40 protein-coding genes, 2 other RNA genes and 3 pseudogenes (1 of these 45 running past the window's edge) are annotated in these 57,671 nt (G+C 66.9%); 32 read left to right on the plus strand and 13 right to left on the minus strand.

All coding sequences use genetic code 11. The features are described 5' to 3' along the window. Both XdyCFBP7245_RS15270 and XdyCFBP7245_RS15275 read right to left on the minus strand, forming a co-directional pair. Positions 1-450, minus strand: a pseudogene (locus XdyCFBP7245_RS15270) (IS4 family transposase); the annotation flags it as partial. Between the two features lie 285 nt (positions 451-735). Then, complete coding sequence (locus tag XdyCFBP7245_RS15275) at positions 736-1,299, minus strand: TetR/AcrR family transcriptional regulator (RefSeq protein ID WP_104616415.1); 564 nt, start codon at positions 1,297-1,299, stop codon at positions 736-738. Between the two features lie 66 nt (positions 1,300-1,365). Between XdyCFBP7245_RS15275 and XdyCFBP7245_RS15280 the strand changes: the two genes are divergently transcribed. From XdyCFBP7245_RS15280 to XdyCFBP7245_RS15290, 3 genes are all read left to right on the plus strand, one after another. Further along, positions 1,366-2,400, plus strand: coding sequence for an NADP-dependent oxidoreductase (locus XdyCFBP7245_RS15280; RefSeq protein ID WP_104616416.1), 1,035 nt, complete (start codon positions 1,366-1,368; stop codon positions 2,398-2,400). Next, entirely contained in the window at positions 2,400-2,783 is a 384-nt protein-coding gene (locus XdyCFBP7245_RS24290) for a hypothetical protein (protein WP_104616417.1), read from the plus strand. Before XdyCFBP7245_RS15280 ends, XdyCFBP7245_RS24290 begins: the two co-directional genes overlap by 1 nt. 84 nt (positions 2,784-2,867) lie before the next feature. Then, positions 2,868-2,929, plus strand: a non-coding RNA gene (locus tag XdyCFBP7245_RS15290) — sX9 sRNA. Positions 2,930-3,008: 79 nt separating this feature from the next. Here the strand turns inward: XdyCFBP7245_RS15290 and XdyCFBP7245_RS15295 are convergent. Together XdyCFBP7245_RS15295 and XdyCFBP7245_RS23805 are read right to left on the minus strand one after the other, a co-directional pair. Next, positions 3,009-3,365, minus strand: coding sequence for an amidase family protein (locus tag XdyCFBP7245_RS15295; protein ID WP_211287714.1), 357 nt, complete (start codon positions 3,363-3,365; stop codon positions 3,009-3,011). A gap of 267 nt (positions 3,366-3,632) precedes the next feature. Continuing rightward, positions 3,633-3,887 (minus strand): hypothetical protein, encoded by a 255-nt coding sequence (locus XdyCFBP7245_RS23805; RefSeq protein WP_146091680.1) that lies wholly within the window; start codon positions 3,885-3,887, stop codon positions 3,633-3,635. Here XdyCFBP7245_RS23805 and XdyCFBP7245_RS15300 point away from each other — a divergent pair. From XdyCFBP7245_RS15300 to tagH, 10 genes are all read left to right on the plus strand, one after another. Then, positions 3,886-4,413 (plus strand): hypothetical protein, encoded by a 528-nt coding sequence (locus XdyCFBP7245_RS15300; RefSeq protein WP_115529242.1) that lies wholly within the window; start codon positions 3,886-3,888, stop codon positions 4,411-4,413. The genes XdyCFBP7245_RS23805 and XdyCFBP7245_RS15300 overlap by 2 nt on opposite strands. Before the next feature lie 340 nt (positions 4,414-4,753). Beyond that, positions 4,754-5,128 carry a DUF2147 domain-containing protein gene (locus tag XdyCFBP7245_RS15305; RefSeq protein ID WP_244907827.1) on the plus strand — a complete coding sequence of 125 codons (375 nt, stop codon included), beginning with the start codon at positions 4,754-4,756 and terminating at the stop codon, positions 5,126-5,128. 139 nt (positions 5,129-5,267) lie between these two features. Further along, positions 5,268-5,343: non-coding RNA, sX9 sRNA (locus XdyCFBP7245_RS15310), on the plus strand. Between the two features lie 81 nt (positions 5,344-5,424). Continuing rightward, positions 5,425-5,964, plus strand: coding sequence for an ECF-type sigma factor EcfK (gene ecfK, locus XdyCFBP7245_RS15315; protein ID WP_104616420.1), 540 nt, complete (start codon positions 5,425-5,427; stop codon positions 5,962-5,964). Then, positions 5,943-8,456, plus strand: a complete 2,514-nt coding sequence (locus tag XdyCFBP7245_RS15320; RefSeq protein WP_104616421.1) for a serine/threonine-protein kinase — start codon at positions 5,943-5,945, stop codon at positions 8,454-8,456. The genes ecfK and XdyCFBP7245_RS15320 overlap by 22 nt, the downstream gene beginning before the upstream one ends. Before the next feature lie 111 nt (positions 8,457-8,567). After that, entirely contained in the window at positions 8,568-8,813 is a 246-nt protein-coding gene (locus XdyCFBP7245_RS15325) for a PAAR domain-containing protein (protein ID WP_244907831.1), read from the plus strand. A gap of 318 nt (positions 8,814-9,131) precedes the next feature. Further along, positions 9,132-10,484 carry a tetratricopeptide repeat protein gene (locus XdyCFBP7245_RS15330; RefSeq protein WP_104616423.1) on the plus strand — a complete coding sequence of 451 codons (1,353 nt, stop codon included), beginning with the start codon at positions 9,132-9,134 and terminating at the stop codon, positions 10,482-10,484. 150 nt (positions 10,485-10,634) lie between these two features. Then, positions 10,635-12,599: a type VI secretion system tip protein TssI/VgrG gene (gene tssI / locus XdyCFBP7245_RS15335; RefSeq protein WP_104616424.1), complete on the plus strand. Its 1,965-nt coding sequence runs from the start codon at positions 10,635-10,637 to the stop codon at positions 12,597-12,599. Beyond that, positions 12,596-13,144, plus strand: coding sequence for a DUF6931 family protein (locus XdyCFBP7245_RS15340; protein WP_104616425.1), 549 nt, complete (start codon positions 12,596-12,598; stop codon positions 13,142-13,144). Before tssI ends, XdyCFBP7245_RS15340 begins: the two co-directional genes overlap by 4 nt. Positions 13,145-13,733: 589 nt before the next feature. Then, positions 13,734-15,059: a type VI secretion system-associated FHA domain protein TagH gene (tagH, locus tag XdyCFBP7245_RS15345; RefSeq protein WP_104616426.1), complete on the plus strand. Its 1,326-nt coding sequence runs from the start codon at positions 13,734-13,736 to the stop codon at positions 15,057-15,059. Positions 15,060-15,189: 130 nt separating this feature from the next. Here the strand turns inward: tagH and XdyCFBP7245_RS15350 are convergent, their stop codons facing one another. Beyond that, positions 15,190-16,071: a LysR family transcriptional regulator gene (locus tag XdyCFBP7245_RS15350; protein WP_104616465.1), complete on the minus strand. Its 882-nt coding sequence runs from the start codon at positions 16,069-16,071 to the stop codon at positions 15,190-15,192. A 227-nt stretch (positions 16,072-16,298) separates the two neighbouring features. Between XdyCFBP7245_RS15350 and XdyCFBP7245_RS15355 the strand changes: the two genes are divergently transcribed. Further along, entirely contained in the window at positions 16,299-17,189 is an 891-nt protein-coding gene (locus tag XdyCFBP7245_RS15355) for an aldo/keto reductase family oxidoreductase (protein ID WP_104616427.1), read from the plus strand. Between the two features lie 276 nt (positions 17,190-17,465). On the opposite strand, the gene XdyCFBP7245_RS15360 is transcribed toward XdyCFBP7245_RS15355, so the two are convergent. Further along, positions 17,466-18,491 (minus strand): hypothetical protein, encoded by a 1,026-nt coding sequence (locus XdyCFBP7245_RS15360; protein WP_158255515.1) that lies wholly within the window; start codon positions 18,489-18,491, stop codon positions 17,466-17,468. 117 nt (positions 18,492-18,608) lie between these two features. On the opposite strand from XdyCFBP7245_RS15360, the gene tssK reads away from it, so the two are divergent. The 10 genes and pseudogenes from tssK (at position 18,609) to tssA (ending at position 40,476) form a co-directional block, all read left to right on the plus strand. Further along, complete coding sequence (gene tssK / locus XdyCFBP7245_RS15365) at positions 18,609-19,943, plus strand: type VI secretion system baseplate subunit TssK (protein WP_104616466.1); 1,335 nt, start codon at positions 18,609-18,611, stop codon at positions 19,941-19,943. Continuing rightward, positions 19,925-21,199: pseudogene (icmH, locus tag XdyCFBP7245_RS15370) on the plus strand (type IVB secretion system protein IcmH/DotU). Before tssK ends, icmH begins: the two are co-directional and overlap by 19 nt. Continuing rightward, the gene (tssM, locus tag XdyCFBP7245_RS15375; RefSeq protein ID WP_104616429.1) at positions 21,196-24,726 is read left to right on the plus strand and encodes a type VI secretion system membrane subunit TssM; all 3,531 of its coding nucleotides are present in this window, start codon (positions 21,196-21,198) and stop codon (positions 24,724-24,726) included. Before icmH ends, tssM begins: the two are co-directional and overlap by 4 nt. Beyond that, positions 24,723-25,298: a type VI secretion system-associated protein TagF gene (tagF, locus tag XdyCFBP7245_RS15380; protein WP_104616430.1), complete on the plus strand. Its 576-nt coding sequence runs from the start codon at positions 24,723-24,725 to the stop codon at positions 25,296-25,298. Before tssM ends, tagF begins: the two co-directional genes overlap by 4 nt. Beyond that, positions 25,295-26,011, plus strand: a complete 717-nt coding sequence (locus XdyCFBP7245_RS15385) for a PP2C family protein-serine/threonine phosphatase (RefSeq protein ID WP_104616431.1) — start codon at positions 25,295-25,297, stop codon at positions 26,009-26,011. Before tagF ends, XdyCFBP7245_RS15385 begins: the two co-directional genes overlap by 4 nt. Positions 26,012-26,015: 4 nt before the next feature. After that, complete coding sequence (locus XdyCFBP7245_RS15390; RefSeq protein ID WP_104616432.1) at positions 26,016-29,714, plus strand: bifunctional serine/threonine-protein kinase/formylglycine-generating enzyme family protein; 3,699 nt, start codon at positions 26,016-26,018, stop codon at positions 29,712-29,714. Next, a complete protein-coding gene (locus XdyCFBP7245_RS15395) occupies positions 29,711-30,112 on the plus strand; it encodes a hypothetical protein (protein WP_104616433.1) in 402 nt (133 codons plus the stop codon). The genes XdyCFBP7245_RS15390 and XdyCFBP7245_RS15395 overlap by 4 nt, the downstream gene beginning before the upstream one ends. A gap of 32 nt (positions 30,113-30,144) precedes the next feature. Continuing rightward, positions 30,145-31,799 (plus strand): annotated as a pseudogene (locus tag XdyCFBP7245_RS15400) (ShlB/FhaC/HecB family hemolysin secretion/activation protein). 11 nt (positions 31,800-31,810) lie between these two features. Then, positions 31,811-39,385 carry a two-partner secretion domain-containing protein gene (locus tag XdyCFBP7245_RS15405; RefSeq protein ID WP_104616434.1) on the plus strand — a complete coding sequence of 2,525 codons (7,575 nt, stop codon included), beginning with the start codon at positions 31,811-31,813 and terminating at the stop codon, positions 39,383-39,385. A gap of 47 nt (positions 39,386-39,432) precedes the next feature. Further along, a complete protein-coding gene (gene tssA / locus XdyCFBP7245_RS15410; RefSeq protein WP_104616435.1) occupies positions 39,433-40,476 on the plus strand; it encodes a type VI secretion system protein TssA in 1,044 nt (347 codons plus the stop codon). Between the two features lie 110 nt (positions 40,477-40,586). Here the strand turns inward: tssA and XdyCFBP7245_RS24050 are convergent, their stop codons facing one another. Then, positions 40,587-40,730 carry a hypothetical protein gene (locus XdyCFBP7245_RS24050; RefSeq protein WP_158255516.1) on the minus strand — a complete coding sequence of 48 codons (144 nt, stop codon included), beginning with the start codon at positions 40,728-40,730 and terminating at the stop codon, positions 40,587-40,589. 37 nt (positions 40,731-40,767) lie between these two features. After that, entirely contained in the window at positions 40,768-41,058 is a 291-nt protein-coding gene (locus tag XdyCFBP7245_RS15415; RefSeq protein WP_104616436.1) for a DUF2782 domain-containing protein, read from the minus strand. Between the two features lie 77 nt (positions 41,059-41,135). Here XdyCFBP7245_RS15415 and polA point away from each other — a divergent pair, with 77 nt between their 5' ends. Further along, a complete protein-coding gene (gene polA / locus XdyCFBP7245_RS15420; protein WP_104616437.1) occupies positions 41,136-43,916 on the plus strand; it encodes a DNA polymerase I in 2,781 nt (926 codons plus the stop codon). Positions 43,917-44,542: 626 nt separating this feature from the next. Here the strand turns inward: polA and hemF are convergent. The 4 genes from hemF to XdyCFBP7245_RS15445 all read right to left on the minus strand — a co-directional run bounded on the left by hemF (position 44,543) and on the right by XdyCFBP7245_RS15445 (position 50,147). Further along, positions 44,543-45,442 (minus strand): oxygen-dependent coproporphyrinogen oxidase, encoded by a 900-nt coding sequence (hemF, locus tag XdyCFBP7245_RS15425; RefSeq protein WP_104616438.1) that lies wholly within the window; start codon positions 45,440-45,442, stop codon positions 44,543-44,545. 665 nt (positions 45,443-46,107) lie between these two features. Then, complete coding sequence (locus XdyCFBP7245_RS15435) at positions 46,108-46,668, minus strand: hypothetical protein (RefSeq protein ID WP_104616440.1); 561 nt, start codon at positions 46,666-46,668, stop codon at positions 46,108-46,110. Further along, complete coding sequence (locus tag XdyCFBP7245_RS15440) at positions 46,665-47,381, minus strand: SH3 domain-containing protein (protein ID WP_104616441.1); 717 nt, start codon at positions 47,379-47,381, stop codon at positions 46,665-46,667. Before XdyCFBP7245_RS15440 ends, XdyCFBP7245_RS15435 begins: the two co-directional genes overlap by 4 nt. A gap of 399 nt (positions 47,382-47,780) precedes the next feature. Continuing rightward, on the minus strand, positions 47,781-50,147 hold the full coding sequence (locus tag XdyCFBP7245_RS15445) for a S9 family peptidase (protein WP_104616442.1): 2,367 nt from the start codon (positions 50,145-50,147) through the stop codon (positions 47,781-47,783). A gap of 549 nt (positions 50,148-50,696) precedes the next feature. On the opposite strand from XdyCFBP7245_RS15445, the gene XdyCFBP7245_RS15450 reads away from it, so the two are divergent. Next, complete coding sequence (locus XdyCFBP7245_RS15450) at positions 50,697-52,040, plus strand: AMP-binding protein (protein WP_170068670.1); 1,344 nt, start codon at positions 50,697-50,699, stop codon at positions 52,038-52,040. Positions 52,041-52,659: 619 nt separating this feature from the next. Here the strand turns inward: XdyCFBP7245_RS15450 and XdyCFBP7245_RS15460 are convergent. Then, complete coding sequence (locus XdyCFBP7245_RS15460; RefSeq protein WP_170068671.1) at positions 52,660-53,667, minus strand: chorismate transformation FkbO/Hyg5 family protein; 1,008 nt, start codon at positions 53,665-53,667, stop codon at positions 52,660-52,662. Between the two features lie 585 nt (positions 53,668-54,252). Between XdyCFBP7245_RS15460 and xanC the strand changes: the two genes are divergently transcribed. The 6 genes in view from xanC to XdyCFBP7245_RS15495 are tightly spaced (at most 53 nt apart) and all read left to right on the plus strand, a layout consistent with a single transcriptional unit that may run on beyond the window. Beyond that, the gene (gene xanC / locus XdyCFBP7245_RS15470; protein ID WP_011260626.1) at positions 54,253-54,522 is read left to right on the plus strand and encodes a xanthomonadin biosynthesis acyl carrier protein XanC; all 270 of its coding nucleotides are present in this window, start codon (positions 54,253-54,255) and stop codon (positions 54,520-54,522) included. A 37-nt stretch (positions 54,523-54,559) separates the two neighbouring features. Next, complete coding sequence (locus tag XdyCFBP7245_RS15475; RefSeq protein WP_170068672.1) at positions 54,560-55,243, plus strand: COG4648 family protein; 684 nt, start codon at positions 54,560-54,562, stop codon at positions 55,241-55,243. Between the two features lie 53 nt (positions 55,244-55,296). Beyond that, entirely contained in the window at positions 55,297-56,046 is a 750-nt protein-coding gene (locus tag XdyCFBP7245_RS15480; protein WP_104616447.1) for a lysophospholipid acyltransferase family protein, read from the plus strand. A gap of 11 nt (positions 56,047-56,057) precedes the next feature. Then, complete coding sequence (locus XdyCFBP7245_RS15485) at positions 56,058-56,345, plus strand: ApeI family dehydratase (protein ID WP_104616448.1); 288 nt, start codon at positions 56,058-56,060, stop codon at positions 56,343-56,345. Next, positions 56,342-57,316, plus strand: a complete 975-nt coding sequence (locus XdyCFBP7245_RS15490) for a lysophospholipid acyltransferase family protein (protein ID WP_104616449.1) — start codon at positions 56,342-56,344, stop codon at positions 57,314-57,316. Before XdyCFBP7245_RS15485 ends, XdyCFBP7245_RS15490 begins: the two co-directional genes overlap by 4 nt. Next, positions 57,240-57,671: the 5' portion of a LolA-related protein gene (locus XdyCFBP7245_RS15495; RefSeq protein ID WP_104616450.1), read on the plus strand. It continues 216 nt past the right edge of the window; 432 of the gene's 648 nt are visible here — the first part of the coding sequence; its start codon is at positions 57,240-57,242; its stop codon lies off the right edge, out of view. Before XdyCFBP7245_RS15490 ends, XdyCFBP7245_RS15495 begins: the two co-directional genes overlap by 77 nt.

Below are 57,671 nucleotides of genomic sequence, written 5' to 3' on the forward strand. Positions count from 1 at the left end.
TGGAATCAGTTCCTTGAGGTGTTGCAGAAAACGCTTCTCCGCACCAGGCGAGCCTTGCTGTTTTCCAGCAACCACCATGTCCAGCAACGTGAACGTGCGCCCACCGATCGGCACGGCTGCGCGCAGCAGACACCATGACTTGTCCGGCTTCAGATCGCTCCAGTCGATGACGATCACCAGCTGCGCGCCGCGCAGCAGCCAATGCGCCATGTCCCGCTCGATCACGGATCGTTCGCCCTGCAACGTGCGATTGCGCAGCAGGCGGTCGCATGCCTTGAGGGGCGCACGTACCCGCCTCGTGCCTGGCCATGCGCGCGCAATGTCGATCAAGGTCAGCCGGCCTCCGTGCAACAGTGCCTCAACTGCGCCAAGCAAGACGCGTCGACGTAATGCGTGCATGCCAGAGAGTGAGTGAGACAGGCACTTCTGCAATACTTCGCTGGCGCGCATGGTCGGCACTCTTCTCTGGCTTAGTCACCTNAGTAAGAAATGTGGGGAAACCTCAGGGTCGGAATGGTTTGGCAGACCTTATTCGGATGAACTACTCGGTCGCCCGCGCGGCCGAGTGGTCACTCTGCGCCGCAGTATCGCTTCGATCTGCGCCTGGAATCGTGGAGCAGCAGCGCGAGCAATCGGCCGCTCCCCAGCACCGGATGGTGTGAGGTGATAGTGGGATAACAGCGTCAGGTTCTGAGGTGTTCCCACCTTAAAATAACGGGCTCAGATTCTTTTCACCTACTGCATTGCCGTGGGGGCACCAACGAGAATCGCCCCGGCAACGATCTCGAACAGGCGGCCGGACCGATCGGCATGCGAAGGCTGTTCGCGAAGCCAGGCCAAGGCGGCGATGAGGTCGAACAGTTCGTCTCCGTCGATGTCGGCACGCGCTTTGCCATCTGCCTGGGCGCGCGCCAGCAGTGCCGCACCAGCGGAGCGCAGCCTGACGCAGGAGTCGTGCAGTGCGGAGGATTCGTCTTCGATGGCCGACATCATCGGCGCAAGGACACCGCGCTGGCGATGCGTGAAATCGATGACGTCCTGCAGCCACAGCACCAATGCCCGGTCCGATGCGTCCGCGTGCTGCAAGCCATCGGCCTTGGTCGCCAGGTCTTCGAAGCTGCTGCGCAATAGCGCTTCCAGCAAGGCCTCGCGCGTGGGGAAGTGCCGGTACAAGGTGCCCAGCCCGACCCCGGCACGGCGGGCGATGTCACGCAGCGATGCCTCCGCGCCCGCTTCTGCGAGGGCTTGCCGTGCCACGTCCAACAAGCGCGCGTAGTTCTTCTGTGCGTCGGCTCTCATGCCCCATCCTTTACATTCGGAGCAGTGCTCCGTATATTCGGATCACTGTTCCGCTCAGGATATCGCATGCAAGCCGTTACAGAAACGATGAAGACGATGAAGGCCGTCCGTCAGACCGCATTCGGTGGGCCCGACGTACTCCGCTACGAAGACGCGCCGATGCCTGCACTACAACCGGGGGAAGTGCTGATCCGGGTGCGCGCCGTCGGCTTGAATCCACCGGACTGGTACCTGCGTGAGGGCTACAAGGCGCTGCCCGCGCAGTGGCGCCCGGCGGTGGATTTTCCGTTGATATTGGGCACGGACGTGTCAGGCGTGATCGAAGCGGTTGCCGACGACGTCGAAGGGCTGTCGGTGGGCGAAGAGGTCTATGCGATGGTGCGCTTTCCGAGCGGATTGGCCGGAGGCAGCCGTGCGTACGCGCAGTATGTGACCGCGCCAGCAGACGAGGTCGCCGTCAAACCCACCGGGATCGACCATGCACACGCTGCGGGTGCGCCCATGTCGCTGTTGACGGCCTGGCAGTTCATGGTCGAACAAGGGCACAACGCACCCAATCCGCTGCAACCGATGCCGCATGTGCCGGTGGAGCTGCATGGCAGGACCGTGGTGGTCAACGGTGCCGCCGGCGGCGTCGGTCACTTTGCAGTGCAGTTGGCGAAATGGAAGGGTGCGCATGTGGTGGCGATCGCCTCAGGCAGACACGAAGCATTCGTGCGTGAGTTGGGCGCGGATGTGTTCATCGATTACACCCGGGTCGCCGCAGAAGAAGCCGTGAGCGACGCAGATCTGGTCGTGGATGCCGTGGGCGGCCCGGCGACGGGGCGATTCGTGCGCACGCTCAAACGTGGTGGAGCGCGGTTTCCGATCTTTCCGCTCGGATTCGACGGCGGGCAAGCCGCCAACGCCTTGGGTGTGAGCGTCTCCACCACCCAGGTCAGATCCAGCGGCGCACAGCTCGCTGCATTGGCGACGCTCTTGCAAGACGGCATCGTGCGCGTGGGCATCGACAGCAGCTTCGATCTGTCGCAGGTGCGGCAAGCACACGAACGCGCAGCGCAAGGCCACATCCAGGGCAAGATCGTGATGACCGTCGAGTGATGGACGATCACCAGACCATCCTGCGTGCGAACGTTCTCAAGGCCGCGGTGGAGGACTTGCTCAACAATCGCCAGCTGAGCGTGGAAGGGGCCATGGACCGGCACTTCAGCCCCGACTTTCGGCAATGCAGCAACGGTCTCCGGGAAGACCGCACTGCCGTGAGCGAACGCATCGTGCAGCTACGCGAGGATTTGCAGCACGCCACGTTCGTTGTGCGCGACGAGTTTTGCTGCGGCAATCGCTATGCGCAGCGGCACACGATTGCCCTTGCGATGCGCCATGGCCCAGCGCTCGCACTGGATGTCTACGTGTTCGCCGAACGCGATGCCGATGGACGGTTTCTCTGGATCGATGAGGCGGTTCATCCGGTCGCAGTGGCATAAGCCAATCTGTCATGACCCCCGACGAGCCACCAACAAAACTGCCGCGCTCACCGCCATGCATGTGTAGCCGGTGCGCAGTGCGGCATGTACCACGCGTACACTCCGGTTCCTCCGCGCCGTCCACACCTACCGGTCGGATGACTGTCCTTTGCGTGTTGTAAGCCGCTCGCATAGATCAGAAGTGAAAGCGCTCGGGATTCGCAAGCCCCGCCAGCGCTGTCGTTGTCACAGCGCCGGATGCAGGTTGCGCACGGCGCTGACGCTTTCCAGTAGCGCTGCGACGTGCAGGATGGTGGATTCTGCCTGCCACTTGCCGACGATCTGCACGTTGATCGGCAAGCCGTCCTTGCTTGTGCCAAACCGCATCGCAACACCAGGCAGGCCGGCGACATTGAGCGGCACTGTTGCGCCTTGAAGGTGGGTGGCGTCCACGGTCTGACCGTCGATAGTGAATTCCTCGACGCCGTGCTTATGCGCGGGAATCGGCAACACGTGGGTGATCAGTGCATCGTAGCGGCTGAAGTAGTTGGCATAGCCATCACGGATGCGCTCGCCGGCCTGCTCTGCCTCGATGTAATCCAAACAAGTCAGATGAAACGCAGCCTGTTAGAAGCGCGGTCCATTCTCAACGTTAGCCAGCACGTCCGGTCGAATTTTCATCCAACAAAGCGTCGCATGTCACATGTCTGCATCCCGGCAGATGATTGAGACGTTGTGTCGGGTGTGTGTTCTGCCGCTCGCTAAGGTTGGCTTGAGCCCTACCGGTGCTTGAGGACGACATGAGCCCTGTCGCTGCATCAAGTTCCTGTCGATGCTCTCCGGTCACGTTTTATGGTGACTCTGGAAGCATCAATCAATGTCCCTGACGCTGTAGGCATGGATAAGACGGTGGCGTTGAGTTTCCGGCATCAGCGCTTGGGCATGGCGCTGGCCAACTGCTTCGGAAGGATATTGGAAATCAGATACATCAGGAAATGTTGCGCTGAATAACCAGGTGTCACGCACGCTGCGTCCAACGTTGTGCCAGGGTGCCGGTTGATCGGTCATCCATGGCGAGAGGCGACTCGAGGCGGCCTTTCCAGCCCCCAAGAGGGTAATTATCATGGCTATCACGATCCTTTCCGCTGTGTACGGCACCAGCAACGCAGGAATCGATGTCACCCAGGTGTGCCAGAACATCGTCGACACAGGCAACGACGATATCACCGCAAGCAATGCCTTCTTCGGAACGGACCCCGACCCGGGTACGGTCAAGAGCTTTGCGCTTCTGTACAAGAATCCCGCGTTGAACAACGGCAATCCCATCGCGCTCGGTTGCGCGGAAAATGGCCAGATCGATCTGGTTCCCAATCCGCCTACCGCCACGACGCCCGTTCCAGTGCCGGGTAAACCCAGTTTTACAGTCGTGCGTGCACTGTACGGCACCGGCAACAACGGGTACGACGTCACCGCAACATGCCAATGGCTGATCAACAATGGTGGTACAGCGATCACGGTGAGCAACGCAACGTTCGGTGGAGATCCCGATCCCAATGTCAAAAAGAACTTTGCCATCGTTTATACGGCTGTGGGCGGCGGCGCGCAGCAGTTTCGTGCCTGTGCAGAAGGCTCGACATTGAACCTGAGTTAGCCGGTTGCTGAGCAGAGTGCGTTGCGCTGATGTGACTCAAGATTGGCCCTGATCGGTAGTTCTCCAGTCCTTCTCCCGTCAGTGGGGAGGGACTGGAGATTATGTAGCGCAGAAGACGATGAGGATGAAGATGGTGCCTTGTCGACCAAGTCGTGGCTAACCATGTCCCAAGATTGCGCCAATAAGATCGGATTAGCCGGCTCTGATTCTTTCATGAATCAATCGCCGGTCATCGGCCACTGCGGCAAGCCGCTGTGGTTTTCCTGTCTTTTTGAAGGTTGAACGAATCATGCACCCGCCGATCTCTGCCGCACGCTGTCTCGTCCTCGCATTGGTTGCATTGAGCGCAACCGCATTCGCCGCCCAACCGATCACCGGGAAGTGGTTCACCGATAACCAACAGGCACTGGTGGACATCCAGCCGTGCGGCGCAGCGCTGTGCGGCACCATCGTCAAGGTGCTGCGTGTGAAGCCGGGTAGCGCAAAGACCGATGTGTTCAATCCGGATCCGTCAAAGCGCCACAACCCGATGGAAGGAACAGTGATCCTCAGCGAGCTGGTGGATGCGGGGGATCTGTGGAAAGGCAAGATCTACAACCCGGAATCCGGCAAGCGCTACAACGCCAAGGTCAAACGCGATGCCGATGGCTCGTTGAAGGTGGAGGGATGTGTGGCCTTCATCTGCCAGGGCCCAACCTGGCAGCCTGCCAACTGATCGCCGCGCAGACGCACGGTCGGGGAAGCTAGCCAGCTCGATACAGCCAGCTCGTTACAACCTGGGCCGAGCCTCCAAGCGCGACTAACGAAACGACTGGGGAGCCGCCCGGCAGGCATAGCCGATGTTCGACCTCGGCCGGTCCAACTCGGACACTACGGTTCCTGCGCGCTGTCCACGCTCGCCTGATACCTGTCCGCATGGCGTTGTTAGCCGTTTAAATCGTTACGTATTCAGCCGCCCACCCAGCCGCCAATGCGGGATACTGCGCCTCCACGCAGGCGAGATGGGCCCCGATGTCCGAGCTGCCGATCACCGAGTTGTTGCAGGCCTGGCAGCACGACGCGCCCGGGGCGGGCGACGCCTTGGCGCGGCAGGTCTACGAGGTGTTGCGCAGCACCGCGATGCGCGAGTTGCGCCGCGATGCACGCGCCGGGCTGCAGGCAACCGAGCTGGTGCACGAGGCGTGGATGCGGCTGGAGCAGGGCCAGCAAGGGTTCCGTTCGCGCACGCATTTCTATGCGGTGGCGGCGCTGCAGATGCGCCATCTGTTGGTGGATCTGGCGCGGCAGCAGGCCAGCGCCAAGCGGCTTGGGCAGGCGGTGACGCTGACGATCAGCTTGTCCGACGGCGCAGCGCGGCCGGAAGCGCTGATGGTGGTGGCCGATGCCTTCGACAAGCTGGCGCGGGTGGATGAGCGCAAGGCCAAGGCGTTTGCGTTGACCGAGCTGGTGGGCTTGAGCGTGGCCGAAGCGGCCGAGCAGCTGGAGGTGTCGGTGCCCACGCTGGAGCGCGATCTGCGGTTTGCGCGGGTGTGGTTGGCGGCGCAGCTGTGAGCGTGGCGGCCACTGCTTGGCAGCGGCTGGAGGCGCTGTTCCATCAGGCCTGTCAGTTGCCGGTGCGCGAGCGCGAGGCCTTTGCGCATGCGCAGGCCGGCGACGATGCGGTGTTGCGCGATGAATTGCTGGCGATGCTGGCGGTGGAATCGCAGGCCACGCTGCGCGTGCGTGGGCCACTGAAACAGGCCGCCGCCGCATTGCGCGCGCCGTTGCCGGAGCTGCCGGCCGGCACGCGCTTTGGTGCGTGGGCGATCGACCGCCTGATCGGTGCCGGCGGCATGGGCCAGGTGTATCTGGGCCATCGTGCCGACGGTGCCTACGAGCGCGAGGTGGCGATCAAGCTGGTGGCCGCCGACGCGCTGGATGTGCAGGGCCGTGCATTGTTCGAGTTCGAATGCCGGCTGCTCGCGCAGATGGTGCATCCGGCGATCGCGCAGATTCACGATGTGGGCACCGATGCGCACGACCGCCCCTACCTGGTGATGGAGTACCTGCGCGGCGAGCCGATCACCTGGTGGTGCGATGCGCATCGGTTGTCGTTGCATGCGCGCGTGTTGCTGATGTTGCGGGTGAGCGAGGCGGTGCAGCACGCGCATCAGAAAGGCGTGATCCATCGCGACCTCAAGCCCAGCAACGTGCTGGTCAGCGAGATCGATGGCCGGCCGATGCTGGGCGTAATCGACTTCGGCATCGCCATCGATGCCGCCAACCCGGGCATGACCTCGGCGCATGGACGCGGCACACCCGGCTACATGAGCCCGGAGCAGGCGCGCGGCGCGCAGGAGGTGGACGCGCGCAGCGACATCTACGCCTTGGGGGCGATGTTCTACGAACTCAGCTGCGGGCTGGTGCCAGTGGCCGGGCGCGACGGGTTGCCGCAGCCGCCATCGCAGCGCGTGGCAGCGGTACCGCCCGATGCGCGTGCGCGCATCTGCACGGCGCGTGCGACCACCCATACGCGTCTGCAGCAGCAACTGCGCGATGGCCTGGATGCGATCGTGCTGCGCGCGTTGTCGCCGGAGCCGGTGGCGCGCTACGCCTCGGTGTCGGCGCTGCTGGACGATCTGCATCGTTGGCTCGATGGCTACCCGCCGCGCGCGCTACGCGCTGGCCGGTTATTGCGGTTGCGCAAGTTCACCCAGCGCCATCGCAGTGGCGTGCTGGCCGGTGGATTAGTGGCGATGGCCGTGATCACTGGCCTGGGTGCCACGCTGTGGTCGCTGCAGCAGGCCGCGCGCGACGCGCAACGTGCGCGCGTCACTGGCGATTTCATGGCCTCGGTGTTGTCCAGCGTGGACCCGGCGATTGCCAAGGATCTGGACAAGACGCTGATGCTGCGTGTGCTGGAGCAGGCCTCGCAACGCGCCGCGCGCGAACTGGCCAGCCAGCCCGATGCGCGCACCGATGTGGAGAAGACGCTGGGCGGCACCTTGATTGCGCTGGCCGATTTTCCGCAGGCGGTGCTGCATCTGCGCACCGCCCACGCACTGGCGCAACAGAGCATGGGCGCGGGCAGCAGGCCGGCGTTGAAGACGGCCTCCATGCTGGGCCAGGCGCTGCGCGGTGCAGGCAAGCGCAACGAAGCGGTGCAGGTGCTGCGTCAAGGCATTGCGCAGGCCGAGCGCGGCGATCTGCAACAGCAAGCCATTGGCAATGAAATGCGCGCCTGGCTGGGCTGGACGCTGCGCGATCAGGGCCGCATGGCCGAGGCCATGACCGAGAGCCGGCGTGCCTATGTGGCGGCGCTGGCCAATCCCGCGACCAGCGCAGATCAACGCATCGATGCCGGCAATGTCTATGCCGCGCTGCTGGCCGATAGCGGGCAACTACTCCCGGCGATCGCCTTGCAACGCAGTCTCCTGCGCGAGCGCAGCGCCCTGCATGGGGCCGAGCATCCGCTGGTGCTGGCGATGCGCAACAGCCTGTCGGTGTATCTGTTGATGCAACGCGATTTTGCCGGCGCCGAGGCCGAACTTGCGCCGCTGCTGCAGATCAATCGCAGGCTCTACGGGAGTAACGCCATGGATACCTTGATGGTGGAAGCCAATCTGGCCGGCGCGCTGCGTCAGCAGGGCAAGGTGGCCGAAGCTGGCCCGTATTATCGGGAGGCGCTGGAGCGCACGCGCGCCGTGTTTGGAGACGATGCGCCCGCCACCATCAGCATGCGCAGCAATCATGCGTTCTGGCTGCTGGACGCCGGGCAGGCGGCAGCCTCGCTGGCCGAGCAGCGGGCCGCACTGGCCACCAGCCTGCGCGTGCTGGGCCGCGCGCATCCGCAGACGGCCGAGATCCTGCGCGGTATGTCCGAAGCCGAGCGCACGCTCGGCCAGGCCGCCGCCGCGCGCGCGCATGCGCAGCAGGCGGTGCAAGTGCTCACCGGCATCTTTGGCGATGCCGAAGCGCCGCTGCGTGCGGCACGGCAGACCCTGGCGTTGGCGGAGCCGGCCGCCTCCAGCGTGGAGACGACAACGTCGGTGGCGCGGCGCTGAGACGAATCGTCGGGTAAGCCGCGCCATGCGGCGCGATAGTGCCCGCACTGCCAGCGCCGGAGCGCACCCGTGCAACCTGCCGCACGCCTGACCGATCTGCATGTCTGCCCGATGGTCACCGGTGTGGTGCCGCATGTGGGTGGGCCGATCATCGGGCCTGGCGCATCGACGGTGTTGATCGGTGGCCTGCCGGCCGCGCGCATCGGCGATTCGGCGGTGTGCGTCGGCCCGCCGGACAGCATCGTGATGGGCGCGCCCACCGTGCTCATCAGCGGGCAACCGGCGGCCCGCCTGGGCGATAGCACTGCGCATGGCGGGGTGATCGCCTTGGGCTGTTTTACGGTGTTGATCGGCTGATGACGTGGCCGGGGGCTGCGCGCGGCGATGGCTTGCATGGGTGTCGGGCGACGTCATTGCATGCCGACACATTAGCGATCTTAGATGCGCACTCAGCACTGTCATTGCACTGCCCGGTTGCGTGCGCATGCAGCTGAGTGGCTGCACTGCAGCGGCCAATGCACAGCGTGAGCGTGTTTCAAAACGCCGCTAGAAGCAGCCAGGCGCGGCGAGTGCAGATACCGATACGCAGATGCGTCGCCAGAGATTGCGCGCCACCGTTCCGTTCCGCCGTCATTCGACGCAGCCCCTGCGTCCAATCCTCCTAGGAGATGTCACATGCAGCCTGCCCGTCACGCGATCGCCGAGATGCACGCAGATCTGGATGCCGTGCTGCAGACCGCGATGCAGGCGCATCGCAGCGGCAAGCTCGACCAAGCCGCGCGGGCGTATGTCCAGCTGCTGGAGGCCCAGCCCGGCCATGCGCAGGCACTGCATTACCAGGGCGTATTGCTGCATCAGCAAGGCAATAGCGCAGCAGCGGTGGAGGCCATCAGCCAGGCACTGCAACTGGCGCCTGCGCAACCGGATGCCTGCAACAACCTGGGCAATGTGCATCGCGAATGCGGCCGGCTGAGCGAGGCCGAGCAGTGCTATCGACGTGCGCTTGCACTGGAACCTGCGCATGCCGATGCGCTGGCCAATCTGGCCGCCGTGCTCGAAGCGCAGCGCCGCCTCGAGGAAGCCTTCCTGACCTACGCCGCGTTGCTGCACCTCTATCCCGAATCGGCGCACGCGCACTACCTGCTCGGCGTGTTTCTCCGCAACAACGCGCAAGCCGCCGAGCACCTGCAGCAATCGGTGGAGTGCCTGCAACAGGCCTGCAGCCTGGCACCGGAGCATTTACACGCACGCGAAGCGCTGGGCACCGGGCTGTACCTGCTCGGCGAACACACCCAGGCGCAGGCGGTCTACCGTGCATGGCTGGCGCGCGACCCGGGCAATGCCGTGGCCGCGCACATGCTGGCAGCCTGCGGTGGCGCCGCACCGCCGCCACGTGCGGGCGACACCTATGTGCGTGCGCTGTTCGACGGTTTTGCCGATAGTTTCGACGAGCAACTGCTGCACAATCTGGACTATCGCGCGCCGCAGCGGCTGACCGAGGCGCTGGCCGCCTGTCTGCCTGCGCCGCAGGCTGCGCTCACCATGTTGGATGCCGGCTGCGGCACCGGGCTGTGCGCACCGCTGCTACGTCCCTATGCGCAGCAACTGGTCGGGGTGGATCTGTCGCCGGGCATGGTCGCCAAGGCGCGGCAGCGTGGCGGTTACGACGTACTGGAGGTTGCCGAACTCACCGCCTACCTGCAGAGCCGGCATGCGCACTGGGATGTCATCGCATCGGCAGACACGCTGGTGTATTTCGGTGCGCTGCAACCGGTGCTCGGCGCTGCAGCCGCTGCGCTGCGGCCGGGCGGGGTGCTGGGCTTTACCGTCGAGGCCTTGGAGAGCGACGCCGATGCGGTGGAACTCGATGCCAGCGGCCGCTATCGGCATAGCCATGCGCATGTGCTGGCTGCGCTACATAGCGCCGGCCTGCAGCCGATTGCCATCGCGTTGGATGTGCTGCGCAGCGAGCGTGGCCAGCCGGTGCATGGCTGGGTCGTGACCGCACGCACAGCTGCACAGCGCTGAGACGAAATGTCGGCTTTGCCGGCTGTACGCGTGTGAGCATGACTCTGGCAGCAGCGGTCCGTTGCCGGCCCGCGGTGGTCTTTGCCGGCCGGTACGTCGGTGCTGCCGGTCAGCGCGTTGTGCGTTGCCCACTCACCTGTGGATGCTTCGATGCCGCGCACCATCACGCTGCACTCCGATCTTGGCGAGCGCCTGCTGCTGCACCGCATGCAGGCCAGCGAAGCGTTGGGGCAGCTGTTCGAGTTCCGCATCGAAGCCTTGTGCACGGATGTGCAGCCCAACCTGCGCGCGCTGCTGGCCACACCGGTCGCCGTCCAGCTGGCCGACGACAACGGCGAGCAACGCTGGTACCACGGCATGGTGGCCACGTGCACGCAGGCCGGCTCCACCGTGATCGATGCGCTCCCCTACACCGTGCTCGAGCTGCACGTGGTTCCGCGGCCGTGGTTGCTCACCCAACGCCGCGATTGCCGCATCTATCAGGACATGAGCGTGCCGGAGATCGTCGCCAGCGTGCTGAGCGAGAGCGGCTACAGCGACATCCAGCAGCGGCTCAGCGCGCACTACCCCAAGCGGGTGTATTGCGTGCAATACCGCGAAGACGACTTCAGCTTCATCAGCCGGCTGCTGGAGCAGGAAGGCATCTATTACTACTTCACGCATACGCGCAACGCGCACACGCTGGTGCTGTGCGACGCGCTGGGCGCGCATGCGGTGCGCAACGGGGTGAACACCCTGCCGTACGTACCACCGGACATGCAGCACCGGCGTCTCTTGCGCTCGGTGGTGAGCCAGTGGCGCAGCGCCCGTGCGCTGCATTCCACACGCCACGCACTCGCCGACTACGACCCGCAGCAACCACGCGCCTCCCTGGTGGCAGAAGTCGCCGCCAGTGGCGACGAGCTGCACCGGGTCGACGGGTTGGACGTCTTCGATTATCCAGGCCCGCATGCGTTGCAAGCCGATGCCAGCCGCTACGCGCAAGTGCGTAACGAGGCGGTCAACGTGCAACGCGCCAGCCACCACGCCACCACCAATGCCTGCGGGCTGATGGTCGGTGCGCTGTTCACTTTGCGCGAGCATCCGTGCGCTCCGCTCAACCAGGAATATCTGGTGCTGTCGGCACAGACCACGCTGGCCGCGCCGGAGCATGGCGACGAGGCGCCGTTTTCCAGCACCGTGCAGGTGATGGAAAGCCGGCTGCCCTTCCGTAGCCTGCGGCGCACGCCCACGCCCAGCATCGCCGGTCTGCAGACGGCCGTGGTGACCGGTGAGACCGACGAAGACATCGTGGTGGATGCACATGGCCGTGTGCAGGTGACCTTCCACTGGGCCAACGCTGCACGCCCGCACGCGGCGCCATCCTGCTGGGTGCGCGTGGCCTCGATGTGGGCGGGCAAGGGTTGGGGCGCGATGAGCCTGCCGCGGGTGGGGCAGGAAGTGGTGGTGAGCTTTCTGGAAGGCGACCCGGACCGCCCGCTGATCGTAGGAAGCGTCTACAACGCCGATCACGCCGTGCCGTTCGCCTTGCCGGAAAACAAGACCCAGAGCGGCATGCGTAGCCGCAGCCTGCTCGGCGGTAGCGCGGATTTCAACGAGCTGCGCTTCGACGACAAGGCCGGCAAAGAAGAAGTCTATCTGCGCGCGCAACGCGACCTGCGCGAAGAAGTGAAGAACGACCACACCGCCATGGTGACCAACGACCAGGTGCTCACGGTCAACCACGATCGCAGCGCACGCATCGACAACAACGACAGCGTGGACGTAGGCAAGAAACTGTTGCTCAAGGCCGGCGAAGAGATCGAACTGGTCACCGGCAGTTCGCGCCTAGTGATGAAGCGCAACGGCGACATCGTGCTCAGCGGCATCAAGATCCTGATCGATGCGACGTCCGAAGCCAAGACCACCTCGATGGCGATCAAGTTGATTGCCGATGCGCAGCTGCAGGCCACCTCGCCGGCCACCGAGGTGGTGGGCGATGGCACGCTCAAACTGTCGTCCGGCGGCATGCTCAGCGCCGAAGCCGGCGCATCGGCCACCGTCAAAGGCCCGCTGGTCAACATCAAGGCCGACGCGCTGGTGCAGGTTGCCGGCGGCCTGATCATGATCGGATGAGCGCGCCCGAGCTCTCGCTGGCGCAGGCGTGTGCGGACATGCAGCTGTCCGCGCCTGCACGTGCGCAGCTGGGTGCGCCGATGGCGCCGCAGGCCGCGGTGCGTGCGTTGCTGGCGCAGGGGTATGGCGAGGATGCGATCAAGCTGCTCGCGCGCCTCTTGCCCAAGCGCTACGCGGTGGCCTGGCTGTGCCAATGCGCACGCGGCGAAACGCTGGACGAGGAAGACCGTGTCGGCGCCGCGCTGGCCGAGAAATGGGTACGCGACCCCAGCGAAGCGCATCGCCGCGCCGCGCAGGCGTTTGCGCATGCAGGCGGTTACGTCTCGTTGGGCGCCTGGCTGGCGGCAGCGGTGGCTTGGTCCGGCGGCAGCCTGGCGCCACCGCAACAGGCCACGCCGGTGCCACCCGCCGAACATCTCACCGCGCGCGCGGTCGCTGCGGCCATTACCTTGCTTGCGGCGCGTGAGCCGGCGCAGCTACAGGTGCGCCGCAACGGATATGCCGCACATGCGCTGGAGTTGTTGGCCAGTGCGCGCGCGCCATGACATCGCCCGTTGGTCATTGCGGCGTGTGCCAGGCAGACATGCCGTCCTTGAAGACGCCGGCCACCTCTACCCATTCAATGTTCGCAAGGTTTTCCAGCCACTTGAACATCTTGAGATGTCGATTGTGTTTAAAGCGATGACTGCGCCGGTGGCAGAGCGGATGATCTGCGACGCCGCTGCAGAGCCCTTGCCCGCCCACCATCGCAGGACATGCCGCACGTATGTCCTCGCAGGCTCTTACGCGGTATCCGTGCCGCATAAGGTTCCGCGACGGTGGGCGGGCAATGAGCAGTCGAGACGGTCGGTGTGCGTAGATCTTCTCAAAGCAGCCGATTTACTCCCTGGCGCGGTGTTCTCACCGCTTGCGGGAGCGTGTGGCGGCATGGATGCCGCTGCCGAGCCTGCATGGATGGATCCACGGCGTGTCCTGCGAGCGGTGAGGGCGCCCGCGCCCTCGACCAAACCCGCTCAGGACCACCTGGGTGACGCTGAGGATGGCTAAACAATCACTGCGCGGCCGCTCGCGACGTTCCATCAACCGCACCACGTTTTTCCCTGATATCGATCATCATTTGCAGGAGCCTGTGTCGTGTCCAGTTCGCAGTTGATTCTCACCGTGAGCGGCGTGCAGGCCGCGCAGTTCGGGGCCAGCGCGCAGAAGCGCTTTGCCGGCACCGGCGGCAGCATTGGCCGCTCCGATGAAAGCGATTGGGTGCTGGCGGCGCCGGGCATCTCGCGCACGCATGCGGTGGTGCGCTTCCTCAACGGCATGTACTTCATCGAAGACCGCAGCACCAATGGCATGTCGCTCAACGGCGTCGCACTCACGCGCGCCGACCCGTGTGCGCTGAGCGATGGCGACCGCCTGCAACTGGACAATTTTGAGATCCAGGTGCAGGTGCACTCATTGACCGCCGCGCCCGATCCGACGCCTGCGTTCGATCCGTTGCTGGACGCCATGGACGACCGCACCCAGGTCGCGCCGCCGCCATCGCCGATACGCAACGCCACGCCTGCCAACGCGCACGCGTTCGACCTGCTGGACTTCGGTGCCCCGCTTGCGGCGCATCCTGTCACCGACGATCCGCTGGACGGCCTGCTGCTCGGCAGCACGCCACGCGAGCTCGATCCATTGCGGCTGCTCGACCCATTGCCGGCCCCGCCACCGAGCGTGGCGCCCAGCGCATGGAATCACAGCAACGCCAGCCACGATCACTTCCGCCCGCCGGGCAATGGCGACACGCGCGCCACGTTGCCGGAAAACTGGGACCTGACGATGGGCGACTTTGCACCGCCATCGTCGGCGGTGCCCGCGCCCACGCCTGCGTCACCGGTTGCAGCGCCCGCGCCGCAGGCATCAGCCAGCGCGGCTGCATCGACGCTGGCAGTGCCACCGGAGCTGGACCGCATCTTCACCATCGTCGTCGATGGGGTCATGGACGTGCTGCGCGCACGCGCCGAAATCAAGAACACCTTCCGCTTGCCGGTGACGGTGATCCAGCGCTCGGAGAACAACCCGCTCAAGTTCGCCGCCACGGCTGAAGACGCGCTGCAAAAATTGCTGGCGCCGCCAAGCGCTTCGTTCCTGTCCGGTGTGCCTGCCTTCGAGGACGCTTTCGACGACATCCGCTGTCACCAGATGGCGATGCTGGCCGGCATGCGCGCCGCCTTCGACGCGATGCTGTTCCACTTCAGCCCCGACCGACTGGAACAGGAAGTCGACGCCGGCGGCAAGCGCCTGAGCTTCGGCGGCAAGGGCCGCTATTGGGAGCGCTATCGCGACAACTTCGAGCAACTGCGCGGCGACCCGGACGACTGCTTCCGCCGTCTGTTCGGCGACGAATTCGCACGGGCGTACGAAGCGCAGTTGGCGCGGTTGAAATCGGCGCGGCGGCAGCCGGCGCGCGAGCGGTAACCCGATCCAGCAGCGGTAGGAGCGTGCCTGAGCGCGACCGAGCCATCCCGGTAACGCCCCGTCGCGCTCAGGCGCGCTCCTACGAAACGCCGCCCGTTCGGCGACGAGTTCGCCCGCGCCTCGCGCACGCTTAGTCCGGCAGCTGCTTGACGAATTCGATGAAGGCCCGCAGCGCCGGTGGCGTGAGGTTATGGTTGGGGTAGTACAGGTACGGCCCCTGAAACGGCTGCCACCAGGGACGCAGCACCGGTTCGAGCGCGCCGGACTCCAGATGCGGCTGCAGCCATTGCTCGAACAGATAGATGATCCCGCTGCCTGCGATTGCCGATTGAATGGCAAGCTCGATCCCTCCGCCGATTTCCACCAGCAATTGCCCACGCGGAACAATGGTGATCACTTCACCGTTGCGCTCGAACTCCCAATCGGCGATCGCACCGCTTGGAAAGCGGGCACGGATGCAGTCGTGGTCGACCAGCGCGCGGGGATGCGTCGGCCGGCCGCGTCTATCCAGGTAACTCGGCGCCGCGGCCGTGGCGCTGCGCTGCACCCGTGGGCCGATCGGGATGGCCACCATGTCCTGCTGCAGCCGCTCGCCGTAGCGAATGCCCGCATCGCATCCGGCGGCAACGACGTCGACAAAACTTTCTTCGGTCAGGATCTCCACGCTGATGTCCGGATGCGCCGCCATGAACGGTGGAATGATCCGCGGCATCACCAGGTTGGCGGCACTGATCGGCACGTTGAGCCGAAGCGTTCCCGTTGGCGTGTTGCGGAACGCGCTCATCACGTCCTTGGCGCCATCCAGTTCGATCAAGGCAGGCTCGACGCGGGCCAGCAATGCCTTGCCCGCGTCGGTCAGCACGACGCTGCGCGTGGTGCGGTTGAACAGCCGCACGCCGAGCCAGGATTCCAGGCGCTTGATCGCATCGCTGAAGTTGGAGGCGCTGCCGCCGGCGCTCTTGGCCGCCTGGCGAAAACCGCCGGCGCGCGCAACGCGCACAAAGGCCTCCATCTCTGCCAAGCGGCTGCTCATTGTTCGAATTTCCGTACAGGATGTCCAGTTTGTACCTGATTGTCGCACAGGGGTAGCGCCCGTACATTGGCCATGCACCTCGCAGTCGAGGTCTTTCATCGCCGCAGTCAGCGCGCCGCAGTGGCTCGGTCTCGCAGCGCGTTGCAGCCCTGTTACCGGAAAGATCCGGCACAGCTACTGCGCTCACTCAACTCAAGGACACTCCCATGCACAGCACGACGCGTCTTGGTGGCAGCTTTACCCTGCCCGGCACGACCCTTAGCCTCAAGCGGATGGGCTACGGCACCATGCAGCTACCCGGCCCGCACGTATGGGGCCCGCCGCGCGACAAGGCAGCAGCTCTGGCAGTGCTGCGCGAAGCGATTGCGCTAGGTGCCAATCACATCGATACGGCCGCGTTCTACGGGCCGCATATCGCCAACGCACTGATCCGCGAAGCGCTGCATCCTTACAGCGACGAATTGGTGATCGTCACCAAGATCGGCATCCGCCGGGGAAGCGATGCCTCCTGGAACATCGATCTCTCGCCCGAAAGCCTGACGCGGCAGGTGCATGACAACCTCGCCAGTCTCGGTCTGGAGGCACTGGATGTCGTCAATTTGCGGCTGGGCGCACCGATGGAGACCGACGAGCGCTCCATCGCCGAGCCGGTTGCGTGCCTGGCCGAGCTGCAACGCCAGGGCCTGGTGCGCCATATCGGTCTGAGCAACGTCACCGCGGGGCAGGTCGCGCAGGCGCAGTCGCTGGCCAAGATCGTGTGTGTGCAGAACCACTACAACCTGGTCAAACGCGACGATGACGCCCTGATCGATTCGCTTGCGCAACAAGGCATCGCCTACGTTCCGTTTTTTCCGCTGGGCGGCTTTTCACCGCTGCAATCGGACCGACTGTCGGCCGTTGCCAAGCAGATCGGTGCAACCGCGAAACAGGTGGCGCTTGCCTGGTTACTGCAGCGTTCGCCGAACATCCTGGTGATCGCCGGCACCTCCTCCGTGCCGCATCTGTGGGAGAACTTCGCGGCTTCTGCGCTGACCCTGTCCGCAGAGCAGGTGGCGACGTTGGACGGTATTGCGACCGAGGTCGGTACCTCGCACTGAAGTGCACCGCGTGCGCAGTTACCGCAGTTCGCAGTTCGCAGTTCGCTGCCGAGACTGCAGGACGCACTTGCCATGCGTGCCGTGTCGGCGCGCTTGGCAGATCCCTGGACCGCGGCCGCTCACAGCCCTTCAATGCATGACGGGCTGACGGCCGTCTGTCCAAACCACATGCCGTGCAATGCCACGCGCAAGGCAACGCATCGCTATGATAGGCCAAGTGCAGCTGCGCGTCTGCCCAGCCGGATTTATTGCAATCAGCGCCGGCAACAACGCATCTCAGGCCGGCCGCCGCCAGCGCGCATCCTCGTCGGCCGACGGCGTCTGAATCTGTGCAGGCCATCTGGCGGGTGCAGGCAGCCGGGCAATCGTATCCAGCCAGGCAGGCGTGAGGCGACGCCAATGACGCAGCGGGCCGCTGCGATGGTGTGCCAGCGCCAGCGTCAGTTCTTCGCGACTTGGGGAAAGCCCGGCAACGGCAAGTGCGAACGCCGGAAGAATCTCGCGTTCAAAAAACTGTTTGCGTGCCCGTCGAGATACCCACAGCACCAGCCCCACATAGGCAGTGAACGCGGCAAACGCGATCCACGGGCCAGTCTGTGCAATGGGGACGCCGACGCGTTCGAGCAGGAACTCGATGGGCAGCAGAAGTAGGAGCGCGCACGGCAGGCCAAACACCAGTGCCGCCAGTTGCCGCCCATCGAGTTGGGTGGTCGCAAAGCGCTGATCAAGCTGCGGGGACAGCAGTACGAAGGGGGCATGCAACAGGTCGGCCCGTACCGCTGGATCCAGCGACGCGGCCGAGTCGCGCATCTGCTCTTCGATCTTCAGCCGGCGCGCATGGCGTGCGGCGAGTGCCGGCTGCGTGATGTGGATCAATCTGTCCACGGTTTCTTGCGATGACACGCGTTGCGTGAACCACGCTGGATCGTGCGGGAGCGCTTGCCGGCAGCGTTGGCACACCTGGTGTTCATGCGTGTAGGTCGCCGCGCCAAGACGCAGACCAAACATCGACCATGCCAGGCCGACGCGTTGGACCTCGAACACCCGGGCGGTACGGCAGATCAAGCAGAAGTCCGCGATAAAGCCGCAGCCTTGCGCGACGGGACGCTTTTCGACAACAAACACCACGATCAATGCGCTCTCCCCAGCGACGAATCCGCAGCGCATGGCACCTCTGGTGGTGTCTGCCGTGCGGGTGCGGCAGAGCGTACCGATGTCTCCGATGACAGTCGATCGCCTGAGACATTTTGACGGGTGCGCCTGGCAGGTGCGCCGCAGAATCGCTCCATCGACGCGATCCATCGGGGCCTGGCGACTGCAGCCATCGCGATCGCCAGCGGCATGCAACCGACCAACAACATGACGATCGCGCATGCCACGCCGTGCGGTGGCGCGCGGCGTTTCCCTAGCGAGTGGATCATGCACAACAACAAGGTCGTGTGGAGCGAGGGGCTGTTTCTGCGCCCTCAGCATCTGCAGCAGCAGGAGCGGTACCTGGAGCGCTACGTCGATCTGCGTGCGGCACGGTTGCGGCCGTATGCCTGGGGATTGAGCGAGCTGGAATGGGAAACCGATCTGTTGGCGGTGGGCAAGCTGGGCTTGCGGCGTGCGCGCGGGGTGTTTGCCGACGGCACGCCGTTTGCGATGCCCGGCGACGACCCGCTGCCGATGGCGTTGGAGGTAGACCCCAACTGCCGCGATCAGATCGTGTATCTCACGCTGCCGTTGCGGGTGCCTGCGCAGCCGGAACTGGGGCGCCCGGAATCGCCGGCCGATCAGTTGTTCCGTTACCGCGTACGTGAAACCGAAAGCGGCGACGCGTCGGGCAGCACCAGCGAGGCGGTGCTGATGGAAGTCGGCGGGTTGAGTACGCGCCTGCTGCCGCAATCGCAGCCACTGGACGGGTTGGACCGCATCGCAGTGGCACGCATTATCGAATCGCGCTCGGACCGTCAGGTGATTCTCGACCCGCACTTCATTCCCAGCGCGATGGTGTGCCAGGCCGCCTCAAGGCTGACCACGTTCCTAACCGAACTGCTGGGCTTGTTGCATCAGCGCGGCGAGGCGTTGGCGGCGCGGGTCACGCTCACCGATCGCGGCGGCGCTGCCGACATCGCCGATTTCCTGCTGCTGCAAGTGGTCAACCGCTGGCAGCCGCAGATTGCGCATTGGGCTGCCGCACCGCTGGCGCATCCGGAAGACCTGTTCCGTGCGCTGGTGGCGCTGGCCGGCGAACTCAGCACGTTTACCGCACCGGGCAAACGCCCGCCGGCATGGCCGGCCTATCGGCACGAGGCGCAGCAAGACAGCTTCGAGCCGGTGATCGGCGCACTGCGCTCCAGCCTGAGCGCGGTACTCGAACAGACCGCCACCCCGTTGCCGATGCAGGCACGCAAATTCGGGGTGTGGGTGGCGATGGTGCCCGACCCGACCTTGCTGGACAGCGCCGCGTTCGTGCTTGCCGCAAAAGCCGACATGCCCAGCGAAGAGTTGCGCCGGCAGCTGCCTGCGCACGCCAAGATCGGGCCGGTGGAGCAGATCCGCGATCTGGTCAATCTGCAGTTGCCCGGCATCGTCGCAACGCCGATGGCGGTGGCCCCGCGGCAGATTCCGTATCACGCCGGCTATCTGTATTTCGAGTTCGACAAGAGCGCTGCGTTGTGGCGAACGCTGAAGACCTCTGGCGGCATCGCATTCCACTTCGGCAGCGAATTTGCCGGGCTGGACCTGCAACTGTGGGCGATCCGGAGTTGAACGCATGAGCCGTCCCGTTACCGATTTCGATGCCGCGTTGGTCGCGCCGCCACCGGCCAACCCGGTCGCTGCCGAAGACACCGACATCAGCGAGCTGCTGGGCCGCAGCGTCAACCCGTTGGTGCAGGCGGCCACGCCGCTGTTGCTGCTGGCCGTGCAATTGCGCCACAGCGCGCAACTGCCCGATGTGGCCCGCCTGCGCGAGCAGGTGATGGCGCAGATTCGCCGCTTCGAGCAACGCGCCCGCGATGGCGGCGCGCCGGTCGAAGCGGTCACCGCCGCGCGTTATGTGTTGTGCGCCTTGCTCGACGAGGCGGTGCTCAATGCACCGTGGGGCGAGCGCAGCGGCTGGTCGCAGAAGACCTTGCTGGTGGTCTTTCATAGCGAATCGTACGGCGGCGCCAAGTTCTTCCAGATCCTGGAGCGGCTGTGCGCCGATGTGCCGCGGCATCTGGACCTGATCGAACTGATGTATCTGTGCCTGGCGCTGGGCTTCGTTGGCCGCTATCAGATCGAAGCCGGCGGGCTGGCCAAGCTCGGCGAGATTCAGGACGACCTGTTCCGCCGTATCCGCGCCGCGCGCGGTGCCGCGCCGGACAGTCTGGCGCCGCATTGGCGCGGGGTGGAAGACCGTCGCCGGCGGGATCGCTTCTTGCCGCTGTGGGCCGCTGCGCTGCTGGGGCTGAGCGTGCTGGTGGTGGCCTTCGTGTGGATGCAGACGCGCTTGAACGCGTTATCGGCGCCGAATCAGTGCGCAGGTCGCGCAATGGGGGCTGGCACCGGCCACACCACCGGATGCAACCCCGTTGCCGCCGCCGCAGGTGCGCCTCAAACAATTGCTGTCGACCCAGGAGCGCGCCGGTCTGCTGAGCGTGGATGAGCAGGCCGATGCGCAGACGCGCGTGCGCTTGAGCAGCGCGGCGATGTTCGCCTCCGGCGGCGTCGAGGTGGAGCCGGAGCAACGTGGCCTGATCGCGCAGATCGCGGCGGCAATCGATCAATTGCCGGGCCGGGTGATCGTGGTCGGGCATACCGACGATGTGCCGGTGCGCTCGCTGCGCTTTGCCGACAACTACGCCTTGTCGGGGGCGCGTGCCGACGCGGTGGCGCAGCTGTTGCGCACGCATCTGCGCACGCCGGGGCGGGTGGAAGCGCTGGGCGCCGGCGACTCGCAACCGGTGGCGCAGCCAGTGCAATTGCCGGCCAATCGCGCGCGCAATCGCCGCGTCGAGATTCTGTTTCAGCCTGGGGAATGACGATGAAAACGCTGTTGTCCAAGCTGAGTGCCACGTTGTTGGTGAGTGTATTGGCGCTGTGCCTGCTGTCGTTGCTGCTGTGGGTGGGCGGGCCGTATGTCGCCATCGATGGCTGGAACCCGCTGACCGGTGTGGCGGCGCGGCTGTTGGCAATCGTGACGTTGATCGGTGTGTGGCTGGGGGTGCTGGCATGGCGGCGTTGGCGCGCGCAGCGTCGCGCCGGCAGTTTGTCCAGCGCATTGGCCGCTCCGGGGCGCGATGACGACCGCGAACTGCGCAGCGGGCAGGAGCGCGCGCAGTTGCAGGCGCGCTTTCAGCACGCCATTCAACTGTTGCGCAAGCGACCCGGCGGCAGCGATCTGTACACGCTGCCGTGGTATGCGCTGATCGGCCCGCCCGGCTCGGGCAAAAGCACCTTGCTGCAGCATTCCGGCCTGCAGTTTCCGCTGGCCGCGCGCATGGGCGATGCCGCGCTGCGCGGAGTGGGCGGCACCCGCGATTGCGAATGGTGGTTCACCGACGAAGCGGTGTTTCTGGACACCGCCGGGCGCTATACCACGCAGGATTCCGATCAAGCCGTCGATGCCGGCGCCTGGCGCGACTTCCTGCGGTTGCTGCGGCGCCATCGCCCACGACGGCCGCTCAATGGCGTGCTGGTGACCATGAGCATGTCCGACCTGTTGCTGCTGGACGATGGCGAACGCGACACGCACATGCAGGCGATCCGTCGCCGCCTGGACGAGCTGGCCGAGCAGTTGCAGGCCAGCGTGCCGGTGTACCTGATCTTTACCAAGTGCGATCTGGTCGGTGGCTTTGGCGAGTTCTTCGACGATCTCACGCCTGCGCAGCGTAGCCAGGTCTGGGGCATGTCGTTTCCGCTGGCGCACACGCTCGATGGCCGCGCCGCGCGCGGGTTTGCCGACGAATTCAATCTGCTGCAGCAGCAGTTGAGCGCACGCCTGTTCGAGCGGCTGAATCTGGATCGCGACCGTTTGCGGCGTGCGGCGATCCTGTCGTTTCCGCAGCAGCTGGCTGCGCTTGGCGAGCGTGCACGGCAGTTTGTCGAAGGGACCTTCGCCGGCAACGCCTACGGGCCGGCACCGCTGCTGCGCGGGGTGTACTTCACCTCCGGCACGCAGGAAGGCACGCCGATCGATCGCATGATGGGTGCGGTGGCACGCACCTTCGGTGTGGACGATGCGCGGGTGCATGCTCCCGGCGCGCAACGCCGCACATTCTTTGTCGAGCGATTGCTGCGCGAGGTGGTGCTGCGCGAATCCGGGCTGGCCAATACCCCGCCCACGCAGCAACGCCGCAGGGCGTGGTTGCAGGCGGCCGCCTATGTGGGCGTTGCATTGCTGAGCGGTGCGCTGCTGGCCGGGTTGAGCGTCAGTTATCTGGGCAATCGCGCCTATCTCCAGCAGGTGCGTCAGGCGCTGGATGCACGCCCGGCAGTGGCCGACCCCAATGCCGCCACCGCCATGCCCGAGTACGTGACGCGCACGCTGCAGCAGGCCGCGGCCACGCAGGCGGTGGTGCAGGTGGCACGGCAGTACCACGCGCGCGCGCCGTGGTCGCTGCGGATGGGATTGTTCCAGGGCGCCGCGCTTGGCGATGAAGTGCAGGCCGGCTATCTGCGCCAGCTCAATGCCACCTTGTTGCCGGCGCTGGCGGTGCGCTTTCGCAACGGTCTGGTCGACAACGCGCAGGCGCCGCAGGCGTTGTACTACACGCTCAAGGGGTACCTGATGCTCGGCCAGCCGCAGCATCTGGACGCGGCACAACTCGGCGCGCTGGCGGCCATCGAGGCCGGCAAACTGTTTCCGCGCGACGTGGCGCAGCAACAAGCGCTGAGCACGCAGTTGCAGGCCTTGCTCGATGCGCCCGAGCGCGTACGTGCGCTGTCGCTGGACGGCGAGCGCATCGCACAGGCGCGCGCCAGCCTGCGTGCGGCCGATCTGTCGACGTTGATCTACGGCAACCTGCTGCTCACGCCGCCGGCCGGCACCCCGCTGCGGTTGGACAAGGCGTTGGGCTTGCTTGCCGATACCTTCGTGCGGCGCAGCGGCACCGCGCTGTCCACCGCGGTGCCGGCGCTGTACACCCAGCCGGTGTTTGCCGGCCTGCAGCGCGATGGCATCGGCCAGGCGGTGGAGCGCTTCGGGCGCGACGATTGGGTGTTCGGCGGCGCGCCGCTGGATGCAGCCGCCAAGGCCGCGTTGGTGCGCGAGGTGGGCCAGCGCTACGAAGCCGACTACATCCGCTATTGGGATGCGCTGCTGGCCGATCTGCAACTGCGCCCGGCCGCCGATCTGGCCGCTGCCAGCGCAACCGCCGCCAAACTGGCCGGCCCCAGCTCGCCGCTGCGCCTGTTGCTCGGTGTGGTCGGCGACCACACCCAGGCGATGGACCGCGCACCGCCGGCAGACCCGGCGCAGCGCGCCGTGGCTGCGGCGGCCGGCAAGGCGGCGGCCAAGGCCAACGCGGCAGTGGCCAAGCTGCCGGGCGGCGCGGCGATGAGCGCGGCATTGGCCACCCCGGCCGACCCTGCCGCCGCCAACGCACCGGTACCGGGCGCGGCGATCAGCGAGCACTTTCTGGCGCTCAACGCGCTGACTGCCGGCGCACCTGGCGCCACGCCGCTGGATCACCTGCTGAGCGTGCTCGATCAACTGGGCAAGCAGTTGCTGGTGGTGTCGCAAGGCGGCGGCGATGCGGCGGCCGCCAACGCGCAGCTGGCAGTGGCCCGGCAGGAAATGGCGCAGCTGCCGCCGCCGGTGACCGACTGGCTGCAAACCCTGGCCGGCAGTAGCGCCACCTTGATGACGCAGGGCGCACGCGCCGCGCTGGATGCGCAGGTGCGCCAATCGGTGGGCGAGGTGTGCAGCGATTTCGTGCGCGGCCGCTACCCCTTCGACCCAACGGCGCAGGTCGATCTCCCGCTGCAGAATTTTGGCGAACTGTTCGGTACTGGCGGGCGCCTGGATGCGCTCTACACCGGCACCGTGCAACCGCTGCTGGACACACAGGCGCCGCAATGGCGCTGGAAACAAGGCCCGGATGCGGTCGTCGGCGCGCCCGGCCTGCCCGTACAGCTGCAGCTGGCACAGCGCATCCGGCAAAAATATTTTCGCGGCGGGGCCACCCCGCAGATCGGCTTCACCTTGCTGGCGCCCACGCTGGGCGAGGGCGTCACCCGGCTGACGTTGGACATCGAAGGCCAGCGCTACGACTACCAACCCGGTGCGGCGCAGAGCATGCCGATGATCTGGCCCGGACCGGTGCCGGGGCATGTCTCGATTGCCGCCTTCGGCGCCGATGGCGTGGCGCTGGGCACGCTCGACTATCAAGGCGACTGGGCGCTGTTTCGCGCGCTGCAGGCCGGGCATCTGGAAAATCCGTCCGATCTGCGCTTCGTCGCCAGCTTCGCGCTCGGTGGCCACGACGTACAGGTGCCGCTGCGCGCGGGCAACCTGCGCCATCCATTTCTGGACAGCGACGTCCAGCAGTTTGCGTGCGGCGGATGACCATGCCGGCGACCGATCAGATTGGCTTCCATGGCAAGTTGCCCGGCGTGGGCGAATTCGTGCAGCGGCGCTTGCCGGCCAGCTTTGTGCAGCCGTGGGACGCGCATTTTGCCAATTGCCTGGACACGGTGCGCCAGCAGCTCGGCGAGCGCTGGCCCGGCGCATATCGCAGCAGCGGCTTGCGCGCGTTCGCCCTGGGGCCGGGCGTGTGCGGCCCGCAGGCCTGGGCCGGTGTGCTTGGCCCGGGCGAAGATCGCGTGGGGCGTTGCTTCCCGCTGGTCGTGGCGATGCTGTTGCCGCATGCCTGCCTGCCCACACACGCCTGGTTTGGCGCGTTGGCGGCATGCCTGGGCCGTGCACTGCGCGCACGCGCCGATGCGGTGAGCTTCGACGCCGCCGTGCGCGCGCTCGCGGTGCCTGCCACGTCATCCACCACGCATGCACCGGCGCACGGCCAGTCGCTGTGGTGGCCACTGGGCGGCGCTGTGCAGGCGCTGGACGGCCTGCCCGCAGCCGAACGCTATCTGGACTGGCTGCTCGCCGATGCGGACATCACCGAGGTGACCCGATGAGCGCGTTCTATCAATCGGCCGGGCATACCGAAACCGGCAAGGTGCGCCGGCTCAACGAAGACGCGCTGCTGCTGCGCGACGACGCCGGGTTGTGGGTGGTGGCCGACGGCCTGGGCGGCCACAGTGCCGGCGATTACGCCAGCCAGTTGCTGGTGCAGCGGCTGGGCGCGTTGGTGCGCCCACCGGACCTGTGCGACTTTCTCGACGCCATCGACGACACCCTGGCGCAGATCAACGCCGAGCTGCTGCAGGTTGCGCGGCAACGCCGCGTGGACATGATCGCCACCACCGTGGTGGTGCTGGTGCACGACCCGGATTTCATGTTGTGCGGCTGGGTCGGCGACAGCCGCATCTATGCGCAACACGGCGGCCCGCTGCGCCAGCTCACCCGCGATCACGTGCATGGCGTGCGCGAGGACGTCACCCAGTTCGGCACTGCGCAGGCGGCCGCCGCCGCAGCTGGCGTGCTCACGCGTGCGGTCGGCGCGCAGGAGCCGTTATTCGTCGATTGGGTGCTGCTGCCGAGTCTGCCGGGCACGCAATTTTTGCTGTGCAGCGACGGCATCAACAAGGAAATACCCGACCCGGAGCTGGATGCCGAATGCCATCGCTTCGGCGATCCACGCGCGCTGCTGGCGCGGTTGTTCGAACTGGCGATGGGCAGGGCGGCGCGCGACAACGTCACCGCCGTCGTCGTCCGCCTGCAGGAGTGAGCGCATGCACCAAGACACTGCCACCGTGACCGAACTGGTCACCGCCATGCGCACCGGCGCATTGAATCTGGAGGCCGTGCTGGCCGCGCTGGGCAAGCGCGCGGCCGTGCCGGATGCCGAATACCGCGACGGCGTGGAAACGCTGTCGCACCTGCAGCGCCAGCAACTACTGGACGATGTCACCGTCACCACGTTGATGCATCGGTTGGATGCATTGCACGCTGGCGCATCGGCAGCGCCGCCAGCAATTGCGCCCACCGCTGCAACCGCCGCGCCGCCGGCCGACGACGACGCCACCGTGGTGATGCCGCGCCGCGCTGCGGCGCCGGTCGAAGACGACATCACCCGCGTGCAACCGGCGCAGCCGCTGCCCGGCGATGTGCCCAGTCTCACCAGCCTGGGCCTGGGCACCCAGACCGGTGTGGGCACGCAAACCGGCACCGGCACCGGCACCGCAGGCACCGCAGGCACCGCCAGCCTGTCCAGTTGGCAACACCTGGCCGAGGCGGCCGGCGGCGACCACGCCAGCGTCGGCAGCTTGCTCAAGGGACGCTTCTTGCTGGAACGCGAACTCGGGCGCGGCGGCATGGGCGTGGTGTATCTGGCACGCGACGAGCGCAAGGTGGAAGCGCGCGACCGCGACCCGTGGCTGGCCATCAAGGTGCTCAGCGACGAATTCCGCCGTCATCCCGATTCGTTGGTCGCGTTGCAACGCGAAGCGCGCCGCTCGCAGAAGCTCGCGCACGACAACATCGTGCGGGTGTACGACTTCGACAAGGACCGCACCCTGGTCTTCATGACCATGGAGTACATCGACGGCAGCGACCTGAAAACGTTGATCCGCGAGCAGGCCTACAACGGCATGCCGCTCACGCAGGCGTGGCCGCTGATCGATGGCATGGGCCGCGCGCTGATCCGCGCGCATGCCGCCGGCGTGGTGCATTCGGACTTCAAACCCGGCAACGTCATGGTCACTCGCGAAGGCGTGGCCAAGGTGTTCGACTTCGGCATCGCACGCGCCGGCAAGCACGCCGCCGATGTGTCCGGCGAACAGACCGTGTTCGATGCCGCCACGCTCGGTGCATTGACGCCGGCCTATGCCAGTCTGGAAATGATTCGTGGGCAGGCGCCCACCCCGGCCGACGATCTGTATGCGCTGGGTTGCGTGTGTTTCGAACTGCTCACCGGCAAGCACCCGTTCGACAAACTCAGCGCCGAAGTGGCGCTGCGCGATGGCCACCGCCCGCCGCCGGTGCCCGGTCTGACCCGGCGCCAATACGCCACGCTGTGCGCCGCCGTCGCGTTCCCCGCCGGCCAGCGTCTCAAGCGCGTGGATCAGTTGCTCGATGGCCTGCGCCAGGTGCCGCTGCGCGAACGCGCACTGCCCTTGCTCGGTTACGGCGCCGCCGCGCTGGCGGTGCTGGGCACGGGCGGGTGGGGCGTGCAGCGCTACCTGCATCAGCAGCATCTGGCCGAGGTGGTCGCCCGCTTCGGTGCGCAGGACCCGCAGCGCTATCGCGACGAAACCCAGGCCATGCAGGCGCTGTCCAGCCTGGAGCCGGACGACCGCCGCCGCCTGCTCACCGACCGTAGCGATCTGATCGAAGATTTCCTGCTGCGTCGCCTGGATGCAGTGTGGAGTCCGGCCAACGGCCGCGACGATTATCGCGGCGCGTTGCAGGTGTTTGCGCTGCGCGACCGGCTGCGGCTGTATTCGCCGTCGCTGGATGCGCGCCGGCAGACCATCGAGCGCGAAAAAAACGAGCGCCTCAACGCGCTCGACACCACGCTCAATCGCCAACTCGACGCCGGTCTGCTGTTCCGCAATCAGGCCGACAACGCGCTGGCCACGCTCGACCAGGTGCGCCGCATCGACCCGGCCAGCAGTCTGTTGCATCACGCCGCGCTGGAAGTGCGGCTGGATGCCGCCATTGCACAGGCGGTTGCGGCAGGCCAGCTCAGTACCGCGCGGACCGAGAGCGATCAGGCACGCGCGGCCTTTCCCGACTCGTTGCGGCTGCAGTTGCGCAGCGCCGAGGTCGCAGTGGCCGAACAGCAAGCCCGACGCACGCCGGTGGCTGCGGCGCCGCGCGATGCGGCTGGCGCACGTCAAACGCTGGCCGCCGCGCTGGCACAGCCCGGCACCGATGCGGCGTGGCGCGACCGCGTGACTGCGGCATTGGCCGCCCTGCCGGCGGCCGAGCGCAGCACGCAACAGGGCGCAGTGGCCGAGGCCATCGCGGGCATAGTCGCCGCCCAGTCCGACCCGGCGCAACTGGCGGGCGCGCAGGCACTGGTCAGCTTCGGTCTGCAGCTGGCACCGCAGTCCAGCGCGCTGCTGGCGCAACGCACGCGCCTGCACACCCTGGAGCAACAGCTGCAGCAGGCGCTCGCCCGCGAAAGTGCCGAGGCCGAACTGGCCGGTCGGGTGGAGTCGCTGCGGCGTGCCGCCGCCGCTAACGATCTGGGCAAGACCGGCGATGCGTTGGCGCGTATCCGCGTGCTGCAGCCCAACCATCCGTTGCTGCGCAGCGAGGGCCCGCAACTGCTGTCGCAGGTGTATCGCAACAACGCCGGCGACGCCTTTGCGCAAGGCCGCTACACGCAGGCCGCCGACCTGCTCGCCCAGGGCTTGCAGACCCTGGGCCAACGCGCCGAGCTACGCAGTGCGCAGGCGCGCTATGCCGTCGCCGCCGCAGTGATGGCTGCAGGCACCTTGCCTGCCGCCGAGCGCCAGCAACTGGGTCAGCGCCTGCAGGCGCTGTATCGCAGCGATGCCACCGCGATGGCGCAACTGGAAGCGCAGATGAAAGCCGCCGGGCAACTGCCCGAAGGCACGCTGTCCGCACGCCTGAAACGTGCACCTGGCGTCGATGCGCCCGCATCCGACAGCGTGCCCGCTGGCAGCGCCACCGACGCACCGGCTACCGCGTCGCCAGCAAAATCGGCGCGCGGCAGATCCACCGCCAAGCCCACCACGGCCACCACCGGTGCGGCCCGCAGCGCCACGGCCGCTGCCGCACTGCCCACCAGCGTGGATGACGACGCCCTTCCGCCGGTGCCGACCGGCCCGGACCCGTGCGGCGGTGCCGGCCTGCCCGGCCGTGGCGCGGCCTGTTTCGACACGCTGGGCGACACCCGCGGCCCGATGCTGGTGGTGGTGCCCGGCATCGACGGCGGCAATCCGTATGCGTTGTCGCGCGGCGAAGTGGCGGTGGCCGATTTCAACCTGTTCTGCCAGGCCACCGGGCGCTGCACCGCGCAGGCCGCCAGCACGCCCGAGCTGGCGCGCGCGCCGGTGCGCAACATCAGCCTGACCCAGGCCCGCGCCTATCTGCGCTGGCTGACCATCGGCAGCGGTGGCTGGCGCTACCGCCTGCCCAGCGATGCCGAATGGCTGCATGCCGCGCAGGCCGCCAGCAATTGGCGGCAAGCCGAAGACAGCAACTGCGTGCCGCCCACCGCCAGCGCCACCGATGCGGTGCGCGCACCGGTGTCGGCGCGCGGCCGCGATGCCAACCCGTGGGGGCTGATCAACCTCACCGGCAATGTGTGGGAATGGGTCTCCAGCGGCGCCGGCGTACAAGCCCGCGGCGGCAGCTTTGCCAGTTACTGGTCCGATTGCACCGTGCAGGCCAGTCGCGCCGACAACGGCTCGGCGCAGCCGGACGTGGGCTTTCGCGTGCTGCGGGAGCTGCCATGAGCGGCAGCACGCAGCACCCGGCCAACGCCCAGTTGCATGCGCTGGCCCAGGCGCACCAGCTTGGCCAGATCGATCGCGCGCAGTACCGCGCCCGTCGGCGCGACGTGCTGGACGCCGCCCGCCAGGCGCAGGGCGCGACCTTGCGCAACCCGCAGCCGCGGTCGCTCGACGACCGCTCCAACCCGCCGTTGCCGCGTGATCGCGCCAGTCGATTGCGCAGGCGTGCCACGGCAATTGTCTTAACGGTGACGGCCGTCGCATTAATGTTGCTGACATTCCATAACTGTACGTCCGGGTTCGACCGGCGTTCAGTCAGGGGCGAGCGCAACCAGGCCGATCGCCATGCGGGCGTGCACACGTCCGCATGCGCAGCACGGCACGTCGGGCATGCGCAATAACGGATGTTTTCAGGGGTAAGTGACGTATGCGTATGACGTGTCTGGCCGCGGCGGTGTCTGCGTGCCTGTTGCTGGCCGCACCTGCGTGGGCGCAGGACCACAGCGCCTCCGATGGTGCGCCCGCAGGCGGCGCCGCGCTGCCGGCGATGAAGGACCGCGGCGATGCCGTCGTCGCCTTGCCGGTGCGCGGATTCCGCGTGCGCGATGTCGGCACCTATCCGGAGGCCGGCATCGACCCGGCGCGCGTGCAGGCGGTGGCCGATGCCGCGTTCGCCGCGTTGGCGCAAGGCCAGCCGGTGGTGGCGCTGCGCTTCGACCAGCTGCAGGCGGTGGCCGACACCGTCACCCGCGCCTATCGCGAAGCCGGCTTCATCGTCAGCACCGCCTACCTGCCGGCGCAGACGCCCGGCCCGGACCAGCTGATCGAGATCCGCGTGCTCGAAGGCCGCATCGGCCAGGTCACCGTGCAAGCTTGTCGGCGCCGCTGCGCCAGTTGCAGGGCCGCCCGCTGCGCAAGCAGGACGTGGACACCGCGCTGTTGTACGCGCGTGATCTGCCGGGCGTGTCGCTGTCGTCGGTGCTGCAGCCGGGCCAGAACGCCGGCGAAACCGATGTGGTGCTGGTCGCCAGCGAAGCCGTACGCCCGTATGTGATCAGCCTGGGCGGCAACAATTACGGCACCGAACTCACCGGCTGCTATCGCGCCCAGGCCGGCATCACCTGGAACAGCCCGTTGGGCCTGGGCGATGTGTTCGCCGCCAACTACGCCTACTCGCTGTCGCCGCGGCAGAGCCAGATCGGTGCGCTGTCGTATGCGTTGCCGGTGGGGCAGGTGTCCGGCCTGAGCGCGGTGGTCGGCGCCAGCCGCAGCGAGCTGGAGGTGCGCAACGGCGTGTTCGCCCGGCTCGGCCTCAAGGGCCCCACCTCGGTGGTGTATGCCGGCGCCGACTGGAAATTCATCAATCACGATCTGCTGCAGCTGCAAGGCTCGGCGCGGTATCTGCGCGAAAAATCGCGGCTGGATGCCGCCGGCATCACGCTGTCGGACCAATCCTTCGACGTGGCCGAACTCGGCGTCTCGCTGCGCCGCACCGATCTGCGCTGGCGCGGAGTGGACCTGCTGCAGCTCAGCGTGCGCCAGGCCCTGCGCGATGGCTCGGCCGACCCGGATCTGGTCAGCCCCGACCGCGACAGCCACTTCACCCTGACGCGCTTGTCGTACACGCGCCTGCAATACCTCACCCGCACCCAACGCCTGTATTTCAAGTTCAGCGGCCAGTACAGCAGCGACACGCTGGCGCCGCTGGAGCAATTTGCGATGGGCGGGCCGGACAGCGTGCGCGCCTATCCGGTGTCCGATGCACTGGGCGATCTCGGCTATTACACCGCGCTGGAATATCACGTCGATGCGCCCGGTTTTGCCGATGCTGCCTCGCCGTTCAATGGCCGGCCGTGGCGCGAACTGCTGGAGCTGGACGTGTTCGCCGATCACGCCCGCGTGTTTGCGGCCAATGGCGTCGCGGCGCCGACCAGCTTCGACGCCGCCGGTGTCGGCTTCACCTTCCGCTTGCCGCAGTACGCCAATTTCGAATGGCGCCTCACGGCCGCCCTGCCGACCGGACGCCGCAATGCGTCCGATGGACGCGACGACGCCCGCATCTACACGCGTTTCGGCTTCACTTTCTGAGGGATCTGCGCATGCACGCCAACCACACCGCTTCCACCGTTGCAGCCCGCCCCTGCGAACGCCTGCTGCGTCGATCGCCGCTTGCGCTGGCGCTGGCCGCCGCACTCATGCTCAGCGCGCCGGCGATGGCGCAGGTTGCCAGCACCCAGCTGCCCACCGGCGGCAGCATCGTGGGCGGCACCGGCACGATCAATGCGCCCACCGGCACAACGCAGGTGATCGACCAGACCGGCTCGCGCATGGCGTTGAACTGGACGAGCTTCGATATCGGTTCGGCCGCCACGGTGCGCTTCAACCAGCCATCTGCGAGCTCGGTGGTGCTCAATCGCGTCATCGGCGGCAATCCCACGCAGATCTTCGGCAACATCACCGCCAATGGTCAGGTGTTCCTGCTCAATTCCAACGGCATCCTCTTCGGCAATACCGCGCAGGTAAATGTCGGCGGCCTGGTCGCCACCACCCTGGGGGCCCAGGACATCAACTTCATCAACGGCAACGACGTCTTTGATGCAAACGGTGGGGTCGCCCGGGTGTCCAATGCCGGCACCATTACCGCCGCCGCCGGCGCGGTCAATCTGATCGGCGCCGAAGTGCTCAACAACGGCACCATCACCGCCAACGCCGGCAACATCACCCTGGCCGGCGCCGACAAGGTCACCCTCAGTTTCGAGAGCGGTGGGTTTGGCGTGGTCATCGACAAATCGCTGGAATTCGCGCAGGGCACGTTCGCGGTGAATAACTCCGGCAGCCTGATCGCACCCGGCGGCACCATCTCCCTGAGCGCACGCGCAGCACAGGGCGTGTTCGACGCGCTGGTCAACAACAGTGGCGTCGTCCGCGCTGCAGGACTTGCCGGCGGCAGCGATGGCAGTGTCTCGCTGGTGGCCAATGGCGCCGGCAGCAACGGCATCGTCGGCAATGGCAGTATCGATGTCGGCAGCGGTGCCATCAGCTATGTCTCTGACGTTGCCGTACAGCAGGGCGGCGTGCTCACCGCCGGCAACGTGTCCGGCAGCATCGGCGGCAATGCCAGCTTCAGCGGCGCCAACAAGATCGCCAACCTCGGCTTCCTGCAGGTGGCCGGCAACCTGGGCCTGACCAACACCATCGGCCTGGCGCAACAGGGCGCGCTGACGGTCGGCGGCACCAGCACCTTTTCGCTGGGCAACCAGGCGCTGACGCTGAGCGATGGCGGCAATCATTTTGGCGGCAGTGTCGGCCTCACCAGTGGCGCCACCCAGATCACCGACAGCGGTGCATTGACGCTGAGCACGCTGACCACCGGCAACCTCACCGCCACCAGCACCGGCACGCTGAATCTTGGCAGCGGCACGGTGACCGGCGCGCTCAGTGCCACCAGCAACAATGGCGCGATCCAGCAGGCTGGCAACGCCGGCCTCACCGTCACCGGCACCAGCGATCTGCAGGCCGGCACGGGAGCCATCTCGCTGACCACTGCAGGTAACGATTTCCAGCAGGCGGTCAGCCTGCGCGGGGGCACCACCCAGATCAGCGACAGCGGCGCACTGACCCTGGGCACGCTGGCCACCGGCAACCTCACCGCCACCAGCAGCGGTGCGTTGAATCTCGGCAGTGGTGCGGTGACCGGGGCGCTCAGCGCCACCAGCAATGGTGGGCAGATCAGCCAGACAGGCGCGTTGACGGTGAACGGCACCAGCACGCTCGATTCCGGCAACGGGGGCACTGCGCTGAGCGATAGCGGCAACGACTTCGTTGGCGCGCTCACGCTGACCGGTATCGGTATCGGTATCGCCGTACGCGATGCCAACGATCTCACCATCGTCGGGCTCACCAACGGCAGCAACGGCGCCATTACGCTCACCGCAGGCGGCGCGCTCAACTTGCCCGCGCAGGCCATTGCCACCGGCACCGGCGCGCTGTCGCTGAGCGCGCTCGGTGGCGGGCTCAGCACCGGGGGCGCACTGTCCGGCAACCAGGTGAGCCTGCGCGCGCGCGATGCGTTGAACCTTGGCCACAGCGTCCAGGCCGGCGGCAACCTGCAGCTGACCAGCGACACCGGGGCCATCACCCAGACCGCCGGTCTGCTCGCTGTCACCGGTACCACCAACGCCACGGCGGCAGCGGGCACCGGCGCCATCAGCCTGGGCGGTGCCGGCAACGATTTCGGCGGCGCGGTCTCGCTCACCGGCAGCACGGCGGTGGTCAACGACAGCAACGCGCTCACCCTGGGCGCCATCGCCACCAACACGCTCACCGCCACCAGCCACGGCAGCTTGAACCTGGGCCAGGGCAGCATCGGCGGCATCGTCACTGCCAGCAGCAACGGTGGCGCGATCACCCAGAACGGCGCACTGACCCTGACCGGCCCGGCAACGCTCAATGCAGGCAGCGGCGCGATTTCGCTGGGCAACGGCGGCAACGACTTTCAGGGCGCGCTGACTCTGGTCGGCACCGGCATCGCGGTCAGCGATCTCGACACGCTCAGCGTGACCTCGCTCACCGCCGGTAGCGGCGGGGATGTCACCCTCACCGCTGGCGCCGACCTGGTGTTGCCAGCGCAGGCCATCGACCTCGGCGCGGGCAATCTGCGGCTAAGCGCGCAGGGCGGCACGCTGGCGACCAAGGGCGCGCTCAGTGCCAATCAGATCAGCCTGTCTGCTCGCGACGGGCTGACCCTGGACCACGACATCGATGCCACCAGCACGCTGGCGTTGACCACCACCAACGCCGCCATCACTCAGGGCGGTGGGGCGATCAGCGCTGGCGCACTGGGCACCGTCAACGCCGGAACCGGAGCGATCTCTTTGCTCGGTCCGGGCAACGATTTCACCGCCGGACTGGACGTGACCGGCGGCGCCATCGGCATCTACGATCGCAACGACCTGTCCATCGTCTCGCTGGTCAGCGCCGCCAACAGCGCGGTCGCGCTCACCGCAGGCGGCATGCTGAGCCTGCCGGCGCAATCGATCGACACCGGCAGCGCCACGCTGCAACTGCGTTCGGACAACGGCAGCTTGGCCACCAATGGCGCATTGCGCGGCGGCAATGTCAGCCTCAACGCGCGCACGGGCATCACGCTGTCGCATGACATCACCAGCAGCGGCAACCTGCAGCTGCGCACCACCAACGCTGCGCTCACCCAGCTCGCCGGCAGGCTCGCCATCGATGGCACCACCACGGTCGATACCGGCAGCGGCGCCGTGGCGTTGAACGGCCCGTCCAACGCCTTCATCGGCGCGCTGTCGGTGACCGGTGGCGCGGTGCAGATCAACGCGCTCAGCGCGTTGACCCTGGGCAGCTTCAGCGCCAACGCGCTCACGGTCAGCAGCGGTAGCGCATTGGATCTGGGGCAGGGCAGCGTGGTCACCACGCTGACCGCCACCAGCGCCAGCGGCGGCATCACCCAGACCGGCGGGCTTGAGGTGGGTGGCGCGGCGCAATTCACGGCCGGCACCGACAACATCACCCTGGATGCGAGCGACAACGACTTTCGCGGTGTCGTGGGCCTGAGCGGCAACGCCGTGCAGGTGGTCGATCGCGATCGGCTCACCCTGGGCAACAGCAGCGTCGGCAGCCTGCTGGTCGACAGCAACAACACTGCCATCGACCAGCAAGGCGCGCTGACCGTCAGCGGCAGCAGCCGCTTCGATGCCGGCAGCGGCAGCATCACATTGGCCGACAGCGCCAACAATTTCGCCGGCGCGGTGAATCTGGCCGGCGGCGCCGTGCAGGTGGTCGATGCCAACACGCTCACCCTGGGCACGCTCAACACCGGCGCACTCACCGTCAGCAGCACCGGTGCGTTGAATCTTGGTACCGGCAGCACCGGTGCCTTGACCGCCACCAGCAACAACGGCGCCATCAGCCAGACCGGTGCGCTCACCGTTAATGGGGGTGGCAGCATCAACGCCGGCAGCGGCACGATTGCACTGACCGACATCGGCAATCATTTCAGCAACACGGTGAATCTCACCGGCGGCGCGGCGCAGATCGTCGATGCCAACACCCTCACCCTGGGCAGCCTCAACACCGGCGCGCTCACCGTCACCAGCAACGGTGCGTTGAATCTTGGTCAGGGCAGCGTCAATGCCGCGCTGACCGCCACCAGCAACAACGGCGCCATCACCCAGGCCGGTGCACTCACCGTCACCGGCGCAAGCACCCTCAACGCCGGCAGCGGCGCGATCGCACTGACCGATGCCAACAACGATTTCCAGGGCGCCGTCAGCCTGACCGGCAACGGCATCGCCGTGACCGATCGCAGCGTGCTGAACGTCTCCTCGATCAATGGCAATAGCAACGGCGACATCGCGCTCACTGCGCAGACGCTCAACCTCCCTGTATCGGCGCTCTCCGCCGGCACCGGCAGCTTGACGCTCACCTCCACCGGCAGCGCCTTCAGTACTCGCGGCGCTATGAGCGGTGCCAACATCGTGCTCACTGCACGCGATGGACTGACACTTGCGCACACCATCAGCGCCGGCAACGCGCTCACGCTGCGCACCAGCAATGCCGCAATCAACCAGACCGGCGGTCAATTGCTGGTTGGCGGTATTACCACCGTCAACGCCGGCTCCGGCGCGATCGTACTGACCAATGCCAACGACTTCACCGACGCGGTCGCCCTCACCGGCGGCGCGGCGCAGATCGTCGATGCCAACACACTCACCCTGGGCAGCCTCAACACCGGCGCGCTCACCGTCACCAGCAACGGTGCGTTGAACCTGGGTACCGGCACCACCGGCAGCTTGACCGCCACCAGCAACAACGGCGCCATCACCCAGGCCGGTGCGCTCACCGTCACCGGCGCAAGCACCCTCAACGCCGGCAGCGGCGCGATCGCACTGATCGATGCCAACAACGACTTCCAGGGCGCCGTCAGCCTGACCGGCAACGGCATCGCCGTGACCGATCGCAGCGTGCTGAACGTCTCCTCGATCAATGGCAATAGCAACGGCGACATCGCGCTCATTGCGCAAACGCTCAACCTGCCTGCATCGGCGATCTCCGCCGGCACCGGTAACTTGACGCTCACCTCCACCGGCGGCGCGCTGAGCGGCGGCAACGTCGTGCTCACTGCACGTGATGGCTTGACCCTGGCGCACACCATCAGCGCCGGCAACGCGCTGACGCTGCGCACCACCAATGCCGGAATCAACCAGAGCGGCGGCCAATTGCTGGTCGGCGGCCTCACCACCGTCAACGCCGGCACTGCCGCCATTACCTTGAACGGCGTAAATAATTTCCAAGGGGCAGTGAACCTCGCTGGTGGCGCCGTGCAACTCAACGATAGCGACGCACTGACGCTGGGCACGCTCAACACCGGCGCGTTTACCGTCACCAGCAACGGCACGTTGAATCTGGGCCAGGGCAGCGTCAACGGCGCACTGACCGCCATCAGCAACGGCGGTGTCATCGCCCAAACCAACGCGCTCAGCATTACCGGCGCCAGCACGCTCGATGCCGGCAACGGAGCGATTGCGTTGACCAACGCCAACAACGATTTCGTCGGTGCAGTCGCCGCCACCGGCGATGGCATTGGCTTGGTCGACCGCAACGACCTGCAGCTCGCCAGCGTGCAAAGCACCGGCACTGGCGCGGTAACGTTGGATGCCGGCGGTGCGCTGCTGCTCGCCTCCGCAATCGATACCGGCAGCGGTGCGCTCGATGTGATCGCACGCGGCGGTACGCTCAGTACGGTCGGTGCGCTGCGCGGTGGCGACGTGCAGCTGACCGGTGCCAACGGCATCGTGCTGGGCAATACCATCGCTGCGTCGGGCAATCTGAGCTTGCGCAGCGACAATGCGGCGATCACCCAGAGCGCAGGCACGCTGCAGGTGGCAGGCAATAGCGTGGTCGATGCCGGCAGCGGCGCGATTGTGCTGGATGCGGCCGGCAACGACTTCCAGGGCCTGCTCGCGCTCAGCGGCGGTGCCACACGTGTGCGCGATGCCAATGCGCTGACGCTGGATGCGCTGAACACCGGTTCGCTCGATGTCGCCAGCAACGGGGCGCTGAACCTGGGCTTCGGCCTGGTCAATGGCGATCTGGACGCCGCCAGCAACGGCGGTGCGGTGTCGCAGAGCGCCGCGCTGACCGTCACCGGCATCACCCGTATCGACAGTGCCGGCGCTTCCATCGCGCTGGCCGATGCCGGCAACGACTTCCAGTCGGCAGTGAACCTTCGCGGTGGCGACACCCGCGTACGCGACCGCAATGCGCTGACGCTGGGCAATGTAGATGTCGCTGCGCTGGAGGTGAGCAGTGGCCAAGCCTTGAATCTGGGCCAGGGTCGCATTGGCGGCACGCTGGTCGCGCGCAGCGGCGTTGTACCGGCTGCACGCATTCGCGCGCAGGCCCTGCCCACGCCGGCGGCAACCGATGCCGGCATCACTCAACAGGGCGCGTTGACCGTCTTGGGCAACAGCGTGCTCGATGCGGGCAGCGGTGCCATCGTGCTCACCGATGCCGGCAACGATTTCCAGGGCAGCGTGCAGGCCACCGGCGGCAGCATCGCCCTGGTCGATCGCAACGACCTGGCCGTGGCAGCGCAGGCGAGCGGTGCGGTTGCGCTGCAGGCGGGCGGCCAGCTCTCCACCAGCGGCGCGATTGCCGGCAACGCGGTGGCGTTGGGCAGCGGTGGCGCCATGCAGCTGGGGCACGACATCAGCAGCGCCGGCAACCTCAGCGTGCGCAGCGGCGGTCCCATGACCCAGAGCGGCGGCAGCCTGCGCGCAGCGCACCTTGCCGGCAGCGCCGCGGGTGCGGCCACGCTGACCAGCGCCGCCAATGCCATCGGTACGCTCGGCGACTTCCGTGCGCAGGGCCTGGATCTGTTCAGTGCCGGCGCATTGCAGGTGAGCGGGCGCGTGGATGGCGGCAACCTGTTGCGGGTGCGTAGCGGTGATGCATTGCTGCTGGATGGTCAGCTCAGCGCCGCGACCACCTGGCTGCAGGCGGTTGCCGGCATTCGCCAGCGCGCCGGCAGCGCCATCAGCACCAACCTGCTCAGCGGCAGCGCCGGTGGCCCGGTGGTGCTGGGCGATGCCACCACCTTCATCGACAACCGCGTGGTGCAGCTGGGCGATTTCACCGCCAGCACTGGCTTCAGCCTCACCAATGCCGGCGACCTCACCCTGGTGCTGGCCAACGGCAGCAGCTACAGCGTGGATGCCGGCAACAGCGCGTTGGTGCTGTCGGTGCGCGGCGATCTGCTGCAGGAAGGCCGCGCCACCTTGCGCGATGGCACCGGGAACTTCTCCGCCACCGGCCGCATCGGCACCCAGCAGGACCCGATCTATCTGGTCGGCACTGGCGCCCAGGTGATCGGCGCGGTGGGCGCGCCACCGGCGTACTTCAACGCGACCACCGCCGAGGGCGGGCTGCTCGAGTTGAGCGGCGGTTCCAGCTTCAACGTGCCGGCTTCGGCGTTTGCCGGCCGCGCGCAGAGCTCGGCCAGCCGCACCATCGCCTTCGTCGATCTCTCTGCCAGCGGGACGCCGTATCGCGCCTTCGGCCTGGTCCGTCCCGGCCTGCGTCTACCCGACGACCAGCAACCGGCGTGCGACGCCGGCGACCCGGACGCGGTCTGCACCCCGCAATAAACCTGATGCCGCCGCCCACCGCGGCGGCTCTCCCCATGGAGCCTGCCATGCACGACGACACTTCCCTGCAGACCCTGCTGGCACCGGTCAGCGACGACGCCCCGGCCGGCCCGGACCTGGAATACGACCCGGACTTCCTGCGCCTGGAACGCGACTCGGCCGTCCGCGCCGAGCGCACCCTGGGCGAGAGCGTCATCGCCGCCGAAGAACCCGACTGGGACAAGGTGCAGGCGCTGGCGCTAGAACTGAGCCGACGCAGTCGCGACCTGCGCATCGCCGGCAAGCTGGGCGCGGCCTGGCTGCGCCTGCGCGGCCTGCCGGGCTGGGCGGACACCCTGGCGCTGATCCGCGGCCTGCTGGAACAGCACTGGGACAGCGTGCACCCGCAGCTGGATGCCGACGACGACAACGACCCGACCTCGCGCATCAACGCCCTGGTCGGCCTGAGCGACCCGATGGGCCTGCTCGGTGCGCTGCGCACCACACCGTTCGTGCAATCGCCGCGGTTGGGCCGCTTCAGCCTGCGCGACCTGCGCGTGGCCAACGGCACCCTCAAGCTGGCCGAGGGCCAGACCGGCCCCAGCCTGGCCGAGATCGAAGCCTGCTGCCTGGACTGCACGCTGGAAACGCTGGCCGCCTCCGCCCAGGCGATCAGCGCTGCATCGGAACATGCGCGCGCCATCGATACCTTGCTCACCGAACACCTCGGCACCGCCGCGCCGGACCTGCGCCCGCTGCTGACCGACCTGCGCGAGCTGGAACGTTTCGTGCTGCCGCACTGGCAGGCGCGCGACAACAGCGCCAACCCCGCCGCGCCAGACGCCGACGCGGCGCCGGCGGGCGAGGGCAACGACGGGGCGGCCACCAGCGCCCGCCCGGCCGGCGCCATTGCCGGCCCGGACGATGTGCTGCGTCGTCTGGATGAAATCTGCGCCTATTACGCGCGCTGCGAACCTTCCAGCCCGGTCCCGATGTTGCTGCGGCGTGCGCAGCGCCTGGTGGGCTGCGATTTCCTGGCGTTGATGAAGGAGCTGGCCCCGGCCGGCATCGACGACCTGCAACGCGTCACCGGCCCGCTGGAAAACGGCTGAGCGCGGCGAACGCCACCGAGCAAGCCATCGTCAGTCGAGTGCGGATGGACCCGCGCGGAACCGCAGCGTACGCGTGATGCATGCCGACTCAGAGCAGCGGCCGCTCTGGCTTAGGGCGAGCGCAGTCGCTCCACCAGCGGTTCCATCCACAACAGCCAGCCGCACAAGGCGCGCCCGCACCACCATCGACGTCCCTTGCCCCACGGCGGCAGCCCAACCAGCCCGCCGCCCACCTCCAGCCAAAACACAGTCACACCGCGCTGTTGCCAATCCCGAATCCCAACCCCCCAATCACCAACGATATAACTGCCAATACACTTTGTTGACCTTGTCCTTCTCGGCATCGGTATGCCCGTCGTGGTCGCGGTCGTACAGGAAGTAGGGCGCACCGCGGGCCGGCGTCACGCGCACCATTTCCAGCTGGCCGTTGACGCGGTATTCGTCGACCTTGTCGCCATTGCCCATGGTCTTGCTGGTGACATCCGCACCGGCCGGGACATCGCCACCGGCGCGGCCACCGCCGCTGGTGGCACAGCCGCCAAGCAGCAGCAACGGCAGCAGCAAAAGACGTGCTCTCTTCATCGTTGTCATCCGTTTTAGGTCGTCGGTGAGTATGCGCTGGCGCGGTGCGGCGTGGGTGTGCAGCGTAGAATTGAGGCATGAGCAGATTAGTCCTGATCGACGGGTCCAGTTACCTGTACCGCGCGTTCCACGCGCTTCCGCCGCTGACCAATGCCCAGGGCGAGCCCACCGGTGCGTTGTTCGGCGTGGTCAACATGCTGCGTGCCACCTTGAAGGAACGCCCCGCCTACGTCGCGTTCGTGGTGGACGCGCCGGGCAAGACATTTCGTGATGACTTGTATGCCGACTACAAGGCCAACCGCCCCTCGATGCCCGACGAGTTGCGCGCACAGGTGCAGCCGATGTGCGACATCGTGCATGCGCTGGGCATCGATATCCTGCGCATCGACGGCGTGGAAGCGGACGATGTGATCGGCACGCTGGCGCTGCAGGCCGCCGCAGACGGATTGAGCGTCACCATCTCTACCGGCGACAAGGACTTCGCGCAGCTGGTGCGTCCGGGCATCGAACTGGTCAACACCATGAGCGGCAGCCGCATGGATTCGGACGAGGCGGTGATCGCCAAGTTCGGTGTGCGGGCCGACCAGATCGTCGACCTGCTGGCGCTGATGGGCGATGCCATCGACAACGTGCCCGGCGTGGACAAGTGCGGCCCCAAGACCGCCGCCAAATGGCTGGCCGAATACGACTCGCTCGACGGCGTCATCGCCAACGCCGACAAGATCAAGGGCAAGATCGGCGAGAACCTGCGCGCCGCACTGCCGCGGCTGCCGCTCAACCGCGCGTTGGTCACCATCAAGACCGACGTGGCGTTGGCCAGCGGCCCGCGCGCGCTGGAGCTGCGCGAGCCCAATGCCGAGACCCTGGCTGCGCTCTATGCCCGCTACGGCTTCAGCCAGGCCCTGCGCGAGCTGGGCGGCACAGCGGCCGCCGGCGTGCAGACCGACGCCATGGCCGTGGCGCGTACCGAACCCGGCCGCGCCCGCGGCACCGGCTTCGTCTCCGGCCCGGCCAGCGCGCCGGTGGATCTGGACCCGGCCCTAGCCGCGCCCGGTCAGTACGAGACGATTCTCACCCAGCAACAGCTCGACAGCTGGATCACCCGCCTGCGCGCGGCCGGCCAGTTCGCTTTCGATACCGAAACCGACAGCCTGGACCCGCTGCAGGCCAACCTGATCGGCCTCAGCGTCGCTGCCGAGCCCGGCCAGGCGGCGTACCTGCCGTTCGGCCACGACTTCCCCGGCGCGCCGGTCCAGCTCGACCGCGCCCAGGCGCTGGCCCAGCTGGCGCCGCTGCTCACCGACCCTGCGCTGCGCAAGCTCGGCCAGCACGGCAAGTACGACCTGCACGTGATGCGCCGGCATGGCGTGGAGCTGGCCGGCTACAGCGACGACACCTTGCTGGAGAGCTTCGTGCTCAATTCCGGCAGCGCCCGCCACGACATGGACAGCCTGGCCAAGCGCTACCTGGGCTACGACACGGTCAAGTACGAAGACGTGTGCGGCAAGGGCGCCAAGCAGATCAAGTTCGCCCAGGTCAGCCTGGAAGATGCCACCCGCTACGCCGCCGAAGACGCCGATATCACCCTGCGCCTGCACCAGGTGCTCGGCCCCAAGCTGGCCGCCGAGCCGGGGCTGGAGCGCGTCTACCGCGAGATCGAGATGCCGCTGGTGGAAGTGCTCGCCCGCATCGAGGCCAACGGCGTGTGCGTGGACGCGGCCGAACTGCGCCGCCAGAGTGCGGACCTGTCCAAGCGCATGCTCGCCGCCCAGCAAAAGGCCACCGAGCTGGCCGGGCGCACCTTCAACCTGGATTCGCCCAAGCAGCTGCAGGCGCTGCTGTTCGACGAGCTCAAGCTGCCCGCCGTGGTCAAGACGCCCAAGGGCCAGCCCTCGACCAACGAAGAAGCGCTGGAAGCCATCGCCGACCAGCACGAGTTGCCGCGGGTGATCCTGGAATACCGCGGCCTGGCCAAGCTGCGCAGCACCTACACCGACAAGCTGCCGGAGATGATCCACCCGCAGTCCGGGCGCGTGCACACCAGCTACCACCAGGCCGGCGCCGCCACCGGGCGGCTGTCCTCGTCCGACCCCAACCTGCAGAACATCCCGATCCGCACCGAAGACGGCCGCCGCATCCGCCGCGCCTTCGTCGCCCCGCCCGGGCGCAAGCTGATCGCCTGCGACTACTCGCAGATCGAGCTGCGCATCATGGCCCACCTGTCCGGCGACCCCGGCCTGGTGGGCGCGTTCGAGTCCGGCGCCGACGTGCACCGCGCCACCGCCGCCGAAGTGTTCGGCCGCACCATCGACACCGTCAGCAACGACGAACGCCGCGCCGCCAAGGCGATCAACTTCGGGCTGATGTACGGCATGAGCGCGTTCGGCCTGGCCCGCCAGCTCGGCATCGGCCGTGGCGAGGCGCAGGACTACATCGCGCTGTACTTCAGCCGCTACCCGGGCGTGCGCGACTTCATGGACACCACTCGCCAGCAGGCCCGCGACAAGGGCTACGTGGAGACGGTGTTCGGCCGCCGGCTGTATCTGGACTTCATCAATGCCGGCAGCCAGGGCCAGCGCGCCGGTGCCGAGCGTGCCGCGATCAACGCGCCCATGCAGGGCACCGCCGCCGACATTATCAAGCGCGCCATGGTCAGCGTGGATGGCTGGATCGCCGACCACGCGCAGCGCGCCCTGATGATCTTGCAGGTGCACGACGAACTGGTGTTCGAAGCCGACACCGATTTCGTCGACACGCTGCTGAGTGAAGTGACCGCGCGCATGTCGGCCGCTGCTGAATTACGCGTGCCGCTGGTGGTGGATTCGGGCGTGGGCGATAACTGGGATCAGGCGCACTGACGCAGCACATCACGCTGATATGCTGAATGCGCAGACCAGACATAGGCTGGTCAAAACATAATGCGGATGCAGCAGGATTGGAGGAATGAATAACCGTTAAATTCTACATTTTTTTAACAGTTATCTTCACGATCCATCAAGGTGGGAAATGGTGTTATATCCCTCGACGGGCGCAACGCCTGTCGGCAGATCTCTCCCATCCCCTGGAGCAGATCTCGGAGCGGAAACTCCTCCCCAAGTTTCCGTTCCCTGGCCCCGCCGACCTCCCCCTGGTCTGCGGGGCTTTTTTATGTTCGGCATTCAGAATAGGTGCAATCGCGGTGCGTTGCAGCACAGCACTTCGCAGATTGGGCAACTGCCCGATGCGCAATCACAAATTTAAATAGGAGCGATTAACTCGCTCAATCAACACAGCGTTTCATTTCCGCAATTCAGGTTTAACTATGAGTGAATCTGAACGCGTGAATATGCGCGGATGACCCAACGGATAAAGGCGTTGAAACCAATCCCCGCACGGGGAAGATTTCAGCGCCTTCGGATGCATCGGGCATGGCGCAGTGCCTCGCAGGGCAGCAACGCTGGCGGCCCCTGCAATCCGGCCCGCTCCGATCACGGCAACCTCACTGTCAGCCCAGCCAGTCGCGCGGCACCAGGTAGTCCAGCAACCGCGCCTCGGCGCTGCCGGGCTCGGCGGTGTAGCCGTATTCCCAACGCACCCGCGGCGGCAGGCTCATCAGGATGCTCTCGGCGCGCCCGCCGCTCTGCAGCCCGAACAGGGTGCCGCGGTCGTAGACCAGGTTGAACTCCACGTAGCGCCCGCGGCGATACAGCTGGAACTCGCGCTCGCGCTCGCCAAACGGCGTGTCCTTGCGGCGCTGCACGAGCGGCATGTAGGCATCCAGGAAGCCATTGCCCACGGCCTGCTGGTAGGCAAAGTCGCGCTCGAAGTCCTGGCCCAGGTCGTCGAAAAACAGCCCGCCGACGCCACGGGTTTCGTTGCGGTGGCGCAGGAAGAAGTATTCGTCGCACCAACGCTTGTGCGCGGCATAGCGCTCCTCGCCGAACGGCGCGCACAGCGTCTGCGCGGTGCGGTGCCAGTGCTGCACGTCTTCATCCACCGGGTAGAACGGCGTCAGATCGAAGCCGCCGCCGAACCACGCGGCAACCGCCTCGCCATCGCGCTCGGCGCGGAAGTAACGCACGTTCATATGCGTGGTCGGCACGTGCGGGTTGTTCGGATGAAACACCAGCGAGACGCCGCAGGCGCGCCAGGTGGCGCCCGCCAGCTCAGGCCGGTGGGCACTGGCCGAGGGCGGCAGGCGCGTGCCGGACACATCCGAAAAGCCGATGCCGGCCTGCTCGAAGACGGCGCCGTCGCGCAGGATGCGGGTGCGCCCCCCACCGCCTTCCTCACGCTGCCACAGATCCTCGGAGAACCGCGCTCGCCCATCGGCGGCTTCCACAGCGGCGCAGATGCGGTCCTGCAGGTCGGTCAGATAATCGCGTACACGGTCGAATTCGTTCATGGCCCAATTCTAAGCCGTGCATCGCAGCCGGTGCGCCCATCCGAACGTGCCCGTTTGTCGCAGGGCGATGCGGAAGGTGGAGAAGGTCACGCAGCGGTTAGCGTGTAAGGATCAGTCGAGTTGGCTCTGTGTGTGAAGTTTCAGCACAGCAACCAGCAAACCGCACGAACCGGTAGTTACGTTCTTCAGCAAAACCACCAACAAACTGTCTGGTGCGGTGTCCTCGCCGCTTGCGGGACCGTGTGGCGGCATGGATGCCGCCACCGAGCCTCCACGGACGGATTCACGGCGTGTCCCGCGAGCGGTGAGGGCACCGCGCACTCGAGGTCTTTCGCGTTTGCTGCAGGGCCCTTGCCCGCCCACCCTCGCAGGACACGCTGCAAGTACGTCCCTGTAAGCTCCGTGGCGGCATCCATGCCGCCAAGGGTCCCGCGACGGTGAGCGGGCAAGGACCAGTCGCGTTGATCGGTGCCCAGGGTTTCGGCACAGCAACCAGCAACTCCCGAAATCGCGCGACGCGAAGGTTTGGTTCTTCAGCAAAACCACCAGCAAACTGTCTGGTGCGGTGTCCTCACAGCGCCCTCGACTCCACAGGTTCGCAGATCGCCAGGCAGCCGATCTGCGCGCGGACTGCATGGCTCTCGCCTGCGCCAAAGTCACTGGACCTATGCAAACTCCGCGCGAACAGCTGGCGTGCACAGTCGCCAGGCGAGGGCTGCGTGCACGCAGCCGATGGCCAGTGCGCCCAGGCCGGTAAGTACCAACGCCATCTGCTGCGTGGCCTGCAGGCGTGCCTGCAGTTGCGGCCACTCCGGGCTGTGCAGTACATCGGCCGGCAGCATTGCCTGCACGCCGTCGAACAACGGCCCGATCAACGCCAGCCCGGCAAAATTGAGCAGCCCGGTCGCGATCAGCACCACCACAAAGCCGATGCGCGCCCACTCGCGTCGCTGCAGCAGCGCCCAGCTCAGCCATGCGAACACCACCGACAGCACCACGCCAATCACCGACAACGCCATGCCGTGGTCGATCACCCACTGCCACGACGGCGGCAAGGTCATCCCCGGTGGCAAGGCGAGCGTGGTGGCGTCGGGCACCGCCAGCAGCACCACGACCTGCAACAGGTTGGCCAGTGCGCTGACCACGCCCAGCAACAACGAGACCCATGCCAGCGGCGAGACGAAGCCGCCGCGCGGCTGGGGCGATGTGCGCAGCGCCGCGTTCATTGCAGCGACGCGATATGCGCGGCGACTGCGGCCTGCCCCGGCGGATCCAGCGCGGGTTGCAGCTGTGCGTACCAGCCGGGCAGGGCATCGGCCGGCAGGCACTCGCGCAGCAACGGCGTGCTGCGCTCCAGAAATGCGTCGAAGAACGGCAGGCCGCGGACGTACAAAAAATGACTGTCGGTGATCGACATGCCGGCATAGGCTTCGCGCAGCCACTCCAGATGCGGCAGGGCATGCGCACCGTGACCGGCGCGGGTCAGCGCGGTCAGGAAGCTGGTGCGCGCCGTGGCCGGCGAGGTGGAGCGCTCCTGCGCGTTGAGATCGTCGAAGGTCAGCAGCCATTGCTCGCCGCGCTCGATGTCGTTGCACATCACCGAGGTGGTGGCCAGCTGCAGCGCGTTGTGTGCGGTCGGCTCCAGCTCGTAGAGCGCCAGCCAATACGGATACGCCTCGTGGTAGCGGTCCAGCGCGCTCAATGCCAGCGCGCACAGGCGCTGCGCATCCGCACCGGCCTGCAGCTGCGCTTGCGCCGCGTTGTAGGCGCCCACGTGATCGCCGCGCTGAAACGCGCTCAGCGCCGGCTGCAGTGCGGGGTCGATCTCGGCAGCTGCCTCGCCGGCATCGTCGACAGGCGCCGTCGCGACGGTGGGTTCTGCACGCGGCGGCTTCGCCACGGCGATCTTGCGTCCAAACAAACGGTCCCACAGGCCCATCGCGTCTACCTTGTGTGCGCCAGCAATGAGTGGAAGGTCGCCGCCAGGCCGGCGGCGCACCGGTCCTGCGTCAGACCGATGCAGAGGGCGCACGCACATACCCTCTGCCGATCCTGCGTCAAGCTTAGAGCCACTTGCGTAGGGAGAGGTGAGTGCAACGCAACCAACCTGCGTGCCGGCTGCGCGACGCGTTGCGTTCGGTTTGATTGCCGCAGGCGGTTGCACGCTGCGGCGATCGCTTGCGGACAAGGCGGCGGAAGCGAGCGCCCACAACAAGCTTCAAACGCGCATCTGCGACGTCGCCAGCGATGTGGCGCCTGGAAACGCTGCGCCCGGCACTGCAACCCTCTGTGTGTCGGTGCCTGCAACGCCCGCCTTGCAACGGGCGCAGCGCGTCGGTCAGCGCTGCGGCTTCACCTGCTCATTGAACAGTTTGAGGATGCGCTTGTACTCGTCCAGCCAAGCGTCGGCCCGGGTAAAGCCGTGGCGTTCCAGCGGATACGGCGCCACCTGCCAGTTGTCCTTGTGCAACTCGATCAGCTTCTGCGTCATGTCCACCGAGTCCTTGAAGAACACGTTGTCGTCGATCATGCCGTGGGCGATCAGCAGGTGGTCCTGCAGCCCGTCGGCGTAGTGGATCGGCGAGGAGGTCTTGTAGGCCTGCGGGTCGAGCTCGGGCGTATTGAGGATGTTGGAGGTGTACTCGTGGTTGTACTGCATCCAGTCGCCCACCGGCCGCAGCGCAGCGCCGGCCTTGAAGGTGCCGGGGCTACGGAACAGCGCCATGTAGGTCATGAAGCCGCCGTACGACCCGCCGTAGATGCCGGCGCGTGCACGGTCGCCCTGCTTGGTGGCGACCAGCCAATCCAGGCCGTCCAGGTAATCCTCCAGCTCCGGATGTCCCATGTTGCGGTAGATCGCGGTGCGCCAGTCGCGCCCGTAGCCTTCGGAGGCGCGGTAGTCCAGGTCCAGCACGATGTAGCCCTGCTGCACCAGCAGGTTGTGGAACATCTGCTCGCGGAAATACGGCGTGTAGCGTTGCGATACGTTTTGCAGATAGCCGGCGCCATGCACGAACATCACGATCGGATACTGCTTGCCCGGTTCGGGAGTCTGCGGCCCGTAGTACTTGCCCCAGACCGTGCCGGCGCCGTGTTTGGACGGCACCTGCACGTACTGCGGTGCGATCCACGTCTGCGCCTTGAAGGCCGGCGTGCGCGTGTCGGTGAGCAGCGTGGCCTGGCCGCCCGCCGCCGGCACCACCGCCAGCTGCGGCGGCAGATAGGCGCCGGAGTAGCGCACCAGCAACTGCTCCCCGTTCGGCGACAGGTCGAAGCCTTCCACACCGTTCAAGGCCGTCACTTCGGTGAGCTGGTCGGTGCGCAGATCCAGCTTGCACACCTCGTAATCGCCCGGCCATTGCTGATTGCACAGGAAATACATGCCGCTGCCATCGGCGCTGGACACCGGCATCGACACTTCCCACTTGCCACGGGTGCGTTGTCGCGGCTTGCCGTTACCTTCCACCGTGTACAGCTGCGAATAGCCGGATTCTTCCGAGAGCAGCCACAGCGTGCGATTGTCGGGCAACCAGCCGAAATCGTTGAAGTCCCAGTTGATCCACGCGCTGTCGCTCAGCCGATGACGCGGCTGTAGCTTGGCGCTGTCCAGATCCACGCTGGCGATCCAGCGGTCCTTGTTGTCCACTGCGCGGATTTCCACCGCCACGTTGCGGCCATCGTCGCTCCAATGCACCGCCGGGCCGCTGCCGTCGCCATCGCTTTCCACGCGCACCGCCCGGTTGCCCTTGAGCGCGTCGCGCTTGGCGGCCTTGCGCAGTGCGGCCAGCGGGTCGGTGGCGATGCCGGGCAGCGCATCGAAGGACAGCTGGCGCGCGCTGCCTGCGACCACATCGACCAGCCACAGCGCATGCGCCACCGGTGCATTGCGACCGACGCGGGAGCGGGTTTCCTGGAATTCTTCGTAGCCGGATTCGGTCACGTACTTGGGCATCTTGCCGGCCTGGCCTTCGTCGGCGTTCTTGGCCTGGGTCACCACCAGCAGGTGGCGGCCGTCCGGCGACAATGCGCTGTCGACGATCTCCACCTCATCGCCCAGATACACCGGCGCTGCTGCGCGCGTGGCGTCTGCGCGGCGCCAGGCATCTTCCTGCGTGCGCAGCGCATCGCGCTGTTCGCGATCGCGACGCAGCGTAGCCAGCGTGGCCAGTTGCTGCTCGCGCAAGACATCGGCCTTGGGCGCGGCATTGGGGTCGCGCTCGGCCTTGACCACGGCCACCTGCGCGGTGCCGCCATCGGCCCGCCAGTGGTACCAGTTGTTGCCCGCGCGCCAGATCGCACCGCCATCGCTGGCGAATTGCGGACGCGATTCGACCTCGTTGCTGCGGGTCAGCTGGGTCAGCGCGCCCGAGCGCAGATCACGCAGGAAAATGTCGCCATTGCGCGCGAACAGCATGCGCTGGCGCGTGGCGTCGTAGCTGGGGTTGGCCGCATCCAGGCCGGCGCGCGCCGTGTCGGCCACGCGGTCCGCCGCCGCGCCGTCGATGCCCTGGCGATAGGTATCGCGTACCGGGCTGCCATCGCGCTTGAGCAGGTACTGCACCTGTTTGCCATCCCACTGCCACCACGCCTGATCGACCGACGGCCCGATCCAGTCCGGATCGGCCATCACCTGTTCGATGGTGAGCGGTGCGCTGGACTGCGCGTGCGCGGCGGCAGCCAGCAACAGAAGGGTCAACGGCAGCAATCTGGGCATCGGAAACAACTGGACGCAAAGGAGAACGCGCAAGCCTAGCAGTTCGCCTTTGCGACGGGCTTGGCCCACAGGTCATGTGTGGGCGGCGTAACGCAGGGTAACCGCATGGCGGGGGTGCCAGGCGGGCGCCACTGTTATTGGGTGCTGCACCTTATTGGAGCCGCCGCACATGGCAATCAGTGCGTTGCGCTCGTATGCAATACGTCGCCGCACATGCATGGTCGCCAATATCCGCTGGAGAGTCTCTGCGCCTTACCGCCACGCAGGTTGAAGTGCTCGGCGCGCGATTGCGCTAACACAAGCATGCAGGTGACGTTCTACCGACCAATGTCCACGCCTGCGAACCTCGGCGCTAGCGCGCGCACGTCGGCCCGCACTGATCCAGAGCGGATTCACCCGCTCAGCCAGCTCCAGATGGTTGCCGGTCTGCACTTTGCGCCAGCAACGCGTCGCGGCCACGGACGGCCGCCGGGAACCTCCCGACTTGCCAGCGGCCCGGGTGGCGGCCAAGCTAACGCGCTTTTGCGATTGTCGATCCACATGTCCAGCCTGCCTGCTTCCGTTGTATCCCACCCCATGGCTGTCGGCGCGCCTGGTCGGCCGTTGGCGTGGCGCGCGGGGCAGTCGGTGGATCTGGCGACCTTCGTCGCGCATGTGCATGGCCTGGCGCAGCAGCTGCCGGAGGGCCGCCATGCGGTCAATCTGTGCGAAGACCGCTACCGCTTCATGGTGGCGTTCTATGCCTGCGCGCTGCGCGGGCAGGTGTCGCTGCTGCCGTCGTCGCGCGCGCCGGCGGTGGTGGGCGAAGTGCAGGCCGGTCACGCCGATGCCTATTGCCTGGGCGATCTGGCGTTGGAGCTGGCGCCGCCGCGCTACTGGCAACTGCCGGAGGCGCTGCCGCAGGCGGACGGCCCGATTCTGCAGCTGGCCGACGATGCACTGGTGGCGATCGGCTTCACCTCCGGCAGTACCGGTCGCCCGCAACCCAATCCCAAGACCTGGGGCAGTTTTCTGACCAGTACCCGGCAGGATCTGGTCGCGCTGCAAAGCCTGTGGGCGCACACCGACGCGGTGCCGCACGTGGTAGCCACCGTGCCGCCGCAGCACATGTACGGCATGGAATTGTCGGTGTTGCTACCGATGGTGACCGAGCTGGCAGTGCACGCGGGCCGCCCGTTCTTTCCGGACGATGTGGCGCGCGCGCTGGCCGACATTCCCGCTCCGCGCGTGCTGGTGACCACGCCCGTGCACCTGCGTGCCCTGGTCGAATCCGGGGTGGTGTTGCCGCCGTTGGCCGGCATCGTCTCGGCCACTGCACCGCTGGCGCAGGAGGTTGCCGCCGCAGCCGAAGCGCGGTTTGGCGGCGAAGTGCGCGAGATGTTCGGCTCCACCGAAACCTGCGTATTCGCTGTGCGCCGCACCGCGCTGGAAGCCGCATGGACCCCGCTGCCCGGCGTGCGACTTGAAACCCAGGCCGCAGGCACCTTGGTGCATGCGCCGCATCTGGCCACGCCGGTGCTGCTGGCCGACATGATGGACGTGGCCGACGACGGGACCTTTCAGGTACGCGGACGCCAGGCCGATTCGCTGGAAATCGCCGGCAAACGCGCATCGCTGGCCGACCTCACCCGCCGTCTGCTCGCCATCCCCGGCGTGATCGACGGCATCATCGTGCAGCTGGCGCCGGACGCAGGTCAGTCGGTGGGCCGCATCGCCGCATTGGTGGTCGCCCCGACCCTGGACGAAGCGCAGATCCTGGCCGCATTACGCGTCAGCGTCGACCCGGTATTCCTGCCGCGCCGCCTGCGCAAGCTTGCCGTGCTGCCACGCAACGAAACCGGCAAACTGCCGCGCGATGCGGTGCTGGGATTGCTCAACGGCTGAGCAGGTTTGGGCAATGCCCTCTGCAGGCCGATGCCAACGGCTGCGTGAGTAGATTGCTTACTGGCCGGGTGCTGGATGAGCGCAGAGGTAGGCCGAGAAACGCGTCAGCAGCTGAGTTTTCTGCATCGCCTCCAGGGTCGCATGCACTTGGCAGGCCAATCCGTTCTGATCCGCACAGCGCGCATCGGCTGTGTTGGCCGCACTCAAGCGCGTGCGATCACGCTGCGTCAGCTGCGCCTGAAACTCGTCCTGCGCAAAATCCAGATCACCTGGCGTGATCGATCTGATCCGTTGGGCTGGGCAGCGCCGATCTGCCTGATCTGCCAGCGCTTCGAACGCCGCTTGCCCTGCGTATTTCTGCGCTCCGGCAGGGCTTGCGGCCGCCAGGAGGATTGCGAGAACAAGCATGCTGTCTCCGTGAGAGCGTCGTCTGCTCGACTGAGCGCACGATCTCACCGATGTCGACGCTCTGCCAGCGCCTGCGCCATGCATGGTCAGTGGCCAGATGGGTAACAGCCTGGCCGCGATGACGGCGGTATCTCGCGATGCGTGCCGCACGCGGTTTTCAGCGGGTAGCGGGTGGCCACGGTCTGCGGCACACCGGCACACACGGCATCACTCAGCCGTGCACACCATCGATCTCCACCGCCAGCTCATCGCGGCAGATCACCGCGTGCAGCAGCAGGCGCGGCACCGCGTTGCCGAAGCGGGCGTCCAGGGCCTGCGCGACCTTGGCCAGGTCGTCCTGCTCGCGGACATACACCTTCAGGCGGGTGCCGGCGCCGAACTGCGCGGGTAGCGCCGGTGCATGGGTACGTGCGGCACCGAGCAGGGCATCGAAATTGGCGAAGGTTTCTTCCAACTGCGCCAGCAACTGGCCGGTATGCATCGAGGCATGGCCCACCACCGCGGCGGTGCCTGACAGCAGCAGCGGCATGTCGCTGCCGGCGGGCGGCAGCATGGCGCGCGCAAAACTCGGCGGCTGCGGGCCGTATTGGCGCGGGTAGTTGTAGGCGCTGACCTGGCGCGGGTTTTCCAGCGGCGTGCCGGCATCGGCGGCGGCCAGCCAATAGATCTGGATGATGCGCTCGGCATCGCAGCGGCCCACCGCAGTGGCGGCCGGCAACTGCGCGACGTCGAAAGCGCCCAGTCCACGCGCACGGCCCACGCAAAACTGGCGATAGCGCTCACGGTCGCCGCTGCCCAGGGTGATGGCATCCAGGTAGTTCCAGATGCGCAGCAGGCGCGGGGTCTGGCTGCTGGACACGAATGCGGTGATTTCCGCATAGGCCTTGGCCGCGGCGTCTTCGATGTCGACATCCTGCTCGTCGATCTCGATCACGCCGAACTGCAGATGCCCATCGCTGGACCAGGCAATGTTGCCGTCGCGGCCGCTGCGCACCTGCGCATCGGTCCGCCACACCTCCAGCACATCGGCCTGATACGGCTGCAGCGGCACGCGCAGATAGCGCGGGTCGTGCAGACGCGGCGCGGCATTGCCGAACCCGAACACGGCCAGCACCTGCGGATCGGTCAGCAGTGCGGCGGGGTCGGTCCGGTCGACATAATCGACCTGTAGGCGGGGATGGCGCAGCGGCTGCGCGGTCTGGGCCGGGGAAACGGTCATCGAATCTCTCGTTGCAAGGTGGTGCCGTCGAAACCGGGCATGGACGGGCGCCGATGCGGGCGCCACGACTGCCACGCGCACGGCGTCGTCGATGGGAATGTGCGTGCAGCAATGGCACCAGTTGCGCGCTGGGAATCGCCGACACAGCGGCGCGGCGGCGGAGCCTGACCGGGCTGCTGCGCCCAAGCGAGGCCGGTAGGCGCCATGGCCGCTGCGCGACCGGCGGGGCGGCGGTCACCGATCAGCGCATCCGGACACTCCGGTCCGGGAGCCGACCCGGCTGCCGGCTTGGCGGTCGGGGTGGGGCGCAACACAGTGGAAGTCATCCTGAAACGAACCTGCAGCGGGCGAGCGTCATGCAGTCATGATAGCCTGACCGACGGCCTGGACATCTGTGCGCCCGCCGAGATCCACCCACGCGGACCAACGCCGGGGCAGGGCGATCGACGGAAGCGACGCGGGCCTGGCGCTCGGAATCGACAGGTACCCCACGTACACTGCCGGCTCGACGTGCCGCCCGCCACCGGCCGCGCGCTATCGATTGCCTGCTCCGACTTTGACCGACCCTTACCCTGGAAATTCTGGATGTCCTCGCAAACCGCTGCCGAACGTGAACTGGCCGAACTCCTGGTCGAAAGTCTGAACCTGGAAGACGTCCAACCCGCCGACATCGATCCGGAAGCGCCGCTGTTCAACACCGGGCTGGGCCTGGACTCGATCGACGCGCTGGAACTGGCGCTGGCGATCAGCAAGCGCTACGGCTTCCAGCTGCGCTCGGACAACGACGAGAACCGTCGCATCTTCGCGTCGCTGCGCGCATTGTCGGCGCATGTCGAAGCCAACAAGACCGTCTGAGGCTGCGACCGCCGCGCCCAGCGATGCCCCGCCGTGGGTGCTGGGGCTGGGTGTGCTGCTGGCGGTGGCGTATTCGCCGCTTGCCCACTGGGCCAACGCCAGCCACCGCTCCGACCTGGCCGTGATCGCCGGCGTCATGCTGGTGCTGATGGTGTTGATCGAGCCGATGGTCGCGCGGCGCGCGTGGGCCTGGGCGCTGGCGCTGCTGAGCCTGGCCGGCCTGGGCGCGTTGTGGCATTCCCCGCATGCCATGCTGGTGCTTGCCGCGCCACCGGTGGTGTTCACCGGATGGGTCGCCTGGTTCTTCGGGCGCAGCCTGCGGCACGGCCGCACCCCGTTGATCACCCGCATCGTGCAAGGCCTGTATGGCCGCGCCGGCATGGCGGTGACGCCGGCGCAATTGCGCTACACACGCGGCCTGACGCTGGCCTGGGCGCTGCTGCTGTGCGGGCTGACCCTGCTCAACCTGGTGCTGGCCCTGTGCGCCGAACCCAGTGGCGTGCTGGCGCAACTGGGTTATGCCTCGCCGCTGCCGATCAGCGACGAACGCGCCTCATTGTTCGCCAATTTGCTGGTGTACGGCGTGGTTGGCGGATTCTTTGTTGGGGAATATCTATTGCGCGGGCGCTGGTTTCCGCAGCGTCCCTATCGTAACCTGCCAGATTTCTTGCGCCAGATGGCGCGGCTCGGGCCGGACTTCTGGCGCGATCTGCTGCGTTGAGTGCGTGGCCAGGGGCAGCGACGTACGTGCACAGTTTCGGGGACAAGACAAAAATGCCGTTGGCAAGGATGCCGTCGCGCCTGGCGTGGGGTGTGTTCAATCTGCTGCAATTGGCGTTCACGCTGACGTTTACCGCCGGCGGGATTGTGTATGCGTTGGTGTTGCTGGCGATCACCCGCGACGCCGACCGCATGTTGCGCATGGGCAGCTGGATGTGGGCCCCGGTGCTGTTCCGCGGCGCGGGCGCCAAGGTGATCGTGGAAGGGCGCGAGCGGGTCGACTGGTCCAAGAACTATCTGTTCGTCAGCAACCACCAGTCCATCATCGATATCTGCGCCTTGTTCCACGCCTTGCCGGTGCCGCTGCGCTTCCTGCTCAAGGAAGAAATGCTCAAGGTGCCGTTCGTGAACTGGTATGCGCGCGCCACCGGCATGCTGTTCCTGGACCGCGACAGCCGCCGCGCCGGCGCGCTGGTCCGCCGGCAGGCGGCCGCGCTGTTGCGCGAGGGCAAACAGTTGTGTCTGTTTCCCGAAGGCACCCGTAGCCGCAGCGGCGCATTATTGCCATTCAAGGCCGGGCTACTGCAGGCCGCTATCGACGCTGGTGTGCAGGTTGTCCCGGTGGCGCTGGATGGGTGCGGCAAGGTGTTGCCGGTGGATGGTGTGTTCAGGGTGCGTCCCGGCATCATCCGCGTGCGCATCGGCGAGCCGATCGCGGTCACCGGGCCGGATGCACCGGATCGCCAACAATTGACCGAGCAGGCACACAAGGCCGTGGCTGCAATGCTTCAACCCAGGATCTGAGTTCCGCGCTTATGGATTTCGTCGTGCCGCATGATCATCCCTGCCTGCCCGGGCACTTTCCGGGTCGCCCCGTGGTGCCTGGCGTGGTCGTGCTCGACCATGTGCTGCAGGCCGTGGAAGCGCTGCATGGCCCGCGCGCCGCGGCACGGCTGCCGCAGGTGAAGTTTGTGCAGCCGTTGCTGCCCGGCCAGACCGCGTCGGTCATGCTGGAAGGCGAGGGGCCGCGCTGGCGCTTCCGCGTGCAGCGTGCCGGCGAGGTGCTGGTCAGCGGCGAACTGGTGGCGGAGGCCGCGGCATGAACAAGCATTGGAAACAACGCCCGGAAGGCGGTGGACGTTTTGCGTTGTGGCTGATCCGCGGCATTGCCCGGTACGCCGGGCGTTCGGTGGCGCGCGCGCTGCTGTACCCGATCACGTTGTACTTCCTGCTGGTGCGTGCTCCCGAGCGCGCTGCCTCGCGTGCCTATCTGGCGCGTGTGCTTGATCGCCCGGCCAGGCTGCGCGATGTGGCGCGGCATATCCATACGTTTGCGTCGACCATTCTGGACCGCGTGTACATGTTGTGCGGGCAGATGCAGCGCTTCCGCGTCGACATCACCGGGCTGGATCAATTGCACACGCAGATGGACCGCGGCCGCGGCGTGCTGATCTTCGGCTCGCATCTGGGCAGCTTCGATGCGCTGCGCGTGCTGGCCACCGAGCGCCCCGACGTGCAGGTCAAGGTGGTGCTGGACAAGGCCCACAACCGCGCGATGACCGACCTGCTGGGCGCGTTGAACCCGCAGCTGGCCGCCAACATCATCGATGCCGGCATGGATGCGACCTCGATCGTCATGGCGATCAAGGACGCCACCGACGCCGGCGCGCTGGTGGCGCTGCTGATCGATCGCCCGCGCGAAGGCGACCCGGCGTTGCCGGCGATGTTCCTTGGCCGCAATGCGATGTTCCCGACTTCGCCGTGGTTGATCGCCGCGGCGCTCAAGGTGCCGGTAGTGCTGGCGTTCGGCCTGTATCGCGGCGGCAATCATTACGAGCTGGCGTTCGAGACCTTCAGTGAAGGCCTGGATGTGCCGCGCCGGCAACGTGCGCCGGTGCTGGCGGTGCTCATGCGCGATTACGCTGCCAGGCTGGAACATTACACGCGCTACGCGCCGTACAACTGGTTCAACTTCTACGATTTCTGGAACACCCACCATGCCGATGCGCCGCACCCTGCCGTGGATGCTGATACTGCTGTTCAGCGCCGCACCGCTATGCGCCGCACCGCCTGAGGCCCTGGATGTCGGCCAGGTGCTGCAACGCCTGGCACGCCCGGTGCCTGCCAGCACCGAATTCGTCGAACTGCGCGGCTCCGCGCTGCTGAAAACGCCGTTGCGTGTGCAGGGCCATTACCGCCGTCCGGATGCGCAGACGCTGGTGCGCGAGGTCAGCGCGCCGTATCGCGAAACCACCACCTTGCGCGGCGACGAAGGCGTGCTCGAACGCGAGGGCAAACCGCCGCGCAAGTTCGCCTTGAGCCGCGTGCCCGAACTGGCCGGGTTGAAGTCCGGCTTCGGCGCGCTGCTGTCGGGCGATCGCGCGCTGCTGGAGCAGCAGTATCGCCTCAGCGGGCAAGGCACAGCGCAG

It is taken from the genome of Xanthomonas dyei, assembly GCF_002939865.1.
Taxonomy (GTDB): domain Bacteria; phylum Pseudomonadota; class Gammaproteobacteria; order Xanthomonadales; family Xanthomonadaceae; genus Xanthomonas; species Xanthomonas dyei.

Bases quoted from the DNA above. Each gene is read 5' to 3' on its own strand.
- tssI (WP_104616424.1), top strand. From the start codon at position 10,635: ATGCCGCGCACCATCACGCTGCACTCCGATCTTGGCGAGCGCCTGCTG.
- XdyCFBP7245_RS15415 (WP_104616436.1), bottom strand. From the start codon at position 41,058: ATGAAGAGAGCACGTCTTTTGCTGCTGCCGTTGCTGCTGCTTGGCGGC.
- XdyCFBP7245_RS15440 (WP_104616441.1), bottom strand. From the start codon at position 47,381: ATGGGCCTGTGGGACCGTTTGTTTGGACGCAAGATCGCCGTGGCGAAG.
- XdyCFBP7245_RS24290 (WP_104616417.1), top strand. From the start codon at position 2,400: ATGGACGATCACCAGACCATCCTGCGTGCGAACGTTCTCAAGGCCGCG.
- tagF (WP_104616430.1), top strand. From the start codon at position 24,723: ATGACCATGCCGGCGACCGATCAGATTGGCTTCCATGGCAAGTTGCCC.
- XdyCFBP7245_RS23805 (WP_146091680.1), bottom strand. From the start codon at position 3,887: ATGATAATTACCCTCTTGGGGGCTGGAAAGGCCGCCTCGAGTCGCCTC.
- XdyCFBP7245_RS15395 (WP_104616433.1), top strand. From the start codon at position 29,711: ATGAGCGGCAGCACGCAGCACCCGGCCAACGCCCAGTTGCATGCGCTG.
- XdyCFBP7245_RS15355 (WP_104616427.1), top strand. From the start codon at position 16,299: ATGCACAGCACGACGCGTCTTGGTGGCAGCTTTACCCTGCCCGGCACG.
- XdyCFBP7245_RS15390 (WP_104616432.1), top strand. From the start codon at position 26,016: ATGCACCAAGACACTGCCACCGTGACCGAACTGGTCACCGCCATGCGC.
- XdyCFBP7245_RS15385 (WP_104616431.1), top strand. From the start codon at position 25,295: ATGAGCGCGTTCTATCAATCGGCCGGGCATACCGAAACCGGCAAGGTG.
- xanC (WP_011260626.1), top strand. From the start codon at position 54,253: ATGTCCTCGCAAACCGCTGCCGAACGTGAACTGGCCGAACTCCTGGTC.
- XdyCFBP7245_RS15340 (WP_104616425.1), top strand. From the start codon at position 12,596: ATGAGCGCGCCCGAGCTCTCGCTGGCGCAGGCGTGTGCGGACATGCAG.
- XdyCFBP7245_RS15435 (WP_104616440.1), bottom strand. From the start codon at position 46,668: ATGAACGCGGCGCTGCGCACATCGCCCCAGCCGCGCGGCGGCTTCGTC.
- XdyCFBP7245_RS15485 (WP_104616448.1), top strand. From the start codon at position 56,058: ATGGATTTCGTCGTGCCGCATGATCATCCCTGCCTGCCCGGGCACTTT.
- tssK (WP_104616466.1), top strand. From the start codon at position 18,609: ATGCACAACAACAAGGTCGTGTGGAGCGAGGGGCTGTTTCTGCGCCCT.
- XdyCFBP7245_RS15405 (WP_104616434.1), top strand. From the start codon at position 31,811: ATGCACGCCAACCACACCGCTTCCACCGTTGCAGCCCGCCCCTGCGAA.
- hemF (WP_104616438.1), bottom strand. From the start codon at position 45,442: ATGAACGAATTCGACCGTGTACGCGATTATCTGACCGACCTGCAGGAC.
- tssM (WP_104616429.1), top strand. From the start codon at position 21,196: ATGACGATGAAAACGCTGTTGTCCAAGCTGAGTGCCACGTTGTTGGTG.
- XdyCFBP7245_RS15300 (WP_115529242.1), top strand. From the start codon at position 3,886: ATGGCTATCACGATCCTTTCCGCTGTGTACGGCACCAGCAACGCAGGA.
- XdyCFBP7245_RS15360 (WP_158255515.1), bottom strand. From the start codon at position 18,491: ATGGATCGCGTCGATGGAGCGATTCTGCGGCGCACCTGCCAGGCGCAC.
- XdyCFBP7245_RS15350 (WP_104616465.1), bottom strand. From the start codon at position 16,071: ATGGAGGCCTTTGTGCGCGTTGCGCGCGCCGGCGGTTTTCGCCAGGCG.
- ecfK (WP_104616420.1), top strand. From the start codon at position 5,425: ATGTCCGAGCTGCCGATCACCGAGTTGTTGCAGGCCTGGCAGCACGAC.
- XdyCFBP7245_RS15280 (WP_104616416.1), top strand. From the start codon at position 1,366: ATGCAAGCCGTTACAGAAACGATGAAGACGATGAAGGCCGTCCGTCAG.
- XdyCFBP7245_RS15460 (WP_170068671.1), bottom strand. From the start codon at position 53,667: ATGACCGTTTCCCCGGCCCAGACCGCGCAGCCGCTGCGCCATCCCCGC.
- XdyCFBP7245_RS15325 (WP_244907831.1), top strand. From the start codon at position 8,568: ATGGTCACCGGTGTGGTGCCGCATGTGGGTGGGCCGATCATCGGGCCT.
- XdyCFBP7245_RS15490 (WP_104616449.1), top strand. From the start codon at position 56,342: ATGAACAAGCATTGGAAACAACGCCCGGAAGGCGGTGGACGTTTTGCG.
- polA (WP_104616437.1), top strand. From the start codon at position 41,136: ATGAGCAGATTAGTCCTGATCGACGGGTCCAGTTACCTGTACCGCGCG.
- tssA (WP_104616435.1), top strand. From the start codon at position 39,433: ATGCACGACGACACTTCCCTGCAGACCCTGCTGGCACCGGTCAGCGAC.
- XdyCFBP7245_RS15275 (WP_104616415.1), bottom strand. From the start codon at position 1,299: ATGAGAGCCGACGCACAGAAGAACTACGCGCGCTTGTTGGACGTGGCA.
- XdyCFBP7245_RS15480 (WP_104616447.1), top strand. From the start codon at position 55,297: ATGCCGTTGGCAAGGATGCCGTCGCGCCTGGCGTGGGGTGTGTTCAAT.
- XdyCFBP7245_RS15330 (WP_104616423.1), top strand. From the start codon at position 9,132: ATGCAGCCTGCCCGTCACGCGATCGCCGAGATGCACGCAGATCTGGAT.
- XdyCFBP7245_RS15450 (WP_170068670.1), top strand. From the start codon at position 50,697: ATGTCCAGCCTGCCTGCTTCCGTTGTATCCCACCCCATGGCTGTCGGC.